The 55,481-nt window shown below is 62.7% G+C and carries 55 protein-coding genes, 2 tRNA genes and 1 pseudogene (2 of these 58 running past the window's edge); 16 read left to right on the top strand and 42 right to left on the bottom strand.

The window, feature by feature from the left end; all coding sequences use genetic code 11:
- From pheA to ACVWWJ_RS16445, 3 genes are all read right to left on the bottom strand, one after another.
- On the bottom strand, nt 1–861 hold the 5' portion of the coding sequence (pheA, locus tag ACVWWJ_RS16435) for a prephenate dehydratase (RefSeq protein WP_456968727.1). The gene continues 267 nt to the left of window position 1, outside the view; the window shows 861 of its 1,128 coding nt (coding positions 1–861); the start codon lies at nt 859–861; its stop codon lies off the left edge, out of view.
- Between the two features lie 80 nt (nt 862–941).
- A complete protein-coding gene (gene serC / locus ACVWWJ_RS16440; protein ID WP_456968728.1) occupies nt 942–2,027 on the bottom strand; it encodes a 3-phosphoserine/phosphohydroxythreonine transaminase in 1,086 nt (361 codons plus the stop codon).
- 40 nt (nt 2,028–2,067) lie between these two features.
- Nucleotides 2,068–2,838, bottom strand: coding sequence for an FHA domain-containing protein (locus ACVWWJ_RS16445; RefSeq protein ID WP_456968729.1), 771 nt, complete (start codon nt 2,836–2,838; stop codon nt 2,068–2,070).
- Between the two features lie 139 nt (nt 2,839–2,977).
- On the opposite strand from ACVWWJ_RS16445, the gene ACVWWJ_RS16450 reads away from it, so the two are divergent.
- Nucleotides 2,978–3,253, top strand: coding sequence for a polyhydroxyalkanoic acid system family protein (locus tag ACVWWJ_RS16450; RefSeq protein WP_456968730.1), 276 nt, complete (start codon nt 2,978–2,980; stop codon nt 3,251–3,253).
- 88 nt (nt 3,254–3,341) lie between these two features.
- Nucleotides 3,342–3,560, top strand: a complete 219-nt coding sequence (infA, locus tag ACVWWJ_RS16455) for a translation initiation factor IF-1 (protein WP_019466733.1) — start codon at nt 3,342–3,344, stop codon at nt 3,558–3,560.
- Between the two features lie 92 nt (nt 3,561–3,652).
- On the opposite strand, the gene clpA is transcribed toward infA, so the two are convergent.
- Nucleotides 3,653–5,920 carry an ATP-dependent Clp protease ATP-binding subunit ClpA gene (gene clpA / locus ACVWWJ_RS16460; protein WP_159893934.1) on the bottom strand — a complete coding sequence of 756 codons (2,268 nt, stop codon included), beginning with the start codon at nt 5,918–5,920 and terminating at the stop codon, nt 3,653–3,655.
- Nucleotides 5,921–5,997: 77 nt separating this feature from the next.
- Nucleotides 5,998–6,330, bottom strand: a complete 333-nt coding sequence (clpS, locus tag ACVWWJ_RS16465; protein WP_046966087.1) for an ATP-dependent Clp protease adapter ClpS — start codon at nt 6,328–6,330, stop codon at nt 5,998–6,000.
- 124 nt (nt 6,331–6,454) lie between these two features.
- Between clpS and ACVWWJ_RS16470 the strand changes: the two genes are divergently transcribed.
- From ACVWWJ_RS16470 to hflD, 3 genes are all read left to right on the top strand, one after another.
- Entirely contained in the window at nt 6,455–6,943 is a 489-nt protein-coding gene (locus tag ACVWWJ_RS16470) for an NUDIX hydrolase (protein WP_456968732.1), read from the top strand.
- Entirely contained in the window at nt 6,940–8,076 is a 1,137-nt protein-coding gene (gene mnmA / locus ACVWWJ_RS16475; RefSeq protein ID WP_456968733.1) for a tRNA 2-thiouridine(34) synthase MnmA, read from the top strand. Before ACVWWJ_RS16470 ends, mnmA begins: the two co-directional genes overlap by 4 nt.
- A 133-nt stretch (nt 8,077–8,209) precedes the next feature.
- Complete coding sequence (hflD, locus tag ACVWWJ_RS16480) at nt 8,210–8,836, top strand: high frequency lysogenization protein HflD (protein WP_159893928.1); 627 nt, start codon at nt 8,210–8,212, stop codon at nt 8,834–8,836.
- 154 nt (nt 8,837–8,990) lie between these two features.
- Here hflD and ACVWWJ_RS16485 read toward each other — a convergent pair whose 3' ends face one another.
- Nucleotides 8,991–9,956 carry a LysR substrate-binding domain-containing protein gene (locus ACVWWJ_RS16485; protein WP_200851787.1) on the bottom strand — a complete coding sequence of 322 codons (966 nt, stop codon included), beginning with the start codon at nt 9,954–9,956 and terminating at the stop codon, nt 8,991–8,993.
- A 186-nt stretch (nt 9,957–10,142) separates the two neighbouring features.
- Here ACVWWJ_RS16485 and acnA point away from each other — a divergent pair, with 186 nt between their 5' ends.
- The gene (gene acnA / locus ACVWWJ_RS16490; protein ID WP_456968734.1) at nt 10,143–12,893 is read left to right on the top strand and encodes an aconitate hydratase AcnA; all 2,751 of its coding nucleotides are present in this window, start codon (nt 10,143–10,145) and stop codon (nt 12,891–12,893) included.
- A 172-nt stretch (nt 12,894–13,065) separates the two neighbouring features.
- Here the strand turns inward: acnA and ACVWWJ_RS16495 are convergent, their stop codons facing one another.
- Nucleotides 13,066–13,497, bottom strand: a complete 432-nt coding sequence (locus tag ACVWWJ_RS16495; RefSeq protein ID WP_456968735.1) for a hypothetical protein — start codon at nt 13,495–13,497, stop codon at nt 13,066–13,068.
- A gap of 126 nt (nt 13,498–13,623) precedes the next feature.
- Between ACVWWJ_RS16495 and ACVWWJ_RS16500 the strand changes: the two genes are divergently transcribed.
- Nucleotides 13,624–15,321: an AMP-binding protein gene (locus ACVWWJ_RS16500; protein WP_456968736.1), complete on the top strand. Its 1,698-nt coding sequence runs from the start codon at nt 13,624–13,626 to the stop codon at nt 15,319–15,321.
- Nucleotides 15,322–15,450: 129 nt separating this feature from the next.
- Here the strand turns inward: ACVWWJ_RS16500 and ACVWWJ_RS16505 are convergent, their stop codons facing one another.
- Both ACVWWJ_RS16505 and dinB read right to left on the bottom strand, forming a co-directional pair.
- Complete coding sequence (locus tag ACVWWJ_RS16505) at nt 15,451–15,804, bottom strand: PilZ domain-containing protein (protein ID WP_159893922.1); 354 nt, start codon at nt 15,802–15,804, stop codon at nt 15,451–15,453.
- A 137-nt stretch (nt 15,805–15,941) separates the two neighbouring features.
- Nucleotides 15,942–17,129 (bottom strand): DNA polymerase IV, encoded by a 1,188-nt coding sequence (gene dinB, locus ACVWWJ_RS16510; protein WP_456968737.1) that lies wholly within the window; start codon nt 17,127–17,129, stop codon nt 15,942–15,944.
- A 315-nt stretch (nt 17,130–17,444) separates the two neighbouring features.
- Between dinB and ACVWWJ_RS16515 the strand changes: the two are divergent.
- From ACVWWJ_RS16515 to ACVWWJ_RS16525, 3 genes and pseudogenes are all read left to right on the top strand, one after another.
- Nucleotides 17,445–18,286 (top strand): annotated as a pseudogene (locus ACVWWJ_RS16515) (segregation and condensation protein A); the annotation flags it as partial.
- An 82-nt stretch (nt 18,287–18,368) separates the two neighbouring features.
- A complete protein-coding gene (gene scpB, locus ACVWWJ_RS16520) occupies nt 18,369–19,226 on the top strand; it encodes an SMC-Scp complex subunit ScpB (RefSeq protein WP_456968738.1) in 858 nt (285 codons plus the stop codon).
- Nucleotides 19,223–20,923, top strand: a complete 1,701-nt coding sequence (locus ACVWWJ_RS16525; RefSeq protein WP_456968739.1) for a pseudouridine synthase — start codon at nt 19,223–19,225, stop codon at nt 20,921–20,923. Before scpB ends, ACVWWJ_RS16525 begins: the two co-directional genes overlap by 4 nt.
- 278 nt (nt 20,924–21,201) lie before the next feature.
- Here ACVWWJ_RS16525 and hisIE read toward each other — a convergent pair whose 3' ends face one another.
- From hisIE to ACVWWJ_RS16570, 9 genes are read right to left on the bottom strand one after another with little or no spacing between them, the layout of a single operon-like run.
- Complete coding sequence (gene hisIE / locus ACVWWJ_RS16530) at nt 21,202–21,810, bottom strand: bifunctional phosphoribosyl-AMP cyclohydrolase/phosphoribosyl-ATP diphosphatase HisIE (protein WP_456968740.1); 609 nt, start codon at nt 21,808–21,810, stop codon at nt 21,202–21,204.
- Entirely contained in the window at nt 21,807–22,577 is a 771-nt protein-coding gene (hisF, locus tag ACVWWJ_RS16535; protein ID WP_159897145.1) for an imidazole glycerol phosphate synthase subunit HisF, read from the bottom strand. Before hisF ends, hisIE begins: the two co-directional genes overlap by 4 nt.
- Nucleotides 22,571–23,323 carry a 1-(5-phosphoribosyl)-5-[(5-phosphoribosylamino)methylideneamino]imidazole-4-carboxamide isomerase gene (hisA, locus tag ACVWWJ_RS16540; protein WP_456968741.1) on the bottom strand — a complete coding sequence of 251 codons (753 nt, stop codon included), beginning with the start codon at nt 23,321–23,323 and terminating at the stop codon, nt 22,571–22,573. Before hisA ends, hisF begins: the two co-directional genes overlap by 7 nt.
- Nucleotides 23,320–23,910, bottom strand: a complete 591-nt coding sequence (gene hisH / locus ACVWWJ_RS16545) for an imidazole glycerol phosphate synthase subunit HisH (protein WP_456968742.1) — start codon at nt 23,908–23,910, stop codon at nt 23,320–23,322. The genes hisA and hisH overlap by 4 nt, the downstream gene beginning before the upstream one ends.
- Nucleotides 23,910–24,974 carry a bifunctional histidinol-phosphatase/imidazoleglycerol-phosphate dehydratase HisB gene (hisB, locus tag ACVWWJ_RS16550; RefSeq protein ID WP_456968743.1) on the bottom strand — a complete coding sequence of 355 codons (1,065 nt, stop codon included), beginning with the start codon at nt 24,972–24,974 and terminating at the stop codon, nt 23,910–23,912. The genes hisH and hisB overlap by 1 nt, the downstream gene beginning before the upstream one ends.
- Nucleotides 24,971–26,035, bottom strand: coding sequence for a histidinol-phosphate transaminase (gene hisC / locus ACVWWJ_RS16555; RefSeq protein ID WP_456968744.1), 1,065 nt, complete (start codon nt 26,033–26,035; stop codon nt 24,971–24,973). The genes hisB and hisC overlap by 4 nt, the downstream gene beginning before the upstream one ends.
- Nucleotides 26,032–27,339: a histidinol dehydrogenase gene (gene hisD, locus ACVWWJ_RS16560; protein ID WP_456968745.1), complete on the bottom strand. Its 1,308-nt coding sequence runs from the start codon at nt 27,337–27,339 to the stop codon at nt 26,032–26,034. The genes hisC and hisD overlap by 4 nt, the downstream gene beginning before the upstream one ends.
- Nucleotides 27,336–28,229, bottom strand: a complete 894-nt coding sequence (gene hisG, locus ACVWWJ_RS16565; protein WP_159896718.1) for an ATP phosphoribosyltransferase — start codon at nt 28,227–28,229, stop codon at nt 27,336–27,338. Before hisG ends, hisD begins: the two co-directional genes overlap by 4 nt.
- Nucleotides 28,226–28,543 carry a YerC/YecD family TrpR-related protein gene (locus ACVWWJ_RS16570; protein ID WP_159896716.1) on the bottom strand — a complete coding sequence of 106 codons (318 nt, stop codon included), beginning with the start codon at nt 28,541–28,543 and terminating at the stop codon, nt 28,226–28,228. Before ACVWWJ_RS16570 ends, hisG begins: the two co-directional genes overlap by 4 nt.
- 148 nt (nt 28,544–28,691) lie before the next feature.
- Between ACVWWJ_RS16570 and ACVWWJ_RS16575 the strand changes: the two genes are divergently transcribed.
- Nucleotides 28,692–29,390: a response regulator gene (locus tag ACVWWJ_RS16575; RefSeq protein ID WP_456968746.1), complete on the top strand. Its 699-nt coding sequence runs from the start codon at nt 28,692–28,694 to the stop codon at nt 29,388–29,390.
- Between the two features lie 7 nt (nt 29,391–29,397).
- On the opposite strand, the gene ACVWWJ_RS16580 is transcribed toward ACVWWJ_RS16575, so the two are convergent.
- Nucleotides 29,398–31,287, bottom strand: coding sequence for an HAL/PAL/TAL family ammonia-lyase (locus ACVWWJ_RS16580; protein ID WP_456968747.1), 1,890 nt, complete (start codon nt 31,285–31,287; stop codon nt 29,398–29,400).
- Nucleotides 31,288–31,329: 42 nt separating this feature from the next.
- Entirely contained in the window at nt 31,330–32,715 is a 1,386-nt protein-coding gene (gene hisS / locus ACVWWJ_RS16585) for a histidine--tRNA ligase (protein ID WP_159896710.1), read from the bottom strand.
- 169 nt (nt 32,716–32,884) lie between these two features.
- On the opposite strand from hisS, the gene ACVWWJ_RS16590 reads away from it, so the two are divergent.
- Nucleotides 32,885–32,961, top strand: a tRNA-Pro gene (locus tag ACVWWJ_RS16590).
- A 103-nt stretch (nt 32,962–33,064) separates the two neighbouring features.
- Here ACVWWJ_RS16590 and ACVWWJ_RS16595 read toward each other — a convergent pair.
- The 5 genes from ACVWWJ_RS16595 to ACVWWJ_RS16615 all read right to left on the bottom strand — a co-directional run bounded on the left by ACVWWJ_RS16595 (nt 33,065) and on the right by ACVWWJ_RS16615 (nt 36,543).
- Nucleotides 33,065–33,517, bottom strand: coding sequence for a hypothetical protein (locus tag ACVWWJ_RS16595; protein ID WP_456968748.1), 453 nt, complete (start codon nt 33,515–33,517; stop codon nt 33,065–33,067).
- 53 nt (nt 33,518–33,570) lie between these two features.
- Nucleotides 33,571–34,479 (bottom strand): hypothetical protein, encoded by a 909-nt coding sequence (locus ACVWWJ_RS16600; protein WP_456968749.1) that lies wholly within the window; start codon nt 34,477–34,479, stop codon nt 33,571–33,573.
- A 381-nt stretch (nt 34,480–34,860) separates the two neighbouring features.
- Nucleotides 34,861–35,451, bottom strand: coding sequence for a Swt1 family HEPN domain-containing protein (locus ACVWWJ_RS16605; RefSeq protein WP_456968750.1), 591 nt, complete (start codon nt 35,449–35,451; stop codon nt 34,861–34,863).
- Nucleotides 35,448–36,131 carry a DUF5343 domain-containing protein gene (locus ACVWWJ_RS16610; RefSeq protein WP_456968751.1) on the bottom strand — a complete coding sequence of 228 codons (684 nt, stop codon included), beginning with the start codon at nt 36,129–36,131 and terminating at the stop codon, nt 35,448–35,450. Before ACVWWJ_RS16610 ends, ACVWWJ_RS16605 begins: the two co-directional genes overlap by 4 nt.
- A gap of 94 nt (nt 36,132–36,225) precedes the next feature.
- A complete protein-coding gene (locus ACVWWJ_RS16615) occupies nt 36,226–36,543 on the bottom strand; it encodes a helix-turn-helix transcriptional regulator (protein ID WP_456968752.1) in 318 nt (105 codons plus the stop codon).
- Between the two features lie 141 nt (nt 36,544–36,684).
- On the opposite strand from ACVWWJ_RS16615, the gene ACVWWJ_RS16620 reads away from it, so the two are divergent.
- Together ACVWWJ_RS16620 and ACVWWJ_RS16625 are read left to right on the top strand one after the other, a co-directional pair.
- The gene (locus ACVWWJ_RS16620; protein ID WP_456968753.1) at nt 36,685–37,029 is read left to right on the top strand and encodes a hypothetical protein; all 345 of its coding nucleotides are present in this window, start codon (nt 36,685–36,687) and stop codon (nt 37,027–37,029) included.
- A 9-nt stretch (nt 37,030–37,038) separates the two neighbouring features.
- The gene (locus ACVWWJ_RS16625; RefSeq protein WP_456968754.1) at nt 37,039–37,584 is read left to right on the top strand and encodes a hypothetical protein; all 546 of its coding nucleotides are present in this window, start codon (nt 37,039–37,041) and stop codon (nt 37,582–37,584) included.
- A 27-nt stretch (nt 37,585–37,611) separates the two neighbouring features.
- Here the strand turns inward: ACVWWJ_RS16625 and ACVWWJ_RS16630 are convergent, their stop codons facing one another.
- The gene (locus tag ACVWWJ_RS16630; protein ID WP_456968755.1) at nt 37,612–39,132 is read right to left on the bottom strand and encodes a site-specific integrase; all 1,521 of its coding nucleotides are present in this window, start codon (nt 39,130–39,132) and stop codon (nt 37,612–37,614) included.
- Between the two features lie 623 nt (nt 39,133–39,755).
- On the opposite strand from ACVWWJ_RS16630, the gene ACVWWJ_RS16635 reads away from it, so the two are divergent.
- On the top strand, nt 39,756–40,547 hold the full coding sequence (locus ACVWWJ_RS16635; RefSeq protein ID WP_456968756.1) for a hypothetical protein: 792 nt from the start codon (nt 39,756–39,758) through the stop codon (nt 40,545–40,547).
- Here the strand turns inward: ACVWWJ_RS16635 and pycC are convergent.
- The 10 genes from pycC to ACVWWJ_RS16685 all read right to left on the bottom strand — a co-directional run bounded on the left by pycC (nt 40,544) and on the right by ACVWWJ_RS16685 (nt 50,214).
- Nucleotides 40,544–41,239: a Pycsar phage resistance system uridylate cyclase PycC gene (pycC, locus tag ACVWWJ_RS16640; protein ID WP_456968757.1), complete on the bottom strand. Its 696-nt coding sequence runs from the start codon at nt 41,237–41,239 to the stop codon at nt 40,544–40,546. The genes ACVWWJ_RS16635 and pycC overlap by 4 nt on opposite strands.
- Nucleotides 41,240–41,248: 9 nt before the next feature.
- Entirely contained in the window at nt 41,249–42,193 is a 945-nt protein-coding gene (locus ACVWWJ_RS16645; RefSeq protein ID WP_456968758.1) for a TIR domain-containing protein, read from the bottom strand.
- Between the two features lie 58 nt (nt 42,194–42,251).
- Nucleotides 42,252–42,941: a hypothetical protein gene (locus ACVWWJ_RS16650; protein WP_456968759.1), complete on the bottom strand. Its 690-nt coding sequence runs from the start codon at nt 42,939–42,941 to the stop codon at nt 42,252–42,254.
- Nucleotides 42,938–43,474: a hypothetical protein gene (locus ACVWWJ_RS16655; protein WP_456968760.1), complete on the bottom strand. Its 537-nt coding sequence runs from the start codon at nt 43,472–43,474 to the stop codon at nt 42,938–42,940. Before ACVWWJ_RS16655 ends, ACVWWJ_RS16650 begins: the two co-directional genes overlap by 4 nt.
- A gap of 600 nt (nt 43,475–44,074) precedes the next feature.
- Complete coding sequence (locus ACVWWJ_RS16660; protein ID WP_456968761.1) at nt 44,075–45,277, bottom strand: hypothetical protein; 1,203 nt, start codon at nt 45,275–45,277, stop codon at nt 44,075–44,077.
- Nucleotides 45,278–45,320: 43 nt separating this feature from the next.
- On the bottom strand, nt 45,321–46,097 hold the full coding sequence (locus ACVWWJ_RS16665; protein ID WP_456968762.1) for a hypothetical protein: 777 nt from the start codon (nt 46,095–46,097) through the stop codon (nt 45,321–45,323).
- Between the two features lie 226 nt (nt 46,098–46,323).
- Entirely contained in the window at nt 46,324–47,967 is a 1,644-nt protein-coding gene (locus tag ACVWWJ_RS16670; RefSeq protein WP_456968764.1) for a MobA/MobL family protein, read from the bottom strand.
- A 311-nt stretch (nt 47,968–48,278) separates the two neighbouring features.
- Nucleotides 48,279–49,364, bottom strand: a complete 1,086-nt coding sequence (gene arsB, locus ACVWWJ_RS16675) for an ACR3 family arsenite efflux transporter (protein WP_456968765.1) — start codon at nt 49,362–49,364, stop codon at nt 48,279–48,281.
- A complete protein-coding gene (locus ACVWWJ_RS16680; RefSeq protein ID WP_456968767.1) occupies nt 49,357–49,869 on the bottom strand; it encodes an arsenate reductase ArsC in 513 nt (170 codons plus the stop codon). Before ACVWWJ_RS16680 ends, arsB begins: the two co-directional genes overlap by 8 nt.
- A gap of 9 nt (nt 49,870–49,878) precedes the next feature.
- Nucleotides 49,879–50,214, bottom strand: a complete 336-nt coding sequence (locus ACVWWJ_RS16685; RefSeq protein WP_456969726.1) for an ArsR/SmtB family transcription factor — start codon at nt 50,212–50,214, stop codon at nt 49,879–49,881.
- Between the two features lie 39 nt (nt 50,215–50,253).
- Here ACVWWJ_RS16685 and arsH point away from each other — a divergent pair, with 39 nt between their 5' ends.
- Entirely contained in the window at nt 50,254–50,976 is a 723-nt protein-coding gene (gene arsH / locus ACVWWJ_RS16690) for an arsenical resistance protein ArsH (protein WP_456968768.1), read from the top strand.
- Between the two features lie 9 nt (nt 50,977–50,985).
- Here the strand turns inward: arsH and ACVWWJ_RS16695 are convergent, their stop codons facing one another.
- The 6 genes from ACVWWJ_RS16695 to alaS all read right to left on the bottom strand — a co-directional run.
- Nucleotides 50,986–51,726: a hypothetical protein gene (locus ACVWWJ_RS16695; RefSeq protein ID WP_456968769.1), complete on the bottom strand. Its 741-nt coding sequence runs from the start codon at nt 51,724–51,726 to the stop codon at nt 50,986–50,988.
- 275 nt (nt 51,727–52,001) lie between these two features.
- Complete coding sequence (locus ACVWWJ_RS16700; protein WP_456968770.1) at nt 52,002–52,649, bottom strand: hypothetical protein; 648 nt, start codon at nt 52,647–52,649, stop codon at nt 52,002–52,004.
- Nucleotides 52,646–54,058 (bottom strand): DUF6538 domain-containing protein, encoded by a 1,413-nt coding sequence (locus ACVWWJ_RS16705; RefSeq protein WP_456968771.1) that lies wholly within the window; start codon nt 54,056–54,058, stop codon nt 52,646–52,648. The genes ACVWWJ_RS16700 and ACVWWJ_RS16705 overlap by 4 nt, the downstream gene beginning before the upstream one ends.
- Nucleotides 54,059–54,125: 67 nt before the next feature.
- Nucleotides 54,126–54,218: transfer RNA gene (locus tag ACVWWJ_RS16710), tRNA-Ser, on the bottom strand.
- A gap of 76 nt (nt 54,219–54,294) precedes the next feature.
- Complete coding sequence (gene csrA / locus ACVWWJ_RS16715; RefSeq protein ID WP_046966111.1) at nt 54,295–54,498, bottom strand: carbon storage regulator CsrA; 204 nt, start codon at nt 54,496–54,498, stop codon at nt 54,295–54,297.
- Between the two features lie 303 nt (nt 54,499–54,801).
- Nucleotides 54,802–55,481: the 3' end of an alanine--tRNA ligase gene (alaS, locus tag ACVWWJ_RS16720; RefSeq protein WP_456968773.1), read on the bottom strand. Its footprint extends 1,954 nt past the window's final position; the window shows 680 of its 2,634 coding nt (coding positions 1,955–2,634); its start codon lies off the right edge, out of view; its stop codon occupies nt 54,802–54,804.

A 55,481-nucleotide genomic window follows, 5' to 3' on the forward strand; every position in this document is an offset into this window, starting at 1 on the left:
CGGCGGGAAGATGGAGCGACCGATGACGAGGAAGCGCGTGGTGTTGTCCGAGCGGTCTTCGATCGGGCCAGCGATGGTCTTCAGCCCGTAGACGCGACCGGCCGTTTCGCCGGCGATCGCAGCGGATTCCGGCGCGTGGCGGGCCATGCGCGCGGCTTCGGCGTTGCTCGATACCGGCACGCGCTCGACGTCCGGCAGGTTCACGCGCAACCAGCCCTGGCACTGCTGCAGCGACTGGGGATGGGAGTAAACGCGCTTCACGTCCTTCAACTCGCCACTGAGTGAAAGCAGGTTCTGGTGGACACGAAGCTCCACCTCGCCGCAGATCGTGGCCTTCGAGACGAGGAACATGTCCAGGGTCATCTGGATCATGCCCTGCCCCGAGTTCTCCACCGGGACCACACCGAAATCCGCATTGCCTGCGGCGACTTCCTGGAAGACCTCTTCGATGCTGCCCAGCGGCAGGCCGTAGGCGGCATGACCGAAATGCTTGCGCACCGCCTGCTCGCTGAAGGTGCCCTCAGGCCCGAGGAAGCCGATCTTCAGCGGCTGTTGCTGCGAAAGGCAGGACGACATGATTTCGCGAAACAGACGCACCAGCTCCGCATTCGGCAGCGGTCCGTCGTTGCGATCGATGACACCACGCAATACCTGGGCTTCGCGTTCGGGTCGGTAATACTCCACTGCCGCCTTCAACGGGCCCTTGGCCCGGCCGACCTGCTGGGCCCAACGGGCGCGCTCACTGATGAGCGACTGCAGTTGCTGGTCGATGCTGTCGATGCGCGTACGCGCTTCGACGAGCGTGGCTTGTTTGTCAGCCTTGTCGGCTTTGTCGGCTTTGTCGGCAGGGGTCTTACTCATGGACGTCCAGGCGGCTAAGTGGTTACAAATGAAACGGTTACCACCGCAACAGCTATGCTGCACTGCGGTGACCCCCGACTTTAACCGTGCTTTGCTGCAAAGTCCCGCATGAAGTTCACGAGCACATCCACCGCCTCCTGCGGCACCGCGTTGTACAGCGACGCGCGCATGCCACCGACCGCCTTGTGCCCCTTCAGCGCAAGCAGGTTGGCAGCTTCGGATTCGGCGAGAAAAGCCGCATCCAGCGCACTGTCGTGCAAGGTGAATGGCACGTTCATCCGTGAGCGCGCATCGACCGCGACCGGACTCTTGTAGAAACCGCCGGAGCCGTCGATCGCGTCGTACAGCGTTTTTGCCTTCAGAGCATTGCGCTCACCCATCGCGGCCAGGCCACCCTGCGCTTCCAGCCATTCGAACGTCAGGCCGGCGAGATACCAGCCCCACGTATTCGGCGTATTGAGCATGGAATCGTTCGCGGCGTGTTCGGCATAGCGGAAGATCTTCGCCATCGGCCGGCCCTTTCGCGCCAGCAGGTCGTCGCGAACGATCATGATCACAAGGCCCGACGGACCGATGTTCTTCTGCGCGCCCGCATAGATCAGGCCGAACTTCGATACATCCACCGGCTCGCTGAGGATGTTCGACGACATGTCCGCGACCAGCGGCACGCCGCCCACGTCGGGGACGTCGTGGAATTCCACGCCGTGAATCGTTTCGTTCGTCGTGTAGTGCACGTACGAGGCACCCGGGTTGAGCGTCCAGCCGTCGCGCGGCGGCAGGGAGAGGTAATGCGCCGCCTCCGATGTGGCCGCCACGCGCGCCTCGATATACGGTGCTGCCTCGCGCACGGCCTTCTCGCCCCAGTGTCCGGTAACGATGTAGTCGGCGGTATCGCCTTCTGCCGCGAGGTTCATCGGGATCTGCGCGAAATGCTGCGTCGCCCCGCCCTGCAGGAACAGCACCTTGTAGCCATCGGGCACGCCGAGCAGGCTGCGCAGGCGTGTTTCCGCGGTCGCGGCCAGCTGCATGAACGCCTTGCCGCGATGGGACAACTCCATGACGGAGGCACCCGATCCGTTCCAGTCGAGCATCTCGGCCTGCGCGCGCTTCAGCACGGCTTCGGGTAGCGCCGCCGGTCCGGCGCTGAAATTCCAGGCTCTGCTCACAGGCATATCGTCCACGGGAAAGGTCCCCGCATTATGCCGCTCAAAAATGGACGAACAGCACCAGGGCGATGCCCAAAGCGAGAATTGCCGCGGTAAGGATCAACCACCACACCTCGCCACGCGGGCCGGCGGCATCTTCGGGAAGCCCCTGTTCCGGCTCATGTTCGATCATGACCACCGGTGGTTCGGCGGACCAGCCCGGCCCGTCGAGGACGAAACGATGCGCGGCCAGGCCGATCTGGTCGCCGGGTTGCAGCGAGGCACGGACGACTTTGACGCCGTTGACGCGCACGGCGTGCCGGGCGGGCACTCGCGCGCCGTCGAGGATCAGCTCACCGTCGTCCCAGGCCAGTACCAGCAAGGCCGCATCGTTGCCCGGTAGTTCGAGCGGCAAGGCCCCATGGGTCGCGCCAAGCTCGAGGCGGTCGCCCACGGCAATGGTGCGACCCGACAAGGGTCCGGCCACCGGACGCAGCGCAACGGTGCATCGGGCGTCCGTCGGCTCGGCTACTTCCCGTGCATCCAGATCGGCATCGTCGCGAATGAGCATGCGGCAATCGCCGAGCGAGAGGCTGTCGCCGGGGCGCAGCAGCGCGCGCTCACGCACGGGGCGAGCATTGACATAGACACGGCCGGCATCGGGGAAGACATCGAGCACGAGACCGCGACGATCGCGGTGGATGCGGACGTGCCTTGCCGCGACCTGGCTTTCGGAAACGACGAGGTCGTTGTCGTCGGCGCGACCGATCGTGAGGGCGGGCCTCGACCAGTGGAAATCACCGCGAGCCGAGCTGACGAATTCGATGCGCATGGAGGAACCGGGACGTTGACGAAGCGACTTTAGCAGAGTGCGGTATCTGTTTGAACGCAAAGGTGTCGCTGTCGGTGTCGAAGTCGCGTGACGTCGAGCCTGATAGACTCCGGCGCTTTCCATTCGACGAGGACGCCTCATGGCGAAGATCGATATCCGCCGCCCGCACACCAAGACCGTGGCCGAGGCGCGCGCCGTGGTCGAACGCGTGGCCGATCGCATGCGTGAAAAGTTCGGTACCGAAGGCAGCTGGGATGGCGACACCCTCACCTTCCAGCGTTCGGGCGTCAAAGGTGCGATCGCCGTGTCGCCGAGCGATGTGCACGTCACGGCCGAACTGGGCATGCTCCTGTCGCCGTTGAAGGGCACGATCGAAGAAGAAATCCGCAAGAAGCTCGACGAACAGTTCGCCTGACCCTCCCCCCGGCTGGCTCGCAAGGGCTGGCTGTGGCATACTCATGGACTTATGCGGCCACTCCGGCCGTTCATCCGACCCGGAACACATGGCAAAAGACGACGTCATCGAAATGGAAGGCACGGTCCAGGAGACCTTGCCGAACACCATGTTCCGCGTGCAGCTCGAGAACGGGCATGTCATTACTGCCCACATCTCCGGCCGTATGCGCAAGCATTACATCCGCATCCTGACGGGCGATAAGGTGAAGGTCGAAATGACCCCCTACGACCTGACCAAGGGTCGCATCACCTACCGCATGAAATAAGCGACGTTGATGCGTTAACGAGAAAGGCCGCGCAGTGCGCGGCCTTTTTTCGTGCCTGTAGGAGCCGCTTCAGCGGCGATCCCTGACCGCCGTCAGGCGGTCACAGCCGCCGGCTCGGCCGACTCCGTCTCCACATGCAGCTCGTCGCCTTCGACCGACAGGGTCACCTTGCCACCTTCGGCCAGCTTGCCGAAGAGCAGCTCGTCCGCCAGCGCGCGCTTCACCTTGTCCTGGATCACGCGGGCCATCGGGCGGGCACCCATCTGCGGGTCGAAACCATGCTCGGCCAACCAGCGGCGGGCTTCCGGGGTGACGTCCACGCTGACCTTCTTCTCGGTCAACTGGGCTTCCAGCTCGATCAGGAACTTGTCCACGACACGCAGGATGTGGTCGAAGTCCAGTGCGTTGAACTGGATGATCGCGTCCAGACGGTTACGGAACTCCGGCGTGAACATGCGGCGCAGGGTCTCCAGGGCATCCGGTGCGTGGTTCTGCTTCATGAAGCCGATGCCGCGACGCGAAGCCAGCTGGGCGCCGGCGTTCGTGGTCATGACGATCACGACGTTCTTGAAGTTGGCCTCGCGACCGTTGGTGTCCGTCAGCACACCGCGATCCATGACCTGGAGCAGGATGTTGTAGACGTCCGGATGAGCCTTCTCGATTTCGTCCAGCAACAGCACGCAGTGCGGATGCTTGGTGATCTGCTCGGTGAGCAAACCACCCTGGTCGAAGCCGACATAGCCCGGAGGCGCACCGACCAGACGCGAAACGGAATGCGCTTCCATGTACTCGGACATGTCGAAGCGGACCATCTCGATACCCAGCTGCATGGCGAGCTGCTTGGTCACTTCCGTCTTGCCGACGCCCGTGGGGCCGGCGAGCAGGAAGCTGCCGATCGGCTTGGACGGATCGCCCAGGCCTGAACGCGCCATCTTGATCGACGAAGCCAGGGCCTCGATCGCGGCGTCCTGACCGAACACCACCATTTTCAGGTTGCGCTCGAGGTTACGCAGCACGTCACGATCCGATGCCGAAACCTGCTTGGCGGGGATGCGCGCCATCTTGGCGACGATGTACTCGATCTCGGCGACGTCCACCTTGCCCGTGCGCTGGTCTTCCGGCAGCAGGCGCTGGCGGGCACCGGCTTCATCGATGATGTCGATGGCCTTGTCCGGCAACAGGCGGTCCGGGATGTGCTTGACCGCGAGGTCGACGGCGGCGCGCAGGGCTTCACCGGTGTACTCGACCGAATGATGCTCCTCGAACCGGCTCTTCAGGCCCTTCAGGATCTCGATGGAGTCGGCCACGGTGGGTTCGACCACGTCGATCTTCTGGAAGCGGCGAGCCAGCGCGCGGTCCTTCTCGAACACGCCACGGAATTCCTGGAACGTGGTCGAACCGATGCAACGCAGCTCACCCGAAGCCAGCATCGGCTTGATCAGGTTGGAAGCGTCCATGGTGCCGCCCGACGCGGAACCCGCACCGATGATGGTATGGATCTCATCGATGAAGAGGATCGTGTTCGGCTGCTTCTTGAGCTGGGCGATCACTGACTTCAGGCGCTTTTCAAAGTCGCCGCGGTACTTGGTGCCGGCAACCAGGGCGCCGAGGTCCAGCGACCAGATCGTGCAGTCTTCCAGCACTTCCGGCACCTGGCCTTCAACGATGCGCTTGGCCAGGCCCTCGGCCAAGGCAGTCTTACCCACGCCAGCCTCACCCACGTAAAGCGGGTTGTTTTTGCGGCGGCGGCACAGCACCTGGATGGTCCGCTCGACTTCGTCCTCACGGCCGATGAGCGGATCGATCTTGCCCTGGATGGCAAGCTCGTTCAGGTTGCTGGCGTACTCGCTGAGCGGGTTGCCCTTGCCCTCGCCGCCTTCCTCGCCATCCCGCTCGGGGTTGGACGACTGGGCTGCCGACTCGTCGCCGATCTTGGCGATGCCGTGCGAGATGTAATTGACCACATCCAGGCGGGTGATTTCCTGCTGATGCAGGAAATAGACCGCGTGGGAGTCCTTTTCGCCGAAGATAGCGACCAGCACGTTGGCGCCGGTGACTTCCTTACGACCCGAGGACTGCACGTGGTAGACGGCGCGCTGCAGCACCCGCTGGAAGCCCAGCGTGGGCTGCGTATCGCGCTCGTCCCCGGCCGGAAGCACCGGCACGGTCTCGGCAATGATGCGCTGGAGATCGGCCGCGAGGCGCGGCAGATCGACGCCACAGGCGCGCAGGGCGGCCAGGGCTGAGGTGTTTTCAGTCAGGGCCAGCAGCAGGTGCTCGACCGTCATGAATTCGTGGCGTTGTTCCCGGGCCTGCTTGTAGCAGTGTCCGATGGTGACTTCGAGATCCTTGCTGAACATACGGACCGTCTCCGATAGCTGTGGGCGGCGGGGACCAGCCCCTGTCATTGCCGCATGAACACCAGATGGGGGATCAGCTACATCTTTTCCATAGTGCACAACAGCGGGTGCTGATGAGACCGTGAGTATTCGTTGACCTGGGTCACCTTGGTTTCTGCCACTTCGCGAGTGAAAACGCCGCACACGCCCTTACCCCGGGTGTGTACGTGGAGCATCACCTGGACCGCACGTTCCTGGTCCATGCCAAAAAAGCTGCGCAAAACCTCGATCACGAAATCCATCGGGGTGAAGTCATCATTGAGCAAAACGACCTGGAAAAGCGGCGGCCGCGCCGTTTCCGGACGCGTCGTTTCGATGGCTAGGCCGTGGCCGCGGTCGCTTTCCTGATCGTGTTCGTGTTCCTGGGACATTAATTAAGAACCTTCGGTACGCGATTCGATTATATACACCGGTTTCCCGACCGCTTCGGGGTCGACATCCACAGGTAATGGCACAATATGCCTTTTACCAGAGCCCCTCCCCCCCAATAAGCCGATGCCTAACTCACTTCCCCAGGCCGAAAACGTGTGGAGCCCCCGTGTCACGGTGGCTTGCGTCGTCGCGCGCGGCGATCGCTTCCTCATCGTCGAGGAGGAGATTTTTGGCGAAATCGCCTACAACCAGCCCGCCGGCCACCTCGATCCGAACGAAACCCTGCAGACGGCCGCGGTCCGCGAAACCCTCGAGGAGACCGGCTACACCATCGCCCTGGATGCCTTCCTGGGCGTCTGGCAGTGGGTCAGCCATGAGCACGGTGAGCAGGTGCTGCGCTTCAGCTTTGCCGGCCACGTTCTTGACCACGATCCCGACCGCCCCCTGGATACCGGCATTCACCGGGCCCTGTGGCTGCGTCGCGACGAGATCGAGGCGATGGGTGGGCGCCTGCGCAGCCCGCTGATCCTCCCGACGATCGACGCCTGGCTGGACGGCCGGCGCCTGCCACTCGATGTAGTGGGCAGCCTGCTTCCCGGAATCAGCCCGTGAAAGTGATTCTGGGCGTCTCGGGCGGCGTGGATTCGTCCGTCGCTGCCCTTCTGCTCCAGCAGGCCGGGCACGAGGTCGAGGGCATGTTCATGCAGAACTGGGAGGAAGACGACCGCTCAGGCCCCTGCACCACCGACGACGACCGCAAGGATGCCGTGGCTGTCTGCGGCCGCCTGGGCATCCCGTTCCACGCGCGTAATTTCGCCGGCGAGTACTGGGACGGGGTGTTCGCCTACTTCCTTGCGGAGTACGCCGCCGGCCGCACGCCGAACCCGGACGTGCTCTGCAACCGCGAGATCAAGTTCAAGACCTTCCTCGAGCACGCACAGGCCCTCGGCGCGGAGAAGATCGCGACGGGCCACTACGCCCGTGTCGATTTCCAGGACGGGCGCTATCGCCTGCTGCGTGCCGTCGACGCCGGCAAGGACCAGAGCTACTTCCTCCATGCACTGGGCCAGAAGCAGCTCGCCGCCACGCTGTTCCCGGTCGGCGAGATCGAGAAGCCGCTGGTGCGTGAGCTGGCGCGCGAGGCCGAACTGCCGACGCATGCCAAGAAGGATTCGACCGGCATCTGCTTCATCGGCGAGCGCGACTTCCGTGCTTTCCTCGCCCAGTACCTACCGGCGAAGCCCGGCCCGATGGTCGATCCTGACGGGCGCGTCATCGGCGAGCACCAGGGTGTCATGTATTACACGCTCGGCCAGCGCAACGGCCTGGGCATCGGCGGTCGCGCCGATGCGCCGAACGAACCGTGGTACGTGGTCGGCAAGGATGTCGCGACGAACACGCTGATCGTTGCCCAGGGCGGCGAGAACCGCTGGCTGCAGTCGTCGCGGCTGACGGCGACGGAGGTGACGTGGGTGGCTGGCGAGCCGCCTGCGTCAGGTACCGCACCCAGCCAGGAACCTGACGTGGCGGTCCGGGCATTCCGCTGCACCGCGAAGACCCGCTACCGCCAGGCCGACCAGGCCTGCGTGGTCGAGGTAAGTGGCGATACGCTGCACGTGGTCTTCGACGAGTCCCAGCGCGCCGTCACCCCCGGCCAGTCCGTCGTGCTCTACGACGGCGAAGTCTGCCTCGGCGGCGCGGTCATCGCCGCCACCGACGCCCCCTACGGCGGCCTGACCCCATGAATGTGGCGCAGCCCGCCGTTGCAGGAGCCGCTTCAGCGGCGAATGGGCGCTTGGCATCACCGCTCCGTTGGCTTTTCGCCGATGAATCGGCTCCCACAAAGAGCCACACCCACCTCCCATTTGAGCTTTATCCATGAACGAAGAACGCGTCCTTGCTCTCGCCGGGGTTTTCCAGGGCGCCGCCCTGGCCCAGCAGCTGGCCACCGACGGCCGCTGCGACGAGGTGGCGTTCGAGTCCAGCCTCGCCAGCGTCTTTCGTATCGACGCCGATTCGGTCGCCTCGGTCTATGGTGGCGTGGGTGGCGTACGCCGTGGCCTGCGTACCCTGGTGGCACAGTTCGAGGATGAAACGCGCGATGTCGCCGTGATGCGCATGGCGATCACCGTGCTGCGCCTCGAGCGCTCGCTGTCGCGCAACCGCGCCCTGCTCGAGCGCCTGCGCGAGGGCGTGGTCGCCACGCAGCGCCAGGTCGAGCACTTCGGGATGAACCATGCGAACGTCACCGCGCGCCTGGCCGAGGTGTACGCCTCGACCCTGTCGACGCTGAAGCCGCGCGTGATGGTCACCGGCACGCCGGCCCATTTGCAGCAGAAGGCGAATGTGGATCGGGTGCGCTCTGCTCTGCTGGCCTCGGCGCGCTCGGCAGTGCTCTGGCATCAGCTGGGCGGTCGGCAGTGGCAGTTGCTGATCTACCGGAAGCAGTGCGCGATGCTGGCGCGTGGGTTGCTGACGGGGTCAACCCTGGATAACGGCGGATAGGCCACCTTGTGGGGGAGCCGCTTCTTTGTGTGGGAGCCGCTTCAGCGGCGATAGCCAGGGTGCCGCAAGCTCCCATCGCCGCTGAAGCGGCTCCCACATTAAATCGGCTCCTATGGAACCGCAGATCGGCTCCCATGGCACCGCAAATCGGCTTTTACGGAACCGCCGCATCCAATCCGGGAATCGTTCCGGCCAATTCCCGCAGCAGGTCGCCAAAACGCGCTAGGTCATCCCGCCAGGGCGTGGCGCTACGCCAGTAAAGCGCGATATGCCGCCCTGGCCGCGCACCCTCGACGGCCGCCAACACGACGTTCGGGATCGATCCCAGTCGGTCATGGGCAAGGATCGGCACGAGCGTGTAGCCGCCGCGTAGCGCCACCAGGGTCGCCAGGCTCTCGATACTGAGGTCCTGGATGCGCTCCGGCCGTGCCGCCCCCGGCATACCAAGGTCGGACACCCCGTTGCCATGGCTTTCGGCCATCAGCGTCGCGTCGGCGGCATCCAGCTCGGTAAGAGCGATGGCCGCACGCCCCGCCAGCGCATGACCCGCCTGCAACAGCAATTCATAGGGCTCGAAGAACAACGCCGTCGACTCGAGGCCGGTGATCGTCGCACTGGGCGGCGCCAGCACCGCATCCAGCTCACCTTCCTGCAGACGGCGAAGCAATCCCCGCGGTTTGCCCTCGGAGATCGTCAGCCGGGCTCCGGGGAAGCGCAGTGGAAACGGCTCGATGAAGTGGGGCAAAAGGTAGGGCCCCAGCGTCGAGGGCACGCCCAGGCGCAGTTCGCTGCCGAAGGCGACATCACCGGCCCGCGCCGCGTGCTCCAGATGCTCCGCCGCACCCAGCACCGCCTCGATGTAGCCGAGCAGGCGCTGGCCGCTGGTGGTGGGCACCACGCGCCGGCCGCCGCGCTCGAACAAGGGCATGCCAAGTGCCTGCTCCACCTTCTGGACCTGATGGGACAGGCCGGAGGGGCTGATGTACATGGCCCGGGCGGCGCTGTTGAAGCTGCCCTCGCGGGCCACGGCCTGGACCAGGGCGAGGTCGCGCAGGGACACCGATGACAGGGCCATCGAAATCATCGAACGCTGCGTGCCATCAAATACGTTTGCGCCCATCGTCCGCCCGCTCCATCCTTTCGCCGCCGAATACGCGCGGCATGCGCCACGAACCCGCCATTCTAGCCGGACACCGGTCTCACGGCGGTCGCACGTGGAGCCCAGACTGCGCGATAATCGACGCTTTGGCGTCTCCCCAGGGGGACGTCAGGCCTCCCCAGCTTAAGAACACGCCAGGAGTACAGCATGAAAGACTCGTTCTCAGTCCGAGACAGCATCGAAGTCAACGGCAAGCGCCACACCATCGCCAGCCTGGCCAAGTTCGGCGAAAAGTTCGACATCAAGCGCCTGCCCTACTCGATGAAGATCCTGCTGGAGAACCTTCTCCGCCAGGAAGACGGCCTGAACGTCACCTCGAAGGAAATCGAGGCGGTGGCCAAGTGGGATTCCAAGGCCGAGCCGGAGATCGAAATCTCCTTCATGCCCGCCCGCGTGGTCCTGCAGGATTTCACCGGTGTGCCCTGCGTGGTCGACCTGGCCGCCATGCGCGATGCCGTCGCCAAGCTCGGCGGCGACCCGAACAAGATCAACCCGCTGGCGCCGGCCGAACTGGTCATCGACCATTCGGTGCAGGTCGACGCGTTCGGTTCGGAAGGCGCGCTGGAACAGAACGTCGAGATCGAGTTCGAGCGTAACCAGGAGCGCTACTCGTTCCTGCGCTGGGGCCAGAAGGCGTTCAACAACTTCAAGGTCGTGCCGCCGCGCACGGGCATCGTCCACCAGGTGAACCTGGAGAACCTCGCCCGCGTCGTCTTCACGGCCGAGGTCGACGGTGAGTCCTTCGCCTATCCCGATACCGTCTTCGGTACCGATTCGCACACCACCATGATCAACGGCCTGGGCGTGCTCGGCTGGGGCGTGGGTGGTATCGAAGCCGAAGCCGCCATGCTCGGCCAGCCCTCGTCCATGCTGATCCCGCAGGTCGTCGGCTTCCGCCTCACCGGCAAGCTCGGCGAAGGCGTGACCGCGACCGACCTCGTGCTGACCGTCACCCAGATGCTGCGCAAGCTCGGCGTCGTCGGCAAGTTCGTCGAGTTCTTCGGTGAAGGCCTGCCGAACCTGCCGCTCGCCGACCGCGCGACGATCGCCAACATGGCCCCGGAATACGGCGCTACCTGCGGCATCTTCCCGATCGACCAGGAATCGCTGAACTACATGCGCCTGTCGGGTCGTGACGAAGCGCTGATCTCGCTCGTCGAGACCTACGCCAAGGCCCAGGGCCTCTGGTACGACAAGGACACGCCGGACGCCGAGTTCACCACCACGCTCGAGCTCAACCTCGCCGACGTTCGTCCGTCCATGGCTGGCCCGAAGCGCCCGCAGGACCGCGTCCTTCTCGAAGGCGTGCAGGAAAGCTTCCTCGATGCCGTCGGCCCGCTCACGGCCAACCGCAAGCGCAAGAACGGCGACGACGTCGACAGCTTCAGCAATGAAGGTGGCGCCACCGCCGTCGGCAACCCGGCCAACACCGTCAGCAAGAGCGAAGGCGTGCTGGTCGAGAAGGACGGCAAGCAGTTCCACATCAACGACGGCTCGGTCGTGATCGCCGCGATCACCTCGTGCACCAACACGTCGAACCCGGCCGTCATGCTCGCTGCCGGCCTCGTCGCCAAGAAGGCCGCCGCGCGTGGCCTCACCTCCAAGCCGTGGGTGAAGCCTTCGCTCGGACCAGGCTCGCTCGTCGTTACGGAATACCTGAAGAAGACCGGTCTGCTCGAGGAACTGGAGAAGGTGAACTTCTTCGTCGTCGGCTACGGCTGCACCACCTGCATCGGCAACTCCGGTCCGCTGCCCGCTGAAATCAGCAAGGGCATCGCCGAGGGTGACCTCGCCGTGGCGTCGGTGCTCTCGGGCAACCGCAACTTCGAAGGCCGCGTGCATCCCGAAGTGAAGATGAACTACCTGGCGTCGCCGCCGCTGGTCGTCGCTTATGCGCTGGCCGGTACGCTCGACATCGACCTGACCAAGGATCCCATCGCCAACGGTAGCGATGGCCAGCCGGTGTACCTCAAGGACATCTGGCCGACCAACAAGGAAGTCTCCGATGCGATCGCCGGTGCGATCAACCCGCAGATGTTCAAGGACAGCTACGCCGACGTGTTCAAGGGCGACAGCCGCTGGAACGCCATTGCCTCGCCGGATGGCCAGACCTACGCCTGGGACGACTCCACCTACATCAAGAATCCGCCGTACTTCGACAACATGACGGCCGAAGCCGGCACCATCGAAGACATCCACGGCGCCCGCGCCATGGGCATCTTCGGTGACTCGATCACCACCGACCACATCTCGCCGGCCGGCTCGATCAAGAAGGACTCCCCGGCGGGTCGCTTCCTGATCTCCAAGGGCGTCGAGCCGAAGGACTTCAACTCCTACGGTTCGCGTCGCGGCAACGACGACGTCATGGTGCGCGGTACGTTCGCCAACATCCGCATCAAGAACCTGATGCTCGACGGTGTCGAGGGTGGCTTCACGAAGTACATCCCGACCGGCGAAGAAATGGCGATCTACGACGCCGCCATGAAGTACAAGGCCGACGGCACGCCGCTGGTGGTCCTCGCCGGCAAGGAATACGGCACCGGTTCGTCGCGTGACTGGGCAGCCAAGGGCACCCTGCTGCTCGGCGTCAAGGCTGTGATCACCGAGAGCTTCGAGCGCATCCACCGCTCCAACCTGGTCGGCATGGGCGTGCTGCCCTGCCAGTTCCAGGAAGGCGAGAACGCGCAGACGCTCGGCCTGAAGGGCGACGAAGTGTTCGACATCACCGGCCTCAACGGCGGCGAGTCGAAGACGGCGACGGTCAAGGCCACGCGTCCGGACGGCTCGGTCAAGGAGTTCACCGTGAAGGTGCTCCTGCTGACCCCGAAGGAGCGCGAGTTCTTCCGCCACGGCGGCATCCTGCAGTACGTGCTTCGCCAGCTGGCAAAGGCTGCCTGAGCAGCCCCCTGAAAAGCGCCCCGGTGAAAGCCGGGGCGCTTTTTTTTGTGCCTGTGGTGGGTGTCGCTTTCTGTGGGAGCCGCTTCAGCGGCGATGGGTCTTGCGGCAATCTGGCTATCGCCGCTGAAGCGGCTCCCACACACAGCCTGCCGACCACAGAGCGAGCGTGGCTTTACAGGGCTTTCTTCCACGTGGCCGTGAAACACCGCCACGTGCCGTCATCCTTCCGCCAGCCCGTCTCCACCCGGTACGCCCCCGCGTCATCAGGAAGCACGCCAGCCCCCGCCGTGAGCGTCACGGTGAACGTCGCAACCATGCGTTCGCCGCGCGGCTCGATCGTCGTCGGCCCCATCAGCACGTGAATCGTCTGACCACGCAGCGCGAAAACGCGCACGAGATTCGCCAGCGAACGCTTGTCCAGTTGTCCGGCATTGCCGTCGAAGTCGTCCGTGAGTGCTTCCACGGTGTCGCTCGCCTTCCCCGCTTCCGCCCCCGCGGCCGTCGCCGCGATGGCCTTACGCACCTGTTCTTCGTCCGGCGTGTGCCGGCAGCCAACCAGCACGGCCAGCAGCAGAAATGCCAGTGCTATCCAGGGTCTCGACATCGTGCTATTTCCCATCAGTGGCTCGTTGCGTTGCGGCTTGCCGCTATACGCGCGCGTATGCTCCAATGCCGCGATCGTACGACAGGCCGCCGTACGACCTGTCCTTTGAAGGAGTTTCTCCGATCCATGAGCATTGAGCGTCCGTGGCTTGACCATTATCCGGCCGGCATTCCCGCCGACATCGACGTCAACGCGTACCGCTCCGTGGCGGCCGTCTTCGAAGAGTCCTTTCAGAAATTTCGTGATCGCCCTGCCTATAAGAACTTTGGCAAGGTGCTCACCTATGGGCAGATCGACGAACTGTCGACGGCCTTCGCAGGCTACCTGTCCGGCGAGCTCGGCCTGAAGAAGGGTGATCGCCTCGCGATCATGTTGCCGAACCTCCTGCAGTATCCGATCGTGCTGTTCGGCGCCCTGCGCCTCGGCCTGACCGTAGTGAACACCAATCCGCTGTATACCGCGCGCGAACTGCATCACCAACTGGAAGATTCCGGCGCGAAGGCGCTGGTCGTCCTCGACAACTTTGCGGCTACTGCCGCGCAGGCGCTCGACGGCACCCAGGTGAGGAACGTCATTACCACCGGCGTGGGCGACATGATCGGGTTCCCGAAGGGGAACATCATCAACTTCGTCGTCAAGCACATCCGCAAGGAAGTGCCTGCGTACAAGCTGCCGATGTCCATCCGATTCAAGGACGCCATCGCCCGCGGCAAGTCGCACCCGATGCCGAAGACCGACATCGGCCACGACGATATCGCCTTCCTGCAATACACCGGCGGCACCACCGGCGTCGCCAAGGGCGCGATGCTCACCCACCGCAACATGGTGGCGAACATGCTCCAGGCCGATGCCTGGATCAGCGGTGCGGCGAAACAGGGCGAAGAGATCATTGTCACCGCACTGCCGCTGTATCACATCTTTTCATTGACGGCGAACGGCCTGGTCTTCACGCGCATGGGCGCGCTGAACCTGCTGATCACCAACCCGCGCGACATGAAGAGCTTCGTCAAGGAGCTCTCGAAGGAGCGCTTCACGGCCATCACCGGCGTGAACACGCTTTTCAACGGCCTCCTCAACACCCCGGGCTTCGCGGATCTAGACTTCTCCGCCCTGCACCTCTCGCTCGGTGGCGGCATGGCCGTGCAGCGCAGCGTGGCCGAGCGCTGGAAGAAGACCACGGGCATCACGCTTGCCGAGGCGTACGGTCTTACCGAGACCTCGCCAGCGGCCTGCATCAACCCGCTCGATATCAAGGAATACAACGGCTCGATCGGCCTGCCGATTCCGTCGACCTACGTGCAGATCTGGACCGACGACGGCCAGGCGCTGCCGATCGGCGAAGTGGGCGAGCTGTGCATCAAGGGCCCGCAGGTGATGAAGGGCTACTGGAACCGCCCGGACGAAACCGCCAAGGTGCTCGACGCCAACGGCTGGTTGCGCACGGGCGACATCGCCCGGATGGACGCCAACGGTTACCTGTATATCGTCGATCGCAAGAAGGACATGATCCTGGTGTCCGGCTTCAACGTGTACCCGAACGAGATCGAAGACATCGTCATGCACCATCCTGGCGTGGCCGAAGTGGCAGCCGTAGGCGTGGACGACGAGCACTCTGGCGAGGTAGTGAAGATCTTCGTGGTCCGCAAGGATCCCTCACTGACCGAGGAAGCCCTGCGCGAGTACTGCCGCGAGAACCTCACCGGCTACAAGCGTCCGAAGCAGATCGAGTTCCGCGATTCGCTGCCGAAGACGAACGTCGGCAAGATTCTTCGTCGCGAACTGCGGGACGAGGATCGGGCGAAGCGGAAAGCTGCGCAAGTCTGACTCTGCACTTGGGCGCTTAGCGGGCAGACCTTGGTCCCCACCCTCGAGGCGAGTTCCACGCCCGCGGCGAGGAGCCTTTTCGTATCCGGCTTTCGCCGCTGAAGCGGCTCCCACACACACGGCCGGCGATCAATCGTCCGTCCACGCCTCGAGCGTATCCGCATACCCCCCAAGCAGCTCCCACAATGGCAACTGCTTGTCTTCAGGAATAAGCGTATAGGCCATGCCGATCTGCCGCGCGGACACGCGCGCCACCATCGCTTCCATATGGATGTGCAGGTCGTGGCCGAAGACCATGTCCAGGATCCAGGTCTGACCGGGCTCGCCGCGCCAGCCGAGCGGGCGGCGCAACATGGCCCCGGTCGCTGAAATATCGACCAGATCCGTCGGGTGCGCCTCGCCACCGCGGCTCATCAGCACCGCGGTCTGCACTTTCATCCGCGCGTGACGAAAGCGCGTGTTCGAATCTTCCTTGTCAGACATCTGCGTTCCCGGGCATTTCAATTCCTGCTGCACCTTATACGTCGAGTTCGGCATGACCGCACCCCGCACGACTTACCCTGCGTGTCACAAACGGACACATTAGCGCAGTCGTAGCGTTCGCTCGCAACCATCGGCGTTCACTCGCTCCCGCGCGTCTTCAATACACCCGCGCGAACCAGGGCGCCGGCGCCGAAGCGCTCGTTGATCCGGTCCTGCACGCCATCGGAGCGTTTTTCCGAGACCGGTGCGGCGAACATGTCCTGCTGTTCATCGCCGTGCCGGGCATCGAATCCCGAAAGCGTCACGCCGAGCAGTCGAAGCCTCGGCCGTGGATGTTGATTCCACCAGACCAGAAGCAAGCGACGTGCCACGGCGTAGATATCGGGCGTCGCGTTGCCGGGAACGGGCAATTGTGCCTGCCGGCTGTGGGTGACGAAGGGCGGTTCACGCAGTTTCACCGACACCGTCCGCGCCACGACGCCACGGCCTCTCGCCCGCGCCCCTACCCGCTCGCACTGCCTTAACAGCCACGCTTCGGCGATCGAGAGCTCTTCCACGTCGATATCGAAGGTCCACTCGGAGCCGATCGAGACTTCCGGAGCATCCGTTACCACGGCCCGTCGGTCTTCGCCGAGACACAGCTGACGGAGCTGGGCGGCATGGCGTTCGCCCACCGCTTTGTTCAGGCGCCAGGCGTCCGCACGGATGACATCGCCGATGGTGCGGATGCTCACCTTGTGCAGGGCCTCCTCGGCCACCTTGCCCACCGTCCACATGCGCCCGATCGGCAGGGGATCCAGGTAGCCCTGCACTTCCTCGGGATGGATGTGGAGGAAGCCGTCCGGCTTGGAGAGTTCGCTGGCCAGCTTGGCGAGGAGCTTGTTGTGCGCCATGCCGACCGAGGCGTTCAGGCCCGTGCGCTCACGGATGGCCTCCTTGACCCGCCGCCCGATCGCTTCGATCGACGCGAACAGACGCAGGCTGGCGGTCACATCAAGAAAAGCCTCATCCAGCGAGAGCCCCTCGATCATCGGCGTGACCTCACCAAACACCGAAAAGACGATCTCCGAAATTTCTGCGTAGCGGGCGTGGCGAGGAAAGATATAGACGCCGTCCGGGCAGCGCCGACGGGCCTCGGAGGTCGGCATGGCCGAGCGGACGCCATACTTGCGGGCCACGTAATTGCACGTCGAAACCACGCCGCGTCGGCCCAGCCCGGCCACGATCACCGGCTTGCCGACCAGCCTGGGGTCGTCCAGTTCCTCCACGGACGCATAGAAAGCGTCCATGTCGACATGGATGATCGCGCGGGGGGCCTGCTGCATGAGTGATATTGTGCCGGAACCGTGGGGCACCCGGCAGGCAGGCCGCTGGACTTGGGCGGGCGCAGGCGATACCCTGTCGTCAATCGGGTGAACTTATTCGGGCGTCGCGCCCTCACCGGTCCGTGTTTGTGGACCGGCAGCGGACCGCTCCCGACGATCTTTCACAGGCGGTGACCCTCCTGGGGTGTCCAGCGGCAATGCCCTTCGCTCGTCGGCGACGATGCGTGGCATGCCGGGTGAGGTGGCGGTGTAGCCGCCGGACGGCATCGATTGTTACGTTCCTGGTTGCACTCGCGACCCTTCTGACGTGTGCCGATGACTAAAGAGACAACCGAAGTTCAGGTGGTCGAAAAACCTCAGGGTGCCTTCGCAGGCGTCCCGCAGCAGCAGGAAATGCCCCTCGCGCTCGTGCGCGGTCAGGCAGTCATGCAGATGCCGCAGGACCTGTACATTCCGCCGGACGCGCTCGAGGTCATCCTTGAATCGTTCGAAGGGCCGCTCGACCTGCTGCTTTACCTGATTCGACGCGCCAGAACCTGGACATCCTCGACATCCCTGTCGCCGAGATCACCCGGCAGTACATGGACTACATCGACATGATGCGTGAGGTCATGCGACTGGAGCTTGCGGCGGAATACCTGTTGATGGCCGCGATCCTCGCGGAGATCAAATCCAGGTTGCTGCTGCCCCGGCCGCCAGCCGAGGAAGGCCTCGAGGACGACCCGCGAGCGGAGCTGGTTCGCCGCCTGCAGGAGTACGAACGCTTCAAGCGGGCCGCGGCCGATATCGAAGAGATGCCGCGCCTGGAACGCGATACCACCGTGGTGCATGCCTTCGTCGGCGAACACAACGTGGTGCGCGTGCCGCCTCCGCTGGACCTCAAGGAGATGCTGCTCGCGCTCAAGGATGTGCTGGGTCGTGCCGACCTGTTCACGCACCATGCGATCCAGCGCGAACCGCTCAGCGTGCGCCAGCGCATGGGCGACCTGCTCGAATCGCTGGGTCGCGGCGGGTTCCACCGTTTTGAAACGCTGTTCGACGTGACGGAAGGTCGACTCGGGGTCGTTGTCACCTTCCTCGCCATGCTCGAACTGGCCAAGGAAATGCTCGTCGAGATCGTCCAGGAAGAAGCCCTCGGGCCGATCTACCTGAAGACGAAGGTACTGAGTGATGCCGAGCCCGAAGAGGCGCTCGCCTGATGGCCTTTGCGGGCCACGAACATCGAACCACCGAAGGCCTATGCAACCCGAACAACTGAAACCCATCGTGGAAGCGGCGCTGCTGGCGTCGACCCAGCCGATGACGATCGCGCAGTTGATGGCGATCTTCGGCGACGAGGACGAGGTCACCACGGACGATATCGTGGTTGCGCTTGCTTCCCTGACGCACGACTGCGACGGTCGCGGCGTCGACCTGATCGAAGTCGCCTCGGGCTGGCGTTACCAGGTCCGGCGCGATGTGCACGCCTGGGTCTCGCGGATGTGGGCCGAAAAGCCCAGCCGCTACTCCCGCGCACTGCTTGAAACACTGGCGCTGATCGCTTACCGCCAGCCGATTACCCGCCCGGAAATCGAACAGATCCGTGGCGTGGTGGTTTCCTCGAACATCATCAAGACGCTCGAGGAACGTGAATGGATCCGCGTTGTCGGCCATCGCGACGTTCCCGGCAAGCCGGCCCTGTTCGGCACCACGAGGGGCTTCCTCGATTACTTCAGCCTGAAGTCGCTGGACGCCCTGCCCCCGCTCTCCGAGATCCGCGATCTCGAGGAAATCAATCCGCAGATGCGGTTCGACGGTGATGGCATTCCCGCGCACGCGCGCGTCGGAGCCACCCTTTCGATCGACCCGGACAACGAGAACGAAAGCTCCACGAATACCGAAGAATCCGATGATGTTGTGGCCGAGTCCATAACGATCGAAGAAACACACGCTACCGAGACCCCGTCCGCAGAGGACGAAACGGTCGAGGTCGCGAACCAGCTGCCTGCCGGCGACGATGTCGCCGCGGCTTCCGCCACTGCCGAAGAGGCAGAGAACCCCGAAGGCGACGTCGCCAAAGACGACGCCGAAGAAGATACCGAGGAGTCACGCGCATGAGTGCGCCGCAACGTTCCGTTCTATCCCTTAAGCGCGGCGAAAGCCGTCCCGATGATGGCACCGTGCTCGAAGAGCGCCTGCACAAGGTCCTGGCCAACGCCGGCCTCGGCTCGCGCCGCATGCTCGAACAGCGCATCCAAGCGAGCGAAGTCGAAGTCAACGGCACCGCCGCCACCATCGGCGCCAGCGTGCATGCCGGTGACCGTGTGGTCATCGACGGCAAGCAGTTCGTCGTCGCCACCGACAACCGCAACGACGCCGAAGTCATCGTCTACCACAAGCCGGAAGGCGTGGTGACCACCCGCGACGACACCGAAGGCCGTCCCACCGTGTTCGAGCAGCTGCCGCGCCTGAAGGGTGCGCGCTGGGTCGCCGTGGGTCGCCTCGACATCAACACGACGGGCCTGCTCCTGCTCACGACGGATGGCGAACTCGCCAACGCCCTGATGCATCCCAAGAGCGGCCTCGAGCGCGAATACCTCTGCCGTGTCCACGGCGAAGTGCCCGATGAGACCATCGAGCGCCTCAAGGCCGGTGTCGAACTCGAAGACGGCCCCGCCCGCTTCGACGAGATCGCCACCATCAGCCGCGGCGGCAGCCACAGCTGGTTCCGCGTCACCATTCGCGAGGGCCGCAACCGCGAAGTCCGTCGCCTGTGGGATTCGCAGGGCTTCCTGGTCAGCCGCCTCAAGCGCATCCGCTACGGCACCGTGGAACTTCCGCGTGCCCTGCGTCGTGGCGACAGCGACAACCTCGACGAAACCGCGATCAAGGAACTGCGCGAGCGCGCCGGCCTCGGCGCTCCCGCGCCGGTGCTCACCCTGAGTGCCGTCGTGCACCAGCGTCGCGCCCCGCGCCATGTCACCGAGTACAAGCCGGACGGCCGTCCGGCAGGTGCCTGGAGCTCGGGTCGTCACGACGAAGCCCGTGAACTCACCGCGTTCGATCGCCTGCGCGACGACAACCCGCGTGGCGGCCGTGGCGGCGCTGGCGGCGGTCGTGGTCGCCCGGGTGGCGGCGGTGGTCAGGGCGGCGCTCCGCGTCGCGAAGTAAACGGCAACGTCGCCCGTCCCGAGCGGGGCGGTGGTGGCGCGGCCGGTGGCCAGCGCTCGCGTCGCGTCGCGCCGGGCCAGGAACTCCCGTCGCCCCGCACCTGGTTTGCCGGCGACAGCCGCACCGGTGGTGGTAACGCAGCAGGCAATACCGCGGGCAACCGTGGCCCGCGTCCGGCGGGTCGTAGCGGCGGTCCGGGTGCTGGCGGCGGCAATCGCTCCGCAGGTCCGGGTGGCCCGGGCCGTGCCGAAGGCAATCGCACCGGCGGCGGCGCTCGCTTTGATGGCGGCGGCGCAGGTGGTGGCGGCAATCGCGGTCCGCGCACCGGTGGCGCACCGGGCGGCGGCGGCAACCGTGCCCCGGGCGGCGGTGGCGGCTTCGGCGGCAACCGTGCAGGCGGCGGCGGTGGCGGTGGTAATCGTGCGGCTGGCGGCGGTGGCGGTAATCGCGCCAGCGGCGGCGCTGCTAACGGCAATCGTGCAGGCGGCGGTGGCGGTGGTAACCGTGCCGGCGGCGGCGGTGCTGGTCCGCGTCCTGGCGGCAACCGCGGTGGCCGTCCCGGTGGCGGTGGCCCCGGCGGCAATCGCAGCGGTGGTGGCGGCGGCGGCGGTGGCGGCGGTGGCAACCGCAGCGGCAACCGCTAATAAGCGAATGTAGGAGCCGCTTCAGCGGCAATGCTCTTTTGTGGGAGCCGCTTCAGCGGCGATCCCGCGGCAGCGGGCCAGATTGCCTCTGGCTAAATGAGGCTTCCGGCTAAACCGCTTCGTAGGCTTTTCGCCGCTGAAGCGGCTCCCACATTTTCCTGGTCCACATTTCCCTGTCCCACATTTCCCTGTCCCACATTTTCCTGTTCCACATTTTCCTGTTCCACATTTTCCTGTTCCACATTTTCCTGTTCCACATTTTCCTGTTCCACATTCCCCTATTTGCCCGCGTGGCGGGCAGATAGCTTTGCCGCAACGGCATCGAATCCGATGCCGCGCGCACGCAACACCACCATCAGATGAAAGACCAGATCGGCCGCTTCGCCGATCAGTGCTTCGTCGTCTTCGGCGACCGCGGCCAGTGCCGTCTCGACGCCCTCCTCCCCGACTTTCTGCGCCATACGGCGAATGCCGCCTTCGAACAGCTTCGTCGTGTAGCTGCCGTCCGGCCGTTCGGCATGCCGTGACGCCACCAACGCGTCCAGCTCGGCGAGAAAACCCAAGGAAGGCTTCGCATCGTTGCCGAAGCAACTCGACGTGCCGTTATGGCAGGTCGGCCCGGCGGGAATCGCACGAACCAGGAAGGTATCCGCATCGCAGTCCAGGCGGATGTCGACGAGCGCCAATGAGTCGCCCGATGTTTCCCCCTTCGTCCATAAACGCTGCTTGCTACGGCTGAAAAACGTGACCAGGCCACTTTCGCGCGTCCTGGCCAGCGCGGCTTCGTCCATATACCCAAGCATCAGCACCTCGCCGGACTGCGCGTGTTGGACGATCGCCGGCAACAAGCCATCGCCCTTGGCGAAATCGGGAGTCGTGTCGTTCATAGCCGTACCTCGATACCGTGCGTGCGCAGCTCGCGCTTCAGCGCGGGAATGCCTATGTCGCCCGAGTGAAAAACGCTCGCGGCAAGCGCAGCGTCGACATCGGCTTCCTTGAATACTTCAGCGAAATGCATGGCTGTACCCGCGCCACCGGAGGCCACCAGGGGCACGCGACTGATCTCACGTGCGGCCTTGAGTTGCTCGATGTCGTAGCCGCGACGAACGCCGTCCGTGCCCATGCAGTTGAGTACGATCTCACCGGCTCCCAGCGTCTGCACTTCAGCGATCCACTCCAGGGTGCCTTTGCGCAAGGCTTTCGTCCGGGAAGGGTCACCGGTGTACTGGCGCACGCGCCACTCGCCGTCGTCGTCACGCAGGCTGTCGATGCCGACCACCACGCACTGCACGCCGAAGGCCTCGGCGATCTCGCTGATGAGCGCCGGCCTCTCGAGGGCTGGCGAGTTGATCGATATCTTGTCGGCACCCGCATGCAGTACCTCGCGCGCATCGTCCACGCTGCGGATGCCGCCGGCGACACAAAACGGAATATCGATTTCGCGCGCGACGCGCTCCACCCAGTCACGGTCGACACGGCGGCCCTCGGGACTGGCGGTGATGTCGTAAAACACCAGCTCGTCGGCACCCTCGTCGCGATAGCGCAACGCGAGCTCGACGATTTCGCCCACCACGACATGGTCGCGAAAACGGACACCTTTGACGACCTGCCCGTCGCGCACGTCGAGGCAAGGAACAATACGGCGACTCAGCATGTCGCGTTCGCCCGTGCTGCGGTGGCGATGGCTTCGGGCAAGGCAAAGGCCCCCTCGAGCAGGGACCGCCCGAGGATGATGCCGGCCACGCCCTGCAGGGCGAGATCGGTGACGTCCGTGAGTGCCTTCACGCCCCCCGAGGCCTGCACATCCAGACCGGGAGCGAGTTCGGCCAGATGCCGGTAGAGCGCCAGGTTCGGTCCACTCATGGTGCCGTCGCGATCGATATCGGTGCACAGCAGATGGCGCGCTCCCGCGGCCTCGTACCAGGGCACGAGATCGTCGAGCGTATGCACTTCGTCGGCCGTCCAGCCGGCGCTCGGCAGCTTCCAAAGGCCATCGCGAAAGCGCGTATCGAGCGCCAGCACGATGCGCTCCGAACCGTAGCGACCGATCCACGCCGCCACCGCCTCCGGGTCGCGAATGGCCACGCTACCGACGACGACGCGCTCGACGCCGGCATCGAGCAGGCGGCGCACGCCTTCTTCGTCGCGGATGCCACCGCCCGCCTGCACGCGGAGGCGACCACTGGACGCGATACCGGCAATGGTCGAGAGGTTTTCGAAGTGGCCCGATCGCGCGCCGTCGAGATCGACGACGTGCAGCCAGGTCGCGCCCTCATCCGCATAACGCGCGGCGAGTGCTTCAGGCTCGAAGGCAAAGGTGGTCTGTTGCGCGTAATCGCCCTTGAACAAGCGAACGACCTTGCCTTCGCGCAGATCGATGGCGGGAATGGGTAGCGTCATAGAGAAAGGAAATTCCGCAGGAGCTGGGCGCCCACACCGGCGGAACGCTCGGGGTGGAACTGCATGCCCATGAAGTTACCGGAGGCGACCACGGCCGAGAAAGGTACGCCGTGCTCGCTCGCGGCCAGCGTGTACTCGCCGGTGGGCACGGCGAAGCTGTGCACGAAGTACGCCGCATCTCCTTCGCGCAGGCCGGAGGTAAGGCAGTGCGGTGTGGTGACGTTGAGCGTGTTCCAGCCCATGTGCGGCACGCGCAGGCCGGGCGCTTCGGCGAAGCGCTTCACGCGCGCAGGGATGACACCGAGGCACTCCGTGTCGCTCTCTTCGGATCGCTCGCATAACAGCTGCATGCCCAGGCATACGCCGAGCACGGGCTGCGTCAGGCCACGCAGGACATCGACCAGACCCGCTTCGCGAAGCATCCGCATGCCCGGTGCAGCGGCACCGACGCCGGGAAGGATCACATGGCTGGCCGCGCGAATGCGCGTTGCATCCGAGGTCAGCTCGGCATCACGACCCAGGCGTTGCAAGGCGTAACGCACCGAGCCGATGTTAGTGCCGCCCGCATCGACGAGAACCACCGTCATCAGAGGGTGCCCTTGGTGCTCGGCAGCTCCGCGCCTTCGCGACGGATCGCCTGCCGCAACGTGCGGGCGACGACCTTGAAGCAGCCTTCGACCATGTGGTGCGCGTTGTCGCCATGCACGGTCAGGTGCAGGTTCGCGCCCAGGGTTTCACACAGCGAGCGGAAGAAGTGCGGGACCAGTTCGGTCGGCACGTCGCCGACACGGTCACGCGGGAAACTGCCTTCGAACACGAAATAAGGCCGACCGGAGAGGTCCAGCTCGGCGCGCGCCGCGCTCTCATCCATCGGCAGCGCGAAACCGTAGCGGCCGATGCCACGTTTATCCCCGAGCGCCTGTCGCAAGGCCTGACCCAGGGCCAGCGCGGAATCCTCGATGGTGTGGTGCTCGTCGATGTGGGTGTCGCCGTCACAGGTGAGGCTGAGCGCGAAGCCGCCATGCTTGCCGATCTGCTCGAGCATGTGGTCGAAGAAGCCAAGTCCCGTGTGCACGTTCGGCTCGGCCACACGATCAAGATCGACATTCACGCGGATCGAGGTTTCCTTCGTCTTGCGCAACACCTCGGCGGTCCGCGGCGCGTCGAGCAGTGCATGCGCGACGTCCGCCCAGCTCGCGCCCTCGACACCCACGCGGAAACCACGGACACCTAGATTCGCGGCAAAGGCAAGATCGGTTTCACGATCACCGATCATGGCCGACTGCGCGCGACTCCAGCCATCGTCCGCGAGCCAGTGGCGCGCGAGGCCGGTTGCCGGCTTGCGCGTATCCCGGTTCTCGTGCGGAAAACTGCGATCGATCAGTTGCTCGCGGAACGTGATGCCCTGGGAGCCGAGGATATTCAGCAGCAGGCTATGTGGCCCGTCGAACGAAGCCTGTGGAAACGAAGGCGTCCCGAGGCCATCCTGGTTGGTGACCATCACCAGCTCGTAGCCCGCCGCCACGCAGCGCTGCAAAGCGGCGATCACGCCGGGCATCAGCGCCAGCTTCTCGTAGCTGTCGATCTGCTGGTCGGCCGGCTCCTCGATCAGGCAACCGTCGCGATCGACGAAAAGGATTTTCCGGCTCATGCGGGCGCTCCGACGCGCAGCACCGCCAGCACGCGATCATTCTCGTTGCCGGTGCCGATGGTGATGCGCAGGGCGTCCTCCAGCCCGGCGTACTTCGACACATCGCGTACCACGACGCCAGCCGCGAGCAGTCGGCGGTACGTGCCCGCCGCGTCATCGAAGCGCACGGCGAGGAAGTTGGCGTGCGACGGCATCACTTCCTTCACCCCGGGCATCGCACGCAGGGCGACGACCATGCGCGCACGCTCGTTGAGGATCTCATGCAGATGGTGACGCTGCAGACGGCGACCTTCGTAAGAAAGCGCTCCCATGGCGGCATCCACGCACGGAGAAGGCAGCGGGTACGGTGGAATGATCCGGCGCAGCAGACCGATGACCTCGGCGCGCGCGATGCAGGCGCCGACACGGGCACCGGCCAGTGACCAGGCCTTCGAAAGCGTACGCAGCACGGCGACGTTATCGTAGGTATCGATGAGCGAGGCGGCGCTGGCGAGACCGCTGTACTCCGCATAGGCCTCGTCGATCACCAGCAGCGCGCGACCTTCAAGTGCCTTGGCCATACGCTCCAGGTCGTAGCGATCGACCAGGTTGCCGGTGGGGTTGTTCGGCGTGCAGACGAAGACGATTTTCGTGGCAGGGGTCACTGCTTCAATCAGGGCGTCGATGTCGAGCACACCCTCGCGGCTGAGCGGCGATTCGATGACGGCGGCGCCCTGGATGCGCGCACACACGGCGTACATGCCGAACGTGGGCGGCGAGATAAGCACGGCGTCTTCGCCCGCACGGCAGAAGGCGCGTACGAGCAGGTCGATCGATTCGTCGCTTCCGCGCGTTACGAGAAGGCGGTCGGGCGCGCTGCCATAGAGCTCGGCGAGTGTCGCGACCAGGCCGACGGGCTGCGGGTCGGGATAACGATTGAGCCCCTCCCCTCCCGGCACGTTCGGTGGTCGCGAGGATTCGTTGGCGTTGAGCAGCACGGTGCCACCCTGCGCTTCCATGCGGGCGCTGGAGTACGGCGCAAGCGCGCGGATATCGGGACGTGCGCGGTCGAGGATGCTCATGCGGCGGCGTCCATGGCAGCGAGGCGCAGGGTAACCGCGCGGCGGTGGGCTTCGAGTTGTTCGGCCTCGGCGAGAATCGCCGCACAGGGACCGATGTTGCGCAGGCCTTGTGCCGAGAGCTCCTGTACCGTCACCTGCTTCTGGAAACTGGCCACCGACACGCCGCTGTAGCTGCGCGCGTAACCGTAGGTAGGCAGCACGTGGTTGCTGCCACTGCAGTAGTCGCCCACCGATTCGGGCGTCCATTCGCCGAGGAACACCGAGCCTGCGGATTCCACGGCGTCGAGCAGAGCCCGCGGATCGGCCGTCTGGATGATCAGGTGCTCCGGAGCGTAGCGATTACTTACCTCGACCGCTTCGTCGAGGTCGGCGACGAGGATCAGCCGGCTTTCGCCCAGCGCGGCCGCCGCTACCTCGGCGCGAGGAAGTTCGCGACGCTGACGCTCCACTTCCGTGGCTACGGCATCGAGCTGCGTCACCGAGGGGCTGACCAGCAACACCTGGGAATCCGGGCCGTGCTCGGCTTGCGAAAGGAGGTCCGCCGCGATGAAGCGCGGATCCGCGTCGGCGTCGGCGATCACGAGAACTTCAGAGGGGCCCGCGGGCATGTCGATGGCGGCGCCGGCGGGATCACCCGCGACCTGCAGTTTCGCCTCGGTGACCCAGGCGTTGCCCGGGCCGAAGATCTTGTCACAGCGAGGCACCGACGAGGTGCCATACGCCATCGCGGCAATCGCCTGCGCGCCGCCGAGTTTGAATACGCGATGCACGCCGGTCGCTTTCGCGGCAAACAGCACCGCGTCGTCGCAGCGGCCATTGGCCTGCACCGGCGTGCACAGGACCACTTCGCGGCATCCCGCGATAGCTGCTGGAACACCGAGCATGATCGCGGTCGAGGGCAACGGCGCGCCGCCAGCGGGCACGTAAAGACCGACGCGTCCGATGGGTCGCAGGATGCGTTCGACGCGGACGCCGGGAGCGGTCTCGACGCTGACCGGCGTCAGCGCGGCGGCGCGATGAAAACGTTCGATGCGCGCGGCCGCTTCGAGCACGGCTGCCTTGAGTTTCAGCGGCAACCGGGCCTCGGCCGCCGCAAACTCGGCCTCGGTCACGGCCAACGCGTCGAGCGTGCTGCCGTCGTAGCGGGCCGTGAGCTCGACGAGTGCGACGTCGCCGCGGGCGCGCACGTCGGCGATGATGGCTTCCACGCCTTCGCGCAGCGTGCTTGCCCGGGACTGCATCGGTCGTGCGAGTGCCGCGTCGCGACCGGCCTCGTCGAGGCCCTTCCAGTCGATTCGTTTCATGCCAGCATCTTCTCCACCGGCAATACCAGCATGTCGCGGGCACCGGCGCGTTTCATGTCTTCGAGTTGGCGCCAGCTCACCGAGCCGGCGCACAGCGCCTGCAGCACGACCTGGTCGGGCGAGCCGTCCACAGGCGTGAGGGTGGGAATGGGCAGTCCCGGCAACAGGCGGGTGATCGCTGCAAGCGCATCGCGCGGCGCCTGCATGAGGATCAATCGCGAATCGCGCACCTGAATCACGCCGTCGAGGCGGCGCAGAAGCAATTCGGCGATCTCGCCGCGCTCGTCGAGCGGCAGTTCGCGACGGCCGGCCAGCACCGCTTCGCTCTCCACGACCACGACGGCTTCGCGCAACTGGTTCGCCACCAGCGTCGCCCCGCTGGAGACCAGGTCGCAGATCGCGTCGGCCGTGCCAAGGCGAGGCGCGATCTCCACCGAGCCGGCGAGCATCACCACCTTCGCGTCGACGCCGTTGCTCCTGAGCCATTCGCCGAGAAGGCCCGGATACGACGTGGCAATACGCTGACCGTGAAGCTGGGCCGGACCGTCGTAAGCGTCCTCCTGGGGCACGGCAATGGACAGGCGGCAGTGGCCGAAGCCGAGCGGCCGCAACTCATCCATGCCGCCGCCCGTATCCGGGTTGGACAGCTGAAACTCGCGCAGCACGTTGCGGCCGACGATGCCGAGGTCACAGACGCCTTCGGCGATGAGGCCCGGGATGTCGTCGTCGCGCACCAGCAGGAGGTCCACCGGTTCCCCCTCGCCGAAGCAGAAGAGTTTGTCCCGGCTCTGCCGGAACTTAAGGCCACAACGCGCAAGCAATTCCTGGGCAGGCTCGGTCAGCCGGCCGGACTTCTGCATGGCGATGCGCAGTCGATCACGCGGCTTCATACGACACCTGCGAGGTTGCGGCGCGCGGCGGCGGCCATGTAGCCACCACTGCCCTGGTTGAGGTAACGCGCCACGCGTCCGATGGTGGTGATGCTCACCGCCGTGCGTTCGTGGATCTCCCGGTAGGAGCGCCCTTCCAACAGATAAGGCACGACCCTCCATCGATCCACCATCACCTCGATTTCCGCCGGGGTGCAGAGGTCGTGCAGGAAGGCCCGCATCTCATCCACCCCTGAGAGCCCCAGGAGGGCCTCGCAGAGACTGGCTTCGGCCGAATTGGCAGGAGTTTCCGGATCGAGTGTGCGACGTTTCATAGTGTACTAACGCGTTAATACGATAACTCATCGTAACGCGGCAACTTCAGCGTGGCAAGCACCGACACGCGATTGCGCTTTTCTTCCATATACCCCGAATCGGCCGCTCGACAAGATGGCCGCATTTCCACCCTCGTGAGCCCTTTTCATGCCGAGTACCGTGATCATCGCGGACGATCACCCCGTCGTTGTCGCAGGCGTCGAGACCATCCTGAAGTCGCACCGCTATCGGGTAGTCGCGCGCGCCCACGATACAGAGGCCCTGTTCGACGCCCTCGCCGACCACCCCTGCGATGTCGTCGTGACCGATTTTTCCATGCCCGAAGGCAGCCAGCCCGATGGCATGCCGATGATTCGCCGCATCCGCGCCCTCCGCCCGGATACAGGCATCGTCGTGCTGACCATGCTGTCCAACCCGGCCATCCTCCGCACGCTCATTGACATGGGCGTCGCAGCCATCTTCGACAAACGGACGAGCCTGCGTGATATCCCCGTCGCCGTCCACGCCGCCGACATCGGCCGGTCGTACCTGAGTCCGGCGATCCGTCGGCTGTTCCACTCGGCAGAGTGTGTCGGTGGCGCGGACGAGCCCGCCACGCGGCTGTCGCCCCGTGAGGTGGAGGTCTTACGCGCCTACGCGCAGGGGTACGGGCTGGTGGAGATCGCCGCCTCGATGGGGCGTAGCCTGAAGACGATCAGCCGACAGAAGCGCTCGGCCATGGCCAAGCTGGGCCTCATCAACGACGCCCAGCTCTACCAGTATCTGGCCGGCATCCGGGCCGGCACGCTCGACGACTGGTCGCCGGCCATGGAGGCGGCGGCCAGTCTTCGTTTTTTCGCGCTCTAACGCTTGCTCAGGAAACGAGCCGCCCGGAGGCCACCAGTTCGCACACCAGCCGCACGTCGCCATCCATCGCACGGTCACGCTGCATGAAAGCGATGTGCTCGCGCAGGGTGGCCAGGGCGGTACGCACGGCGACACCACCGTGGAAATCTTCGGCACGCGCCAGCGCATCCATCAGCGCCCGCACTTCGGTCTCGAAACGGGCGTAGTGCGGCGAGTCGCTGCGCGGCGCACCGTTGATCTTGGCAGCCAGGGCTTCCCAGTCGCCACGGTGGGCCAGCGTACGCGCGGCATTGAGCATGTCCTGGCGGTATTCCAGGGCCTGTGCCGCGGTGTACAGCTCCATCGCCAGCACGTGGCCGAGGTCTTCGGTCATCTCGAGCACGTGGCGCGCCTCGTTGGCGCCCATGGACACGTGGTCCTCGGCGTTCGCACTGGTCGGCACCGAGTACACGGAAGCCGGATGCGCGCGCGTGGCGAGGTCGTTGACCAGGGCGGCAGCGGTGTACTGCACGATCATGAAGCCGGAGTCGGTCGCATCCTCGTTACCGATGAGGAACGCCGGCAGGCCGTCGTTGTTGGCCGGGTCCACCAGCTTCGCCGTGCGGCGCTCGGAGATCGAGGCGAGCACGGGAATCGCCGCCTTCACGTAACTCATCGCGAGTGCCAGCGGCATGCCATGGAAATGGCCTGCCGAGATCACCTGGTCTTCGATCACCTGGGCGTTCTCGGCATCCGGGAAGACCAACGGGTTGTCGGTGACGGCATTCAGCTCGATGTCGAAGACGCGGCAGGCCTGCTCCCACGCATCGCGAACGGCACCATGCACCTGCGGCGCGCAACGCAGGCAGTAAGCGTCCTGCGGCTGATGCTTCTTGCCACCCTTGAACGGGAGGAAGCGCGAGTAGAAGGCTTCCTTACCGTGGCGCTGGGTCGCAGGCACCCAGTCCCAGCTGATGTCGAAGCGGTAGGCCTGGTCGGAGGGCTCGGACCAGGAATCGGCCAGCCACGGCTTGAAGCGCGGAACCATGTGGTAAGCAATGTCCGCCAGCGTCGACCCTTCGAGGAGGCTGCTGATCTGCTTCGCGGTCTCGACCTGCCCCGGGTGCGGACGCAGGGCATGCACCTGCTCAGCGTAGGCGCCCTTACGGCCGGCGAAGGCATCCAGCGTCATCGCGGCAGCCAGATCGGCCGTGCGGATCAGCATGTCCATGGTATCCAGCGCGAGGACGCCCGTGGCGAGCATCTGCGTCGTGCCGTTGTTCAGGGCCAGGCCTTCCTTGAAGGACAGGCGCACCGGTTCGAGGCCGGCCTTGGCCAGCGCCTGTGCGCCGGGCATACGAACGCCTTGGTAGAAGGCTTCGCCGCCGCCAAGCAGCACGATGGCCAGGTGCGACAGCGGCGCGAGATCGCCACTGGCGCCGACCGAGCCCTTCTCCGGAATGACCGGGATGACGTTACGGTTGAGCAGTTCGGCCAGCGCGCGCAGGGTCTCCACGCGGATACCCGAATGACCCTTCATCAGCGTGTTCACGCGGATGGCGAGCATGGCCCGCACGACGTCCTCGCCGAACGGCTTACCGACGCAAACAGCGTGAGTGATGATCAGGTTGTGCTGCAGCTCTTCCAGCAGCGTGCCTTCGCGCGGTTCCGGATTGCCACCCGGCAGTTCGTCGCGCACGCGGTGCGCGCCGAGCAGCTTATCGGCATTGCTACCGAACCCGGTGGTCACGCCATAGATCGGCTCGCCCCCACCGACCTTCTCGGCGAGGAAGTCCGCCGCCCGCTTCACCTTGACGAGCTGCGCCTCGTCCAGACGAATGGAGGCGCCCTGACGCGCGATGACGGCGACCTGGCCGCGTGTGAGGCTACGCCCGTCGAGAAGGATGCTGCTGGTCATGGGGACTTTGGCCGTGCAAAAGGGAGGTGGGGATGGAGCGGCTCAGCGGCCGATGTCGGCCTGAGCGAGTTCGACACGAAGGGTCTTCACCAACTCGGTGCGGGCCACTTCGAACTGATCTTCACGACGCAGGTCTTTCACCGTGACGACGCCCTTGGCGATCTCGTCTTCGCCCAGCACGATGACAAAGCGGATGCCCGCGCGGTCGGCGTACTTGAACTGCTTGCCGAGCTTGCTGCCCTCAAGCACCACTTCGGTGGCGATGCCAGCGTTGCGCAGTTCGGTTGCGAGGGTCAGGTAGGCTGGCAACTGGGCCGCGTCCATCTGCGTAACGAGCACATCCACCGTGCTCTGCGCCGTCGAGATGAGGCCGGCGTCGCGCAGCTGCCAGTACAGACGCGTCAGGCCGATCGAAATGCCCACGCCCGGCAGGTGCGACTTGGTGTACTGGCCAGCAAGGTTCTCGTAGCGCCCACCGGAGCAAATCGAGCCGATGCCCGGATGGTCGTTGAGCGTCGTCTCGTAGACCGTACCCGTGTAGTAGTCGAGGCCACGAGCAATGGAAAGATTCAGGGCAAAATGCGTCTCCGGTACGTCGAAGTCGCGAATCATCGCCAGCACTTCCTTCAGCTCGGCGCGACCCTGCTCGAAGGTTTCCGAGCCGGAGCCCAGGGCGTCGAGCTTCGCGAAGGCGTCGGCGACGGAGGTCGAACGCACCTGGACGAAGGCGAGGATCTTGTCCGCGACATCCGCCGACAGGCCGAAGGCCTCACCGGTGAGCGTCTCGCGCACGTAGTCGGCGCCGCGCTTGTCGAGCTTGTCCACTTCACGCAACACCAGCATCTGCTGCTCGGCATCACTCACACCCAGGTTCTCGAAATAGCCGCGCATGAGCTTGCGGTTATTGAGCTGGATGGTAAACGCGCCGATGTTGAGCTCGCGGAACACGCTGTAGATAACGGCCGGAATCTCGGCGTCATAACGCACCGACAGCGAATCCTTGCCGATCACGTCGATGTCGCACTGGTAGAACTCGCGGAAGCGACCGCGCTGTGCGCGCTCACCGCGATACACGCGCTGCATCTGGTAGCGACGGAACGGGAAGCTGAGATCGTGCTCGTGTTCGGCCACGTAACGCGCCAACGGCACGGTAAGGTCGAAACGCAGGGCCAGCTCGGGAACGCCACCCTTCTCCGCCGCCGCGCCAAGGGCACCGGTCGACTGGACGAAATACACCTGACGCTCCGTTTCGCCGCCACTCTTGGTCAGCAGCACGTCGCTATGCTCGATCACCGGCGTTTCGATCGGCAGGAAGCCGAATCGCTCGTAGTTACGGCGAATCGTGTCCAGCATGCGCTGGAAGGCGATCTGGTCGAGCGGAAGGAGCTCGAGGACACCAGGCATGGTGCGGGCCGGGGTGAGTGCCATGCAATTCCTCTTGGGACAGGCTAGTCGGAGCCGCCACGCGGCAGCCGCATAGATTAGCAGATGGTCGCCGGCCGCCCCGCTCCGACGCCGTCTCGCGACGCAATTGTAAAAAAGATGCGACGACCTGTTGCGAATCGTTTGGGTCATGGCTAATATACGCGGCTCCCGTCGGGGTGTAGCTCAGCCTGGTAGAGCGCTACGTTCGGGACGTAGAAGTCGCAGGTTCGAATCCTGTCTCCCCGACCAAATATTCGAAGAAAACAGGCCTTGGAAACCGCACTAAGCGAGCTTCCAGGGCCTTTTTCTTTGGCGGGCCGAAGGACTCATCGCCCCTCATATCGGTTCCGCTTCATTGAGGATCTGGCGGAAAGAAAATCGGCTTGATCTCGACCGCGAAAGGTTCGTGCATCACCCACGTCGGCTCGGCCACCGTCAGACTCGGCACCAGGAGCTCGTAAGGCACGTAAATGAACCGAGCGAAGCCCGGCGCTTCCAGTTGCACCCGAAGTGCGTCCTTCGCTGGCGAATTGTATCGATCGGGTACATTGACATCGGCAGCAAGCGCGACACCGATGACTCTTCCCTCCCCAACTGCTGAGATGAACGCACTGGCCAGCAGTTGGTAGATTTCCTGGCTTTTTGGCCTCTCGTTGCCGCTCCATCCTCCGACGGCGGCCACGTCGCCGTCAGGCGAAAGTGTCGCTCCAAACGGGAAGAATTCCCCGGAGTCCTTGAGCTTGGTGTGAGCGAAGTCCATGCAATAGGCAAGAAGCTCGTGTAGTTGATCTAGTGTTGCCGCCATGGAATTTACTTCTTCGACTGGATGGCCGTGCTCTCGATAGATCCGGACTACCGTCAGTTGGCCTGACGGCACTCTTTCAGGTGGATGCCCGACAGGTCTATATGGTCCACGGTGCCTTCGAGCTTGACGAAGTCGTGTCCTCGCAGCGTCGCGACTAGCGGATTCTGGTCGCGCGCCACCGCACAAATTACTGTGAACTGGCCGTTATTCATATCGTCATCTTGACGGACGCTAAGCAGGCCGCGGGTTTTCGTTACCAGCCACGCGACTTCGCCCATACCGTTGTACGGATTGATCGAGGACGTATAGACCTCGCCATCTATCCGGTACCTGCGGCCTGTGTACTTGACCACCAACGGCATGAACATCGCATCGCGATCACGCAGCTGGTCCGGACTGGTATGAGTACCCAGGAGCAGGTCTTTGAAGGACCCGGCATTCATCGCACGGGAAAGCTTCGTTGCTTCCTTGCCCACGCTTTCCGACAGATCGACGGCCGTGGTATCGGTGACGCGGCTCATGTCGGACTTGCTGCGGGCTCCGGCAGCGATAGCCTCCCCCTCCTTGCCCAATTTAAGCTTGTTGAGCATGCCGCACATGTACTGCTTCCCGGCCTCAACGTCCATCTTCTGGCCGCGAGCCAGCTTGGTGGCGAGGCCCACCACGCCGTCGGGGCGGGCCGTGAAGGTCACGACGAGCGGCGGATTGCTCGAATCCTGCAGTAGGTACACCTGGCCGGACTTGCCGTCCACCGTGTCGGCTCCGACGGTGAATTTCTCATCCATGCCGTACTGGCGGATCTGGCCAAGGGCGCTGTCGACGGAGAGACCCGGCATCGTGCGTTCGGCGAGGAAGGCAAGGCCGTTCCGGGGGTCGCCAATGGCTTTGAACGACTCTTCGCAGGTCGCTGCCAGAGTGTTGAACGAAGAGAACAACATTGCCACGCCCGCAGAAGCGATCAACGCGTTGCGACGGGTAAGAACTCGAACCATTTCCTATGCTCCATGTGATCCAGAACTGCGCACACCAGGCCGCGACATTGCCTGTCGACGGCGATCGTCATGAAGTCGATCAAGGGTGCCCCTGGCCGAAGGATACGAGGGGTATTCGGCTACGTGCAAGGATGGCGCGCACAAAAAAGCCCGCGTGAGCGGGCTATTTTGTAAGGCTGGCGGAGAGTGAGGGAGCCGGTACGATTCCCCTACAACCCGCCCCGCACAAAGCCCCGGTGGCGCGGACCGCCCGGCAAAAGTGTCCAAGGGGGTGGTCCAAGGGGCCAACGTAGCAAACGGCCAGGGGGTTGCCAACGTTTGAGTGCCCCCATCAGTCGCCCTGAGACGCCGTCAGCTCTTTGGCCCCTCTAGGACCCGAAACCAGTCGCGGATGGCTAGCTTCAGCCGGTCAACCTCGTCGTCGGCCAATACACCGCAGTGCGCAATGGTCCCGCGCAGCATATTTAGCCCGGAGAGGACACGACCGACCGCCGACTGATTGCTGAGCATTCCCGCGAAGTCGCTCCAATTCTCGCGGATGATGTCGCCGAGCTGGCCAAAGGTCGTGTAGTCAATGTTGTCGTCGGACCGTTGCGTTACCGCAGCCTGAGCCTCTCGCGCCTGATTCTTCTTCACTTCATCTAAGACGCCCTGGGGCACTCGCGTATCCCACCAAGTTTCGCCGTGTGCCGCTTCCATGGTTTCAATAATGAGGCGTCGGATATCGTTTTCGAGCAGATAGAACAGCTCGTAGTAACGCGCCATTTTCACGGCATTACGGCGGTTGGTCAGCTCGAACTGCCGAATGAAGGGTTCGAGATTATCGCCCCATGGCTCCAAGCCTCGGGCCTGGTCCGGATTAGCCGCGATGTTCTCCGCGTTTACGCCCGACTGAATCACCGCACATTTGAGAACGAATAATTCAACGGTGTGGTCGTTCATGTCAGAAGGTTGCCTTTGAGGCTGCGGAATATCGCGTTATAGACTTCAACGTTCGTGGTCTCGGGCAAAATAATGTTGATGTTGTAAGCCAACGCCAGATTCTTGAGCGGAGTTTCCACAAAACCGGACGTGCCCGATTGGTTTTCGCGAACCGGGGGTTCCGGGTCCTTGTCTTTGTCCGTCGGCGCCTGGTCTTCGCGGAATCCCTTTCCGTATTCTTGAAACACCTGAAAGGTGTTGGCGATATAACCCACGACAGGGTCGGTTTTGGGCAGCCCCGTGACCGCAACGACGATATCGGTTAAGGCGGCCCTGTCCGCACGGTGGGCATATTGATTTCGCCGGAAAATCTCGGCGAACCCCTTCTTGAGTCCCTGAATTGCTGCCCCTGCCCTGCCGGCCTCGGTCTGAAATTGCGAATACAGTTCGGTGGGAGCCCCCGACTGACTGAGGAATCCCATTGCTTTCAAAATAGGCGGAATCGGCCGGGCTGCACCACCGGTGGCGCCCATGACGGTAGCGAGAAAATCGGTATTGAATACGGAGGGCTTCTCCGAGGTCGGAATCTTCTCCATCACACGTTTCAAGACACCGTGGCTCGTCGTGTATGGAAAGCCCCCTGGAATCTTCCGGCGCGTCGCCTTCTCGGGTGTCGCCGCTGCCGCTGTTTCGTCAGACATGAATTCTTCTCCTTACGCGCTGGTCCGTGATGTCAAAGGTCGTGCTTGCGCAGAATTTCAAATGCTTGAGCGGCGGCAATGAACGTCCATCCGCCTAGTGTCCCTCCCCCTTTTCGCGTTGGCGGATGAGCGACGCAGCGGGCTTGTGGCCCGCATCTAGCCTCCGCTCAAGTTCCTCCACAAATGCTCGCCAATCCGCCCGATAAATCCGGACGAGGTCTCGAACCACGAGCAGTTCTAAACCCCGGTCGCCGGTCTCCAAGTCGCTGACGCTCGTTTGCGTCAAGCCGAGCGCTTCTGCCGCCTGGGCCTGGGTCATCCCTGCGGCGAGGCGCAGCTCACGCAAAAGACCTGTCAGCACCGCATGTTCGGGCCGATGGGTCGACGATGGTTTTGGTGTCCGCTTTGGCATGCGCTCACCGTAGTGACGCCCCTTAGTTATCCCCTATTCACTTGTTTATCCCTATTTGGGATACCGTACGCTTCAACGGCAACGGCCGCCGTCAATTCGGCCGAAAAGGGCCCCGTGCCCGCAAAAAAACAGGGAGTCACCATGTCCAACGTTGTGCGCGCCGTAGCCTTATCCATGTGCCTGGCGCTTGGCGCCTGTGCGACCACCACCGGCCGGCCCTTCGATGCCGCCCAGGTGCACACGTTCGTCGATGGCCAAACGACGCAAACCGACGTCCGCCAGAAGCTCGGCGAGCCCCAGACGACGCAGCGGAACCCTGGCGGCACCACCATCTGGCTTTATTCGAGCAGCAACAGCCCCGCGTCTTTCAGGGACTTTGTGCCCTTTGCTGGCGCGACGTCTAACTCGTCCATGCAGGCCCTGCACCTGACCTTTGACCAGCGAGGCGTCATGGCGAGCCACACCCTGACGACTTCGGCGAACTGAGGAGCCTTTATGTTTGGCTTCGTCATCTTTGTTGTGGCGGTCATTTGGACCCTTTCGGCGCGCAAACGCGTCCGCACCGTGCTTGCCTGGGCCGCAGGAGGAAGCGTGCTGGCGGGCCTACTTGGCTCGGTCGGCGTGCTTCCGTTTATGGGTGCCGCGACGGCGGCCGGGATAGGCGCGGCCTTCGGCTCGGTCATCGGGGCAACCAAGGCGTTCCGCCATATCCGCCCCCAAGCCCGGTCGCCCGCGTTTGAGGCCACCCATGGACACGACAACCTTGCTATCAACACCCATCGCGCCAAAATCTGGACCCGTGACGAACGCGGCAGGGAAGCGGTGTTGGAAGCCCACGAAGTCCGTGAATGGACCCATCTTTGGATCCCTGACCGAGGCTATAAAGCGAACAACCGGATTCAGCTGACGACCACCCGCGTCGACCAACCGGTCATCGTCGTCCCGTTCAACCGTCACTCCGCGACGGTGTGGGGCGCGCCGAAAAATGCGGCCGAGTGCGAAGAGTGGCACGCCCGGCTCGGGGCCTTCTTCAACCGCTGACCTGGGGTGCGGAGACCACTCCGCAACCTATTCAGCGGAGCCCGCCGGAACTGACTTTGGGAAACGTCCACGTCGGCGTCGGAACGCGTCACCACCGGCCACGGCCAATGCCTCTCTCTCGCGCTCGGCGGCGGCGTGGCGCAAATATCCATCGAATCGGCCGGACACGTAACGCACTAACGGAAGGTCTGGAAACGGGAGGCGGTTGAGAACATCTTGGCACTCCAAGACGGTGCCATCTGCCACATAGTGCCTTTGGTCGACGGCTGTGCCCGGCGAGTGCCCGTTGACCGCTTGGCGAATGCTTTCCGGGATGCCTGCGCGTTCCATCAGCGTCGTTAAATTATGGCGGAAACAGTGGAGCGTCTTTCGCGGGCTTTTAATTTGGCAAGCCTTCCGGAGATGGCAGTCATTAAACCACTGGCTCACGGTTCGTCCTGGGCCGCCCTCCTCCCAAATCAGACCGGGAAATAGCCACTCCGAACCGCTTTCTCGCACATCTTCGAGGTAGCGCTCAAAACCGAGGTCGCGCAGCACCTCCGGCACTGGAATGTCGCGGATGCTGTAGTTCGTTTTAACGCTTTGTCCGTCGCGATGGGCGCCGATGTTGAACACAAGCACCTCGCGCTCCACACCGTCTTCGTCTAAATACGGCTTATGGCACACGTCGTCCAAGTGCAGCTGCGCGATTTCGTTAACCCTCATGCCCGTTCGATGCGCGATGAGGGGGGCCCAGAATTTATGGGGCGCGTCGTGGGCCGCAAGAAACGTTGGGTCGAAGATCTTCCGAAGGTCAGCGACGCTGAATGTGTCCTTTTTCTTCAGGATTTTCCCGCGCTCATCGCGTTTGTAACGGGACAGCTTGATGTGTCGAAACGGATTCTCTGGCACCTCGCCTGCATCGACGGCCCAATTCATAAACGCATTGATGTGGGTCAGATGTTTGAACTGCGTGCCAGCGGAAATCGGCGGCAGTTTCTCGCGCTTTGCACGCTGCGCTACAACCGACACTGATAGTCCGTCCAGGTGTCTCAAGTTCTGTTTGCGTCGCGGCCAGGTTGCCAGCGCGTCTGCCACGGCGATGGCATCGTGAGGAGTGACCGCAGCCGGGGCACAGTCGCCAAGCAGGTCAATCACAAAATGCATGGCATAGGCGCGGTCGCGGCTGGAATCTGAGGCATGTTTTGTGCCCTGCCGCAGATTGCCCATGTGCAGTGCTAGCAGCTCGCTCATGCGCATGGTGCTAGTTGTCGAGGTGTCTGGCGTCGGTTTCTCAGGAGCACTCACCGCGGTTGACCCAGGAGCGACGGCGCGAGGCGCATCGACTGCTGACACTGGCGCAGGCATCACCATGACCGGACGCGCCTGACTTTCCGCGCCGCGTTCGTCGCGTGCTCGGTCCATCGCCCACATCTTTTCAAGCAGGGCTAAACCTAGCTTATGGCCCTCTTCGCAGTTGGGCGAGAACTCAAACACACCATCAGGCCCTGCATGCAGGTGATAGAGGGGCGCGCTTGTCGCAGCGAAAGATGAGAGAACAGCAGACATGGGAGGCGAATCAGCAACGAGAGCGATGTGATAACCGCCACACGAAATCCGTCAATCCTCGAATTCGTCACATTTCGCCAGTTAAATCGAACCAAATACACATTTTCGGCAAATTGTTAACGAGTTGACGGCCACGCTACTTGTGGGAAGGTGCGCAAATGACCCTCCAAACCATCCCCTCTATCGCGTTTCGAAATGGTCGAATTTTCGACTTCGACAGTGTCCGGAAGAATTCATAGGGTCTAAATGAGTTACTACAGAAACAGCAATAAGTATTTGCAGCAATTCAAAAAAATTTCCCGGATGCTATACCGCTACATCCCGGATACGGTCCGCGACTCGACAGGCGACAGGCCTAGCTCACCTCTCTTTCCCTCTGCCCCACGGCACGCCGATAGAGGCGCAATCGGCCCGCCTCTCATCGCGGCCAGTGCTCAAAGTAGATTTGCCGAAATTGCATATCTAAAGTTTCGATGCATTCATTACTTGTAATCTTGGCTTGGCTACGGCAGCCCCTGAGATGACCTTAGGGATAAATTGCCCCATCGAGGTCGGCGGCGGGCAACTGGATTCGGTTGCGCGCCGGGGACCCAACTTCGCTCCACAGTGGCGGTGCGCGCGACATGACAAATGGCAAATGTGGTTTGTGCGAGACCGACCATGTTCACCTGGTCAAATCCCACATCTATCCGCGCTGGTGCACCGAGGTTGTCCAGGGCGACGCGAGCATGATGTTCACCGTCTCGCCCCATGCCCATATCCGACCGGCCCCACTTCACGGTGGCGGCGAATACGACCGAATCGTGTGCGATGCCTGCGAGCAATCGTTTAAAGCGGCCGATGACTGCTTCCTGCTCCTGTATCGCCACCGCACCGAATGTAAGGACGTGCGCGACAGCAACGGGCGTTGGGGCATTACCTACACCGGGCTGGACCAGGCGTTGTTGCAACGGTTTTTCTTGACCTGCCTGTTCCGCGCACACCTGAGCCAACGCCCGGCCCACGGCAATGTCGACTTGGGGCCTTATCTGGCGCAGATGCGCACAGTGTTGCTACAACCGGCAACCGTCGTTCCCGACATGCCTGTGACCATCGTGCGCGAGTCCCATCAGTTCGGTCGAGCGATTCACCTGCCGCACCAGACTCGCTTCGATGGCGTTAGATTCTGGCGCCTGGCTTTGCCCTACTTCACGGGCATGGTGCGCATCGGCGGCCGGGTGCACGGCTACGCTCCGATGCTCAGATTAGCACTGGGGCTACACCATGAAGTGTGGATGCCGGACCTTCTGGATGCGCCCGCAGGCCTGCTCCGAACCCTGGCGCGCGCGAAGGCGCACCATGGCGAGGCCATTGACCGGCTGGTCGCAAAGGCAACGCCGAATAGGGAAAGACCTGACCACGCTCTACGCCCCTAGCTAATGCCCCATCGATAGCTAGAACGGTAGATGGTTTGGTTGTCGAAAGTATTCCATGTCACCGCTTCCCACATCGACTTTCCGTTTGAAAGTTTCGCCTCATTGGCGAGCTTGTCATAGACGCTCTTGGTGACGTAGGTATAGCTAGCGGGCAACGAAGTCAGTTTCGCAGCATAATTCGCTGCTCGACCGACCCAGACCAGGTCGTTCGTGCCACGCGCCCCCGTTTTGGCGACGAACAGTGTGCATGTGTCAATTCCAGTCACGTGTCTCAGCTGGAACTTACTATTCGGGCGCACCTGCTTCATCTTTGGCATGATGATCTCGTCGACTGCCCACTTTATCTGCAAAGCTGCCTTCGCAGCATTCGTATTTTTCGATTTTCCAACGAAGACAGCCATCACGCGATCGCCATCGTAAGCTGTGACTACGCCACCATGTGCGGCAATGATTCTGGCGCAGCAATAGAGATACGTTTTATAGATCTCTGCGGCGAACCAGTTCTTATACTCGTCCACCATCGCTGTGGACCCATCAAGGTCGGCGTAGAGCACCGTTCCCTCTATGGTGATAGCCGTGTTTTTCAACGTAAGTCGGCTATCCCCATGAGGTACTGCTGTGCCCTCAACCACCTCCCATGCTCCGTGAAAGACGTCGTGGCAAAAGTCGGTCAGCTCATCTTTGAGTCCCACACTGTTCTCCTACTCTTTGGGTCCGGCAGCCAAAATCAACTCACGAAGTCGGGCGCACGCTGGCGCAATCAAATGTTCCGCGTCTCTGCCCTTTTCGTAACGATAGGGGATGGTTGTCAAACCGGCGAGATCGCTTGGCAACTTCAGGTCAACGTCGCGCGGCTCCATCAGGAACGCCCTCCGACGCCCCAACCGACCCATGAACATCCCTAACTCGAAAACCACGTTATCGCGCACAGTAGGCCACTCGTCACTCCGTGTGATAACCACATCGTCCGAATGAGCAACAGCTATCGCAAAATCGGAACGTTCCAGCTCGTCATCCATCTCGTCTAACGTGTAATTTGAGGCTCGGAAAACACCATTTTTCCACGCCACCGCAAGAAACGGATCGTGCTCGAACTGCCTAATGAGCAAGTCAACCACTGGAATGGCTTCGGCCGAAGAAATAATGAAGACGCGAATACGTTCCCTTTGAGCCGTAACCAGGTGATTTCGCTCCGCCAGTCTCCGAGCTAGAGTTGCCGCAAGCCTCCGCCAAATGTCCGAAAACTTGTCAGCAATTGCCGAAAATGATTCTTCTGAAACCTTCAGCATGACGGACGTGTCTGAAGCCCTCACCGACGCAGCCCTGGGCTGAGAAGGTTCAAGCGCTGCCATCTCACCTACGATGTCGCCCGAGGCTCGGATCGCCACCCTTTTATTATTAACCGTGACTTCCACCTTTCCAGAGACAATAAAGAAGACCTCGGCGGTCTGGTCGCCTTGCTTAATGAAGATCTCGCCAGCAGGAACTTCTATAAGCGTTCCGACTGCTACAAGCTCCTTCGCAAGGTCAAAATTGTTGGCAACAAGCCGGTGCTCCGCTAGAGAGGCAATTAGTCGCCGCTCACCTTCGCTCCCCTGAAATCTTTGAATCATTGTCTTCTCGCGGTTGTCGTATTGTGTTGCCATAGCGCGATGTCCCGGAACCATTCATGTCACTGGTTGTAGGCCCATAAAATGGAATCTCTTACAGCCCTAATGGGTTCTCACGGCCCAAATCTGACGCAGCCACAGATAAGCCCTCTTTCTTGAACTGTTCCCTCAGTTCGGGTATGACGCAATCTTCACTGCGCGACGTCTTGAAGACGGCACGCCGAGAGTCGATATGCCGCTCAAAAACTTTGATAAGCTCTGCCACCTGCGGGTCATTGGCAACGCCGATTTTCCTGCGAATCTCTGCGGCAAAGCTTATCGCCCCTAGCCCGTAGAACGCGACACGCTCCGCATCGTATTCCCAAGCATCGTCCAAGTCCGCCCAATATCTCCAGGCGGCCATAATGAAGTCTTGGGAACGCCGAAATGTGCGCGGAAAGGTTTTGGCGCGCACCGCAATCTCTGCTGGCACTCTGTCCCATTCGATGCTCTCATCGAATTTGAAGTTGATTTCTTCCAGAGCTTCCAACGAACGCGAATCGTGCTCGGCCCGATATTTCGCAATTCCTTCGCTGATGCTCTCTAATATCTTCTCCGCTCGAAACGAGAATTCTTCGAGCTGAAGCGCGATGTCCAAATAGACTACGTGCCGCTTTTCGTCTTCTCGGAGGTCTTCTCGCCGATGGTCCCACTTCTTTAATGCCACGTTTGCAACGATATTTACGATAGCACTCAAGACTGCGCTCGTCGCAATGACCTGCCACCAAGTGATTTCCGGGCTCATGATTGCTCTCTTGCAACGTCGCGACTGGCGTTGGCGTCATCGAACGGACCCTCACCCAAGGTGGCAATCCAATGTGCGAGGGCACCGTTGTATCCACAACTTGGCTCGCCGAACTCCAGAGGGCCTCGGATACAAGTAGCTTGGAGCTGGGCGAACCCTTCGTCGTCCATCGGGAAGAAAGCTTCCCCAGGTCGCTCCAGATAGTAGTCGCCCAACTTGGCGTCGCATGCCTCACAATGATTCATCCAATAGGAACAACCGGCGGTTTGGCTGTGGTCGAGCCTGTAGCGATCTTGCGACAACTTGCCAATGACCGTCAGAACCTCTCTGGGAAGCGGGGCCGCCGTCGTGAGTGTGAGAACGGCGTCGTCGACCGCTGCAACGACAAGGTTCGGTTCGCCGCGCAGCGCAAAGGGTCCAGAGAGCAAGATTGTAAAGACTTTCGTTTTAGACTGGCACTGATAACAATCTGTCGTGGCGGCCAGCACCCAGGCCGTAGCCGCCGCAATGGCATTATCCGCAATCGCGTTCATGAACCCCCCGTTTTTGATATTAGGGCCGCGTGTTCCTAGTCGGCCACATGACTACCCTACCAACGAAATCGTCCAACGCAATACGGTCGCCGGATTTCTGCGAGCGCGGCCGTCTCAGCCGTTGGGTTGCATGCTGTATGTTGGAGGCGAACAGATGAGGCAAGCTCCCCTTTGCCGAGTCAGGTGCGGTTGGTTACGCCTCGCATTGCTTCCGCTGGCCGGCCGACGCGCCGCATCGGACTGCGAAGTAACACCTCAACTTGGGCGACTACTCTTCTCTGACATCGCGGCGCGAGGTCGAATCAACGGGTAATCATCAGGTCAAGCAGCGCTGCCTCGGGTCGCGCCTAATTTGGCCCTAACGTGCACACACCCCGTCACACGACACAGCGCCTGATAAGCGCAAAGTGGATATTCTGGAGCCCGGTCACTGCCGGTCTGGTAATTCATGAGTTCCAGAATCGTAATCAATATCGGCCGCAGCGGACCCAGTCACAGTCTCTGCCGAATCTGCCAACCCTGTCGCGGTCTTCTGCTGAACGAGCTACCACGACCATGGATACGCCAGCTAGCCGCCCGGCAGCACAGCGTCAAGAAGCACTAGCGCCCCGCTCCCCGTTGACCGTGGAAACCCCTGATGGCGTCAGGCAGGTCATGCAGCGAATTGACGCACACCGCTCGTCGGGCCGACGGAAGTCGCCCTATGACATCGCACGCAAATCGGTCCGTGCGAAAGATATCCACCTGAGGCGCAAAGAACGCGTGTAATGCATCGGCGAAATCGCTCGGCCTCGGCTTGCGCGCATTTTTCGCCGCTGTCGACCGAGAAACCACCTCAAACAAAAAGTGCCAGGTGGTCATCAACGAGGGCGTGTCCGCCTCGCTAAAGCGCAAGTCGTGACTCGCAGGCAACGTGCCCAGCATTTTTGTTGCCAGTCGCGCCGGAAATGTCGTCTGAAACGTTGCCCACTCTCTCGCGATGGCTGCGGATATTTGATGCCTCGCCTCGTCTGTGGGATGGGTTCCTAGTGCCTGCTCGGAAACAGTCACCATATCTGTCTGCACCTTAAGCATGGTGTCGTGAAACGGCTTCACCTGGTTGCGCAGCGCGCCGACCAGGCTCTCGCCCCGGTCCCAGTTGTCCAGTAGCCAGTCGGAGAAGCTCACGATGTCTCGTAAGCCATTTCTCACAGTTTCATGCACGCCAGACCAAGACCCGACTCCCTGGAAATACGCCACGATGCGAGGGTGGTCGGCCTTCAGAAACGGATAGGTCGCCATGAGTTCGCGTGCGCTCGCCTCAGCTTGGGCCTTTGGCGTGGGACCAAGTCCTCCCTTCGAGAAGGCGCGCTCAAGTTGCCGTCGCGCCCTTCGGTTTAACTGAAGGTTGGGAAGCTCCTTGGCCGCCGCTTTGATGCCTGGCCTAGATGGTTCCGGGAACGGCAGTTCGGGGAACCAGTCGCGAGGGGCCACCGGGCTCGGTCCGCCTTGGGAAGTAGCAACCATGCACCGCAGTTCAAACTCCATGGAATCTATAAACGAAGGAAGATTATTGGTGCCGCAGAGCATGGCGATGGCACGAATGCGTTCAAGACCGGGTTTAAACGCCGCGCGCTCCGTCGGGAGCGATTCGAAGACATGAATGTCGCTGAACACAAAGCGCGCGAGCCCGTGCTCCTTGAGTGACAAAAGCTCGTCCATGACCGCCCGGAATTTTTCATAGTCGCCGTGCGACGGAGAAAAGCGGGAAAAGTCCTGGCTATCCAGATAAACAATGGCCGGAGCTTCCGTGTCAATCATCATGTGTCATCCATCACGTTGAGTATTTCCTTCGATTGTCGCTTGCTCAGCCCTCCAAGAGCATCCCTGTCTCGGCACGTAGGGCCGCAATCAGACCCCCGCAACGCGGTTCGACGTGGTCCCTGAGAAATGCCTGCACTGTCGGCGCCACCCAGTCTTGCGACCCGTAGTCTGGCGTCATCCCCATTTCCATTGCGTCCATGTAGTCGGATGACATCATGTAATGGCCGCTCAGGCAAAAGCTGTAGGCCAGATGCAACACGATGATATCTAGGGTATCGACGCCCAGTTGCGCCACCCATTGTTCACGATTTTTGACGCGAACGCGCCCGTCGTTCAGCAGCAGGTGGCTCAGGAAATTGTGATGGGTATGGTCATTACATCGCTCACGGACAGCTTCGTAGTCGAGCTGACCCAAGCAGGGCCGCACTGGATTCAGCTCGTCTGCCCCATCAACATACTTGGTGATGTGTCCTGTTCTCGGAAGCGCTTTCGTTCCGGTAATCCACCCATCAATCTGTTCGACCAAGGGCTGACCCGCCTGGCCATTCCTTCCGAGGTAGAGATTAACGTAGGTGCCAATGAGGGCGGCGTCGTAGAGCTTTCGTGCCAGGGCATAGGCGTCGTTGACACTGCCCATCAATAACAACGCAGCCATGCCTCTAAGCGTCGACGCCATCGAAGACATCAGGTAGGTATCCAAGCTCAAGATGGAGCGCGTGCCCACGGGCACGAACGACATGACCCCATAACTCAGTCCATCGTAAAACTCGGCATAGCCGTTGAGTGCCGCCGCGACTGACTCGGTTGATTCGCTCGCCATATTTGCCTCCGTTCGTATGGTTGAAGCACACCTTTTATCGCACAGCTCATTCCACATCGAGGTCGGTGGTGGGTAACCGGGGACCGGTTTCGCGACGGCGACCCATGGGCTGTGTCAGGCTGACTGACTAGACTCCAGTCTACGCTTCGCCCCCTCAATCCGCGCCCCAACCGCCGTCGCCTTACTGTCGGTTGAGCATAGCGATGCATGCATGCCGCTTTGCGGGCTAGGCAAATCGGGGTGTCGGGGTCTTCACTTCCATCGCGAGACCTGGCGTCACCGGAACCGGCTGCTCCGAGGTCGTCACTCGCTCGATGCTCTCGGCCACCTTGACCAGCCGGGGGACCTCCTCCGCAGCACTGACGGAAAGCAACGTGGGAAAGAACAAAGCATTGGCGTAGCAAATCGACTCCACGGCCCGGTGCAGCGCTTTCTCCGCCCGCACCTCTTCGTCCGCCAGCTGCGACCGCTGCCTATCGAGGTCGTGCAGACTTACCTGCGCCGCGTGCACGCCCCGTTTGAGCTGCTGAACCTGTGTGTCGTGTGAGAGCACGGTTCCTTCCAGCTCGACCAGCGCTCCCGGCTTAGCAGTTACGCCGCCCATGGCGCGAGAGAGCTTCAGATGCCAAGGGTGGTCATGCATCCAAGTTGCCACGGCAGCGCGCGCCTGCGCGCGGTGCGCACGTTGCGCCCCTAGCTCTACTGCATACGTAGCCCGTGCCCCATCTTCGCGCCGGTATCGCTCAGCCAATTCACTCAGCAACTGCCCCAGTCGGGCCAGTGAGTGCAGCGCGCGCTCCAGCCGGTGCAGCCAGGTCGTCACACGTTCCCGCACTTCGGCTGTCGGCTGCGGCATCTCGGGGCTCGCCACCAGCGCAGACCAGAACCGCGCCGCCAACGACGTGGGCGCCGGATTCGGAACGCTGGGGTTAGGACCCGACAAGGCTGCCGTGGGGCGTGGCATGAGAATCGGAGAGGCAGGGTGAAGCCAAGCCCGGTTCGACCTCACGGCGGCGGCAGCCTGGGCCGGCGTAGCAACAGCCTCTTCTATCGCAGCGTCTGGTGCCCCTGACTGCGAGGGGTTGAGCGCGCGCAGGCGGTCACCCTTCCAGGTCGCTACCCCTTTGCGTTCAAGCGCCGACGCTGCAGCGCCCATGCTCAGCTGTGGGACTTTATCCAGACCCAGGCGGGCGTAGCTGAGATGGGTGAAGTCTGGGACCATGCCAGCCGCTGCGGCATAAGTGTTCGCGAGCTTCGCCCATTCAGCATTAAGCGCCTCGATGCATGCGGCTGCGCTGACTTTGTGCGACAGCACACGCAGTTTTTCGCCAAGCCCCCAAGACCCCGTGCCACCGGCGCCTTCTCCTACCTCGTCGCCTTCGGCGCTCGATTCGAAGGCAAGTTTGCGCGTGGGAAAATAGAGATGTGCGTGGTGGCCACGCTTGTCCAACGGCTTAGGAAGACCCATGGCATCCATACCGGAATCTCGGTGGACGCCGATGGAGACGAAGGTATCCAAGCGGCTAACGATGCACTGCGCCATGCTCCGCGCCATGTCGACCGCCGCCGCGGCCGACAGGCCAAGCGGGAGCGGGATGCGATAGTCATGCGCAAGCTGACTGTCTCTTCGCCGCTCCGCCGCCTCGACCGCAGCCCATGCTACTTGGGGATCCTCCACCCATGCTGGAGCGTTCGAAGGAGCGATCGTCAGGGCTGCAACAATCTCCTCGCCTTCAACTCGGCGTCGGAAGTCGTGCCACTGATTGGTTCGCTTATCGAACAAGCGCAAACCGAGCCGATACGCTACGCCTGCCAGTGCGCTGTGACCTTTGGCGCGACCATGGGTCGTCAAGTGAGGGCGGGCATGCATCTTCAAATTCCTTTTGTCAGAACCCGGACAACCGGGGCGGGCATCTGGCCCATAGCAACATTGGGGGGCACCCTGCCCGCCCTCACCAACATCTAAGCAGCACTCGGAAGCATGTCAAGTAAGCTTGACATGTTGCAGTTCACACTTCGAAAGAATCTTTTGGTGCAACGCTCAGCGTTGCAGGCTCTGGTTGTTGCTGGGCTGGGCTTTGAGCGGCGCAAGAGGAACTCTTGCTGAGACGCGCCTTCGCACTGCTTTTTCTGCCGCACTTCGCCCAACATCGTAGGCCAGCTGCGTGGTTGCCGGTCACGCTAATCCGAGACGGCAACGCCCTTAGCTCTACCGTCGGCGCGGGTATACCAACCTTTGGTGCGATTGACGAGCGCGACCACCGACAGCATCACTGGCACTTCGACTAACACGCCGACCACCGTGGCCAACGCCGCACCCGAGTGCAGCCCAAAGAGACTGACTGCGGCAGCCACCGCCAGTTCGAAAAAGTTGCTTGCCCCGATGAGCGCCGATGGTCCCGCCACGCAATGCTCCACCCCCAGCCAACGGTTGAGCAGATAAGCGAGCGACGAGGTGAAGTAGACCTGGATGACGATGGGCACCGCGAGCATCGCAATGATGAGCGGCGCGTCTACGATGCGTTGGCCCTGGAATCCAAACAACAGGGTCAGCGTCAGCAGCAGCGCGCCGATGGACAGCGGTCCCAATTGCCGCAACCGGGAGGCCAATGCCGCTTCGCCACCCCGATGTAAAAGACGACGGCGCCACACCAGTGCTGCCACCACGGGCACCACGATGTAGAGCACGACGGACAACACCAGCGTGGCCCAAGGCACCGTCACCGCAGACACGCCCAGCAACAGCGCGACCAGTGGGGCGAAGGCGACCACCATGATGGCATCGTTGACCGCGACTTGGCTCAGCGTAAAGGCGGGCTCGCCGCCGCACAGGTTGCTCCACACAAACACCATGGCGGTGCACGGGGCCGCGGCCAACAAGATAAGCCCGGCCACATAGCTGTCGAGCTGGTCGGCAGGCAACGCGTCGGCAAACACATGGCGCAGAAACACCCACGCCAACGCCGCCATGGAAAACGGCTTCACAAGCCAATTGATGGCGAGCGTCACGCCCATGCCTTTCCAGTGTCGGCCGACACGGCTCATGGCACGCCAGTCGATGCGCAACAGCATCGGCACAATCATGAGCCAGACCAACACCGCCACCGGCAGGTTGACCTGCGCCACCTCGATGCCGCCGAGCGCGGCGAACGCATGGGGCCACACCTTGCCCAGTAGGGTGCCGACCACGATGCACATCAACACCCAGAGCGTCAGGTAACGCTCAAAGCCCCCGATGGTCGGCGCGACTCGCTGAGCCTCAGCCACCGTGCGCGTCCTCGGACTGGAGGAAGCCGATGCGGTCGAGGGCCGTTTTGAGTGTCGCGCGGTCGGCCCAAACCTCGGGCGAGAGCGTCAGAAACGCCATCAGCCGCGCTCGGATGGTCGCGTGGGCGTCGGCAAACGCGGCGCGCTTGGCGTCGTCGGTGCCTTCCACTGCGGCCGGGTCCGGCAAGCCCCAGTGGGTGCGGACAAAGTCCCCGAAGAACACGGGGCACGGTTCGGCCGCGGCGCTGTCGCACACAGTCACCACCAGGTCGATGGGCGTGCCGTCGCCGCCTGCGAACTCGTCCCACGACTTGCTGCGCAAGCCCGCAGTGGAGATGCCAGCGGCGGCCAAGGTCTCCAACGCGAAGGGGTTGATGTGCCCCGCCGGTTGGCTGCCGGCGCTGAAGGCTTCAAAGCGGCTGCCGGCCCACGCGCGCAGGGTCGCCTCTGCCAACACACTGCGGGCGCTGTTGCCCGTGCAGACGAATAGGACACGTTGGGTCACGGGAAATCCTCAGGGTTGGCAGCAGGCGGAGGCAGGTGGGCAGGAGGCCGCAGCGGTCGGGTCGTCCGCACAGCAGTTCTCGGTGAGGTAGCCGATGAGGCCGTTCATGGCGGCGAAGGCGGCGCGATAGCAGACGAAGCGCCCTTGCGGCTCGGCTGTCACCAAGCCGGCGTGGAGCAGTTCTTTAAGGTGGAACGACAGCGTGGCGCCGGGCAGCTCCAAGGCTTGGCCGATGTCCCCGGCCATGCGGCCGTTCGGCCCCGCGACCACGAGCAGCCGGAAGATGGCCAGGCGCTTGGCGTGGCCGAGCGCCGTCAGGGCGGCGATTGCGTCATTCATTTCCATAGAACTAGAATAATCGAATCGAATCGACCGAAGCAAGCCATGCATCCCGACCTGCCCCATCTTCACCTGGACCACCTGCCCACCCCTGACGCGCCGACCCTCGGAGCGGCCGACGATGCCGGGCATCCCCCGCGCATCCTCATCCTCTACGGGTCTCTACGGTCTACGTCGTTCTCTCGGAAGCTCGCCCTAGAGGCCGAGCGCATCCTCCAGCACATGGGCGCAGAGACCCGCGTGTTCCATCCGCACGACTTGCCGATGCTCGACAGCGTCCCGGCCAGCCACCCCGAGGTGCAGCGCCTGCGCGAATGGTCGGTGTGGTCGGAGGGCCAGGTCTGGGTGAGCCCCGAGCGCCACGGCACGTTGACGGGCGTGTTCAAAAACCAGATTGACTGGCTGCCACTGGAAGACGGCAGCGTGCGACCGACCCAAGGGAGAACCTTGGCCGTGATGCAAGTCAGCGGCGGTTCTCAGTCGTTCAATGTGGTCAACGCATTGCGCGTGCTGGGTCGGTGGATGCGCATGGTCACCGTCCCCAACCAGTCCTCTGTGGCAAAAGCTTGGCAGGAGTTCGACGACGCTGGCCGCATGAAGCCCTCGGCCTACTACGACCGCGTGGTGGACGTCATGGAGGAACTAGTGAAGTTCACTTACCTGGTTCGCGGCCGCAGCGACTATCTGGTGGACCGCTACAGCGAGCGCAAGGGTGATGCGTTGGCGCGGGCGTTGGCCGAGCAAGCGGGGGCTGTTGAGGGTAGCTAGGCCTTTCGCTTATCGCTGCTGGGCTACACCCCACATCTTCATAGCCGCAGCCCGGCCGGGCTCCAACTGGTGGTAATGCTCGTCCGATCGGTTGCCCTTGTCGAGCGAGTTCAAGATGTGCGCGAGCATCCCTGTGGCCCACTTCAGCAGAGCAAGACTTTGCTGACTGAGCATGGGCTGCACATCGCCGATGTAGGGCCGGTGCGCCCACTCTTCCAACATGCGAGGCACATGCACCTCAACGCCGCTGGCGATGCGCTGGACGGCCAGCAGGTCGGGTAGCCGATTTGGTGACAACGACACGGCCAAATCTTGGACGCTGGAGAGGGGCGCCATGAGGATACGAGCGTCGGTGAGAACGGTATGGGCCTGCGTCGCGAAGGCTTTCTCTTGAAATTCAAGGACGGCGCTCGGAGATATCACCTCATCTTTGACACGGTTGAACGCGTTCGCCATGACCTCCAGAAGCTTCGCTGCACTCTCCGGCTCGCTGATGTCTCGAAGCTGGCAAAGGGAAGCATAAAAGGGGTCGATGACGGGCACCAATGCCGCCTCCAGTGCGAGGCGCTTTTTTCGGACTTGATAGGCCCAGAGACCGAAGGCGCCCAGGACTGCCAGCACCGTCGAGCACAGAGCCGTAAGCACGCCAGCGGCGTTGGCATCGAGCGGCGAAAGCCAAGGGACACGGAGGCCAGCGGCAAGTAGGCAACCAACTGCGACTCCTGCCAGGAGTAACAACGATGCTCTCATGCTGTCTTCTCCTCAGAAAATTCCGACTTACGCTTCTAAGCTTCATTACATGTAATCGAATGGGTCTCTTGTCGCGCATTGCCAAACCATCGTTTTCTGATAGACCTCTTGTAGCGATTCTTGACGCTGCCTGTCGCAATGGCTTGGAGACAAAATATGAAAGGCCGCATTTTTACTCGTAACGAAGCGCTGGGATGGGGGATTTGGATTCTCGCCAGTACGATTGGCATTGTGGTGATCGCCGCAATCGTACGGGCTTAGCCATCCCCTTGAAACTAGAAGAGCTTGGGAAAGAAAATCACTCCGACGACCGCAGCTACCACGATGAGAATTACCATCGTGAAGGCAATACCGTCCGAATATGCACGCGTCAGCGCGGTATCGCCTGATTGAACGCGCGACCATAAGATGCACGTGACGGGTGCAATGTAGAACAAAGAACATGCGACGGCAGCGGGTGCACGGCATGTTTTATGCGCCAGAGTGTAAAAGATGATTCCAGTGAACAGTGCCAGGACAGACAGCGCATAAAAACCTGCGTCACGGCGCTTGGGTTCTTCAGTCTGAGTGATGCCGTAACCTCCTTCGCTAACATGATTCGGCAGGCTGCCAGCGGCAGCCGGGCACGATTGAGTTGGCGACGACTCAGATAACAGCGGGGCGTCCTTCGCCTTTTCCGCGCGGAAGAACAGCCCTGCGCCAGCCAGTCCTCCGGCTGCGCATGGCAGAAGGTAGGACGTAAAATCAAACACTGCGTCAAAGTTCGGCGCTCCGACGGCATACACCATAACTAGCGATGGAATAAGCCCGAAGAACGAAATAAGCAGCCATCTGATGTGCTGTTCCGATAGCGGCGGGCTGTCCTTAAACGCTCCTACGAAGCGGTGCTTCAATTTCAATCTACTGGCTATCGACGTGGTCATTCCTGTTCCAGATACGTCATAGAAGAAAATACCCGTACAGCCAGCTCACCCACGGTATAGCGGCGCGAATACGTCGCGTGATGTTCGTCGTCCAATAGATGCCCCACCAGCTGGGCGCGCACCTCGGATGGCACACCGGCGGTTTGCAGCGTTTGAATGACGGTCTTGCGCAACGAATGAAAACCCACTTTTCCGACCTTTGCTTTGACTCCAAGCGCGGTCAGATGTCGGCCAAAAGCCGCGCTCAGAAAATTCCCCGCGCCATTGACGCTACCGACTTTGGCACGCGGGAACAGCCGGTCCTTCCCTGCTTTGCGCAGCTCCGCCACATAGTCTAGGAGGCCGAGCCGCACCAGCTCCGGATGGATGGGCACGATGCGTTCGCTCGCGTCGGTCTTCAGCGACTGCCCAACGCCTCCAGCAGTGATGCGAAAACAGGGCACACCCTCTTCTTCGAAGAAATCTTCGAGCCTCAGCTGTCCGATTTCCGAAACGCGGGCGCCGCTATACAGCCCCAGCCAAGCTCCCCAACGCACGGGGTCCTTCAGCTTCGCCAGGCTCTCCGGCGAATAGATGATGCGCAACTGGTCGACGCTGAGGGGTTCGAAACCGAGCTTGCGGCGCAGGCGCTTTTCTCTTGTCCCATACGTCACTTGGCCCGACGCGGGATTGTCCCCCTGGGGGTAATGGCCAGCGCCCTGCGCCCATTTGAAAAACGCGCGCAGGTAAGAACACTTGTTGTAGAGGGTAGGCGTGGCGAGCTGGGCGGCCCGCAGGGTCTGGACCCACTCCGACACATCGGTGCGCGTGCTGGCGACCAGGGCGCTCTTCAGCCCCTTCCACTTCGCGAAGCCGAGCACGGCGGCCTTCTTCTGTGACCGGGTCTTGTCCGGGAGGGTCGCGCTGTCCAGGGTCAAGAGGTATTTCTGGGCCGCCTCGCCCAAGGCGATGCCCTTAGGGGGTTTCTCCACCCGCCCCGGAGTCTCTTCCGCCACGGTCGACGTGACCGACATCGGCGTGGCCATCATCGTCTTGAGCGCCTCAAGCCCCTTCTCGTGGTCGCTGTCAGACCCGTCGGTCTCCAAGGCATACCCGTCCCTGGTCTTTTCGACCCTGTAGGGCGGCATAAAGAACGGGCTCGCCGGGTCATCTTCCGGCAACAGCCGCGTCGTGGTCGGAACCTCGCTCATCCCCAGTTGCCTCCGTGCCTGGTCAAACAATGCCAAGTAGCGCCCGGCCAGCGTGTATGCCGCCCCCTGCGCTGCGCGCAAATCTCGGGTGCCCAGTGAGCGTTTGACCACACGCCGACCCAGCACCGCTTGAAGGGGTATCGGCACGCGCATCCGAAAGTGAAGCAGACCCGACGAACTGCGAACAAGATGATGTGGCAAGCGCATGAAATGGTCCATGCGGGTGTCCACGCCACATTTTCTCAGGGCACAAAAAAGCCCTGTAAAAACAGGGCTTTTGCGTAACTGGCGGAGAGTGAGGGATTCGAACCCTCGATAAGGCTTTTGACCCTATACTCCCTTAGCAGGGGAGCCCCTTCGGCCACTCGGGCAACTCTCCGTGAACAATCGTCGTTTAGGAACGTGCCTTAACGAGCGAGCAAGGATACTTGTCCTTGCTTCAGCCGTAAAGAGCTTTACTGGTCCTGGTCGTCCCCGGTGTGGCCGGCAGGATCGTTCTCGTTCTTGATGCGCTGGTAAATCTCTTCGCGGTGGACCGCGACGTTTTTCGGTGCATTGATACCAATGCGCACCTGGTTACCTTTGACACCCAGAACAGTGACGGTCACCTCGTCGCCGATCATTAGGGTTTCACCGACCCGGCGGGTCAGAATCAGCATGATTGATACTCCATAAAATCAGGTATTGGCTTCCCCACCAACGACAACTCACCCCGAGTGCTTGCCGTCAATGGATCGACGTTTCGACCATCGAAGGCCGAACTGCCTTCCCCGGCTCTAGTTGTGTGTGTCGCTGACCAGCTGTCCTGCCTTTGTTTCGATCCCGAGGATCTATGCCGAAGAATGCTTTCGGCATTCGGATCATACTAGCCGAGCCAAACCAGCGGGCGCAACGCACGGCGCCACAAAACGGGGGCCGGAGCGCCTTTACGGCATGCCCCCGTTCACGCTGGCCGGTTTCGTTCAGCGCAGGCGGGCCTCGATCCACCCCGGGATGCCCGCAAGGATCTGCGGAAGCTCCGGCGAGTCCACGCCACCACCCTGCGCCATGTCCGGGCGGCCACCGCCCTTGCCGTCGATTCGCGAAGCCACTTCGGCCACCAGGTCGCCGGCCTTCACGCGACCCAAAGCCGCACCGCCCACCCCCGCCACGAGTGAAACACGGCCGTCGAGCGCGCCTGCGAGGATGACCGCGCAATCGCCGAGCTGTTGCTTGAGGACGTCTACGCTATCGCGCAGCGACTTGGCGTCGAGACCTTCAAGACGTGCAGCCACGACTTTGATACCAGCGACGTCGATGGCCGAGGTCGCAAGATCTGCCGATGCGGAACTGGCCGCCTTCGACTTGAACGATTCGATCTCGCGTTCGAGTTTCTTCTGCTTGTCGAACAGCTGACGAAGTTTCTCGACCACGTCGTCACCGCTGGCGGCCAGCAGCCCGGAGACTTCACCGAGGATGCGTTCTTCCTCGGTGACGCGGGCGAGCGCGCCCGCACCAGTAACCGCCTCGATACGACGCACGCCAGCGGCGACGCCCGACTCGGAAACGATCTTGAACAGGCCGATGTCGCCCGTGCGCGACACGTGCGTGCCCCCACAAAGTTCGGTGGAGAAATCGCCCATTTTGAGGACGCGGACTTCAG

The sequence above is a fragment of the Luteibacter sp. HA06 genome, from assembly GCF_054061215.1.

Excerpts from the sequence above, each read along its gene's own strand:
- ACVWWJ_RS16445 (WP_456968729.1), bottom strand. The coding sequence starts at position 2,838 with ATGCGCATCGAATTCGTCAGCTCGGCTCGCGGTGATTTCCACTGGTCG.
- ACVWWJ_RS16450 (WP_456968730.1), top strand. The coding sequence starts at position 2,978 with ATGGCGAAGATCGATATCCGCCGCCCGCACACCAAGACCGTGGCCGAG.
- infA (WP_019466733.1), top strand. The coding sequence starts at position 3,342 with ATGGCAAAAGACGACGTCATCGAAATGGAAGGCACGGTCCAGGAGACC.
- clpA (WP_159893934.1), bottom strand. The coding sequence starts at position 5,920 with ATGTTCAGCAAGGATCTCGAAGTCACCATCGGACACTGCTACAAGCAG.
- clpS (WP_046966087.1), bottom strand. The coding sequence starts at position 6,330 with ATGTCCCAGGAACACGAACACGATCAGGAAAGCGACCGCGGCCACGGC.
- ACVWWJ_RS16470 (WP_456968732.1), top strand. The coding sequence starts at position 6,455 with ATGCCTAACTCACTTCCCCAGGCCGAAAACGTGTGGAGCCCCCGTGTC.
- hflD (WP_159893928.1), top strand. The coding sequence starts at position 8,210 with ATGAACGAAGAACGCGTCCTTGCTCTCGCCGGGGTTTTCCAGGGCGCC.
- ACVWWJ_RS16485 (WP_200851787.1), bottom strand. The coding sequence starts at position 9,956 with ATGGGCGCAAACGTATTTGATGGCACGCAGCGTTCGATGATTTCGATG.
- acnA (WP_456968734.1), top strand. The coding sequence starts at position 10,143 with ATGAAAGACTCGTTCTCAGTCCGAGACAGCATCGAAGTCAACGGCAAG.
- ACVWWJ_RS16495 (WP_456968735.1), bottom strand. The coding sequence starts at position 13,497 with ATGTCGAGACCCTGGATAGCACTGGCATTTCTGCTGCTGGCCGTGCTG.
- ACVWWJ_RS16500 (WP_456968736.1), top strand. The coding sequence starts at position 13,624 with ATGAGCATTGAGCGTCCGTGGCTTGACCATTATCCGGCCGGCATTCCC.
- ACVWWJ_RS16505 (WP_159893922.1), bottom strand. The coding sequence starts at position 15,804 with ATGTCTGACAAGGAAGATTCGAACACGCGCTTTCGTCACGCGCGGATG.
- dinB (WP_456968737.1), bottom strand. The coding sequence starts at position 17,129 with ATGCAGCAGGCCCCCCGCGCGATCATCCATGTCGACATGGACGCTTTC.
- scpB (WP_456968738.1), top strand. The coding sequence starts at position 18,369 with ATGCAACCCGAACAACTGAAACCCATCGTGGAAGCGGCGCTGCTGGCG.
- ACVWWJ_RS16525 (WP_456968739.1), top strand. The coding sequence starts at position 19,223 with ATGAGTGCGCCGCAACGTTCCGTTCTATCCCTTAAGCGCGGCGAAAGC.
- hisIE (WP_456968740.1), bottom strand. The coding sequence starts at position 21,810 with ATGAACGACACGACTCCCGATTTCGCCAAGGGCGATGGCTTGTTGCCG.
- hisF (WP_159897145.1), bottom strand. The coding sequence starts at position 22,577 with ATGCTGAGTCGCCGTATTGTTCCTTGCCTCGACGTGCGCGACGGGCAG.
- hisA (WP_456968741.1), bottom strand. The coding sequence starts at position 23,323 with ATGACGCTACCCATTCCCGCCATCGATCTGCGCGAAGGCAAGGTCGTT.
- hisH (WP_456968742.1), bottom strand. The coding sequence starts at position 23,910 with ATGACGGTGGTTCTCGTCGATGCGGGCGGCACTAACATCGGCTCGGTG.
- hisB (WP_456968743.1), bottom strand. The coding sequence starts at position 24,974 with ATGAGCCGGAAAATCCTTTTCGTCGATCGCGACGGTTGCCTGATCGAG.
- hisC (WP_456968744.1), bottom strand. The coding sequence starts at position 26,035 with ATGAGCATCCTCGACCGCGCACGTCCCGATATCCGCGCGCTTGCGCCG.
- hisD (WP_456968745.1), bottom strand. The coding sequence starts at position 27,339 with ATGAAACGAATCGACTGGAAGGGCCTCGACGAGGCCGGTCGCGACGCG.
- hisG (WP_159896718.1), bottom strand. The coding sequence starts at position 28,229 with ATGAAGCCGCGTGATCGACTGCGCATCGCCATGCAGAAGTCCGGCCGG.
- ACVWWJ_RS16570 (WP_159896716.1), bottom strand. The coding sequence starts at position 28,543 with ATGAAACGTCGCACACTCGATCCGGAAACTCCTGCCAATTCGGCCGAA.
- ACVWWJ_RS16575 (WP_456968746.1), top strand. The coding sequence starts at position 28,692 with ATGCCGAGTACCGTGATCATCGCGGACGATCACCCCGTCGTTGTCGCA.
- ACVWWJ_RS16580 (WP_456968747.1), bottom strand. The coding sequence starts at position 31,287 with ATGACCAGCAGCATCCTTCTCGACGGGCGTAGCCTCACACGCGGCCAG.
- hisS (WP_159896710.1), bottom strand. The coding sequence starts at position 32,715 with ATGGCACTCACCCCGGCCCGCACCATGCCTGGTGTCCTCGAGCTCCTT.
- ACVWWJ_RS16595 (WP_456968748.1), bottom strand. The coding sequence starts at position 33,517 with ATGGCGGCAACACTAGATCAACTACACGAGCTTCTTGCCTATTGCATG.
- ACVWWJ_RS16605 (WP_456968750.1), bottom strand. The coding sequence starts at position 35,451 with ATGAACGACCACACCGTTGAATTATTCGTTCTCAAATGTGCGGTGATT.
- ACVWWJ_RS16610 (WP_456968751.1), bottom strand. The coding sequence starts at position 36,131 with ATGTCTGACGAAACAGCGGCAGCGGCGACACCCGAGAAGGCGACGCGC.
- ACVWWJ_RS16615 (WP_456968752.1), bottom strand. The coding sequence starts at position 36,543 with ATGCCAAAGCGGACACCAAAACCATCGTCGACCCATCGGCCCGAACAT.
- ACVWWJ_RS16620 (WP_456968753.1), top strand. The coding sequence starts at position 36,685 with ATGTCCAACGTTGTGCGCGCCGTAGCCTTATCCATGTGCCTGGCGCTT.
- ACVWWJ_RS16625 (WP_456968754.1), top strand. The coding sequence starts at position 37,039 with ATGTTTGGCTTCGTCATCTTTGTTGTGGCGGTCATTTGGACCCTTTCG.
- ACVWWJ_RS16630 (WP_456968755.1), bottom strand. The coding sequence starts at position 39,132 with ATGTCTGCTGTTCTCTCATCTTTCGCTGCGACAAGCGCGCCCCTCTAT.
- ACVWWJ_RS16635 (WP_456968756.1), top strand. The coding sequence starts at position 39,756 with ATGACAAATGGCAAATGTGGTTTGTGCGAGACCGACCATGTTCACCTG.
- ACVWWJ_RS16645 (WP_456968758.1), bottom strand. The coding sequence starts at position 42,193 with ATGGCAACACAATACGACAACCGCGAGAAGACAATGATTCAAAGATTT.
- ACVWWJ_RS16650 (WP_456968759.1), bottom strand. The coding sequence starts at position 42,941 with ATGAGCCCGGAAATCACTTGGTGGCAGGTCATTGCGACGAGCGCAGTC.
- ACVWWJ_RS16655 (WP_456968760.1), bottom strand. The coding sequence starts at position 43,474 with ATGAACGCGATTGCGGATAATGCCATTGCGGCGGCTACGGCCTGGGTG.
- ACVWWJ_RS16660 (WP_456968761.1), bottom strand. The coding sequence starts at position 45,277 with ATGATGATTGACACGGAAGCTCCGGCCATTGTTTATCTGGATAGCCAG.
- ACVWWJ_RS16665 (WP_456968762.1), bottom strand. The coding sequence starts at position 46,097 with ATGGCGAGCGAATCAACCGAGTCAGTCGCGGCGGCACTCAACGGCTAT.
- ACVWWJ_RS16670 (WP_456968764.1), bottom strand. The coding sequence starts at position 47,967 with ATGCATGCCCGCCCTCACTTGACGACCCATGGTCGCGCCAAAGGTCAC.
- ACVWWJ_RS16685 (WP_456969726.1), bottom strand. The coding sequence starts at position 50,214 with ATGGAAATGAATGACGCAATCGCCGCCCTGACGGCGCTCGGCCACGCC.
- arsH (WP_456968768.1), top strand. The coding sequence starts at position 50,254 with ATGCATCCCGACCTGCCCCATCTTCACCTGGACCACCTGCCCACCCCT.
- ACVWWJ_RS16695 (WP_456968769.1), bottom strand. The coding sequence starts at position 51,726 with ATGAGAGCATCGTTGTTACTCCTGGCAGGAGTCGCAGTTGGTTGCCTA.
- ACVWWJ_RS16700 (WP_456968770.1), bottom strand. The coding sequence starts at position 52,649 with ATGACCACGTCGATAGCCAGTAGATTGAAATTGAAGCACCGCTTCGTA.
- ACVWWJ_RS16705 (WP_456968771.1), bottom strand. The coding sequence starts at position 54,058 with ATGGACCATTTCATGCGCTTGCCACATCATCTTGTTCGCAGTTCGTCG.
- csrA (WP_046966111.1), bottom strand. The coding sequence starts at position 54,498 with ATGCTGATTCTGACCCGCCGGGTCGGTGAAACCCTAATGATCGGCGAC.